Below are 49,752 nucleotides of genomic sequence, written 5' to 3' on the forward strand. Positions count from 1 at the left end.
TGAGCAGATTGAATCTTTGCGCGAACAACGCTTTCAATTTACCGATCCTAATTCTAGAGAGTACAGGGATCTTATTTATATGCAGCTTGTCAATAATGATGCCCTGCTGACACAGGATAATGCTGTTGATTTGTTTACCGACGGTGCCGCTAAATTCCAGCAGCTGTTTGAAGATATTGAAAAAGCAACCGATCATATACATCTTCAATATTACATTTTAAGGTACGACAGCCTGGGCGCTAAACTTTTGCAAGCATTGACGGAAAAGGCAAAAGAAGGAGTAAAAGTACGTGTTCTGTATGATGATATGGGGTCGCGCGGTCTTTCCAAAAAAGTATTTCGACCGCTGCTCGAGGCTGGCGGAGCAGTTGAAATTTTTTTCCCTAAACGAATACCATTGATTAATCTTCGTTTAAATTATCGCAATCACCGGAAATTAGTCATCATTGACGGAAAAATTGGTTATGTCGGCGGATTTAACATTGGGGATGAATACCTTGGTCTCAATCCCAAATTCGGTTATTGGCGAGATACCCACCTGCGCCTGCAAGGGCAGGTCGTCAAAGCTGTCCAAACACGATTTATACTTGACTGGAACCAAGCGACCCACCACCATCACGTTCACTACGATAAGCGTTACTTTCCAACACTTGAACCGGCGGGCGACTTATCAGCACAAATTGTTTCAAGTGGACCAGATTCCGAGTGGGAACAAATAAAAAATGGCTATATTAAAATGATTACATCAGCTAAAGAGTCTGTGTACATTCAAACACCTTACTTTATCCCGGACCAAAGCCTAATGGATGCCTTGCAAATTGCTGCTCTATCTGGAAAAGACGTCCGCATCATGATTCCCGACAAACCGGACCATCCATTTGTTTACTGGGCAACATTGTCTCACATAGGAGAACTATTAAAAACCGGCGCCAGGGTTTTCATCTATAAAAATGGATTTATCCATGCCAAAACGATTGTAGTAGATGGGAAAGTTAGTTCTGTTGGCACAGCAAACATTGATGTCCGAAGTTTTCGATTAAATTTTGAAGTAAATGCTTTCTTGTACCACCAACCAACTGCACAACGACTAGCCATGATTTATGAACAAGATATGACACATTCAAACGAACTTACTTTATCAGAATACAAACAACGCTCTTTATGGATACGTTTCAAAGAATCCATTTCACATTTATTGTCACCTATTTTATAATTTCCGTTTTTTCAAGCGGATTTGTCTCATAAGCGGGATCAGCTTTATTTTTGGTGAACATCAGCTGAAATACATATACAGACTCCCTGCGGAAACAGAAGTGTATTTCAGCTGTAAAAATCTTTTGGAACAGCCCCGTTTTTAATGCTTAGAATGAAACATAAGAGCAGCAATATTTCTCGCTGCCCCAGTCACATATTCTTTCCCATTAGCCATTGCCTCCTCTGTACTTATTGGCCCAGGAGCGATACTAAACACCGCCGTGATACCTTCATGATAAACAGCTTCATACCCAGGCCCTAACTGTCCGCACAAAGCAATGACCGGTACATCCGAGCAGCTTTTTGCAGCTTTTGCTACGCCTACCGGTGTTTTTCCATAAATCGTCTGCTTGTCGATTCTCCCTTCACCAGTAATGACGAGATCAGCTCCTTTTACTCTTTTATAAAAGTTCGTTTCTTGTAAAACGATATCTATGCCAGGTTTAAGTGATGCTTGTAAAAAAGCCACTAGCCCTGCACCCAAACCGCCTGCTGCACCAGCTCCCGCCAACGTTTCAACCTCTGCTCCCAACTTATGTCGAATCACAGACGCATAATGATGCAAAGCGTCATCTAACACGTGCACCATTTCTTTGCTCGCTCCTTTTTGCGGTCCATACACAACACTGGCACCATTTTCACCTGTTAGTGGATTATTAACATCACAAGCAGCCACAATTTCCGTTTGAAAAAGGCGTTCATCCACGCCTGAAAGGTCGATGGAGTGCAGCTGCAGGAGTGCTTCACCACCACGTGGGATTTCTTGTTTCTTATCATCAAGCAGTTTTCCTCCAAGTGCTTGAATCATTCCTGCGCCTCCATCATTTGTAGCACTTCCTCCAATACCTAAAATAATTTTTTTTGCGCCCTCGTTTAATGCTGCCTTGATTAATTCACCCGTACCATACGTCGTTGCTTTTAATGGGTTGCGAACAGATGGTGCCACCAGGCCAATCCCAGACGCTTCTGCCATTTCCAAAACCGCAGTGCGCGTATCGGAAATAAAAGCATATGATGCCTCTACTTTATCACCCAGCGGCCCAGTTACGACTGTTTTATGTATCGTCCCGCCAAGGGCGTCTGCCATGGAACGTGTCGTTCCCTCTCCTCCGTCCGCCATCGGAATAATCTCTAGAGTGATATTGTTTCCTAAACATTTATACAGCCCTTCTTTTATGCATGATGCAGTCTCCATGGCTGTCATACTCTCTTTAAATGAGTCTGGTGCTATAACAATTTTCACGCGGATCTCCCCTTTTTTTCTGTTTTTCACATGAAAAAGAAACCTCGGACGCATCCAAGGTTTAGCCATCATACAATTCATTTTTATGTCGGCGCAGCACTTCTTCAAATAAATATTTTTTCTCAGGGAGCGGGAGCATACAAAATTCTTCTTTCACACTATCTTCTCCGCCTAGTCCAATGATGGACTGACAAAATCCACATCCTTTGCTTTTATGAACAGCTGGATTTTCATTAGGGTACCAGTCATCTTTTTCTTCAACAAAGTATCCGTTCATGGTATATTGCGTTCCATCTGCAAGTTCCATTGTCATCGTTAACATACTGCCTTTTTTCCAGGTTCCTTCTCTTTCATAATCACGCACCGGAGTATCTGTGTTGATTTCAATTTTTGACTGTTTGACCTGCAAATACTCGGGGAGTTCTTCTTCTCGTAAATCACGCCATCCCGGTGTTTCCTGACCTGTATCTCTCAAATATTTAATGTGTTCTTTGTAGCGGGAAAGATACAGATGGATTGGTTCTTGATTCATTGTTTATCCCCCTTGCTGCCGCTTTGCGGAAGGAATATAGCGAAACATGTTCTTTATTATTTTTCTAGATTTCTTTCTGAAACACCTTTCGCTCTCTACATTTTTTACATATTATCAAAAAATGGAATATTCACATGTAAATCACATAGTATATTCACCATAAACCATCTGTCTTTTTTATGCAAAAATGATTGACGCTATTTTTATTTTCCGATATTCTTTCCTTAGGGAAAAAAAATAGCCTTTGGCAAAAATAAAATTTTTTTGCAGTATTTTTTGCCCGAGGGAAACCTTTTTTACTAATGTTAACTATTGAATTAAAAAACGGCACAAGTTCCCCAAAACAAGGAGGTTGGGATGAAGTGTAAAGAAAACTTGGCCAGCTTCAATCTTAAGCGCAAATGATGACTTCGCTGTACGTATACCGGTTTTTTCAACGTATTGACGGCATCGATGGTTCGCCTGCACTTAACACAGTACACTTTCCTATCAGTACAAGAAAAGTACAATATAACAGGCACTTCATGTGCCTATGCGACATACAGTAACATAAACTAACCATGTTCTAGAAAGCGAACGACCATGAAGCTTCTAGATTTTTCTTCTCTTATTTTTTGCCTAAGAGAAACTTTTGTGTATATGACAAAAAAGGAGGAATGACACATATGCGCCGTTGCTTTTTTTTCGCAGCGTGGACGATGTTAAGTTTATTATTGGCTTGTGGACAGGAAGCCGCTCAAACTGACACAACCGACGACACCATTCATATCGTCGCCACTACTTCTCAAATTGGAGACATAGCTAAGAATGTGGGCGGAGAACATGCAGAGGTAAACACTTTGATGGGGCCCGGAGTAGACCCGCACCTCTATCAAGCAACACAGCAGGATATGAATACATTAAGCGAAGCCGATATTATTTTTTATAACGGCCATCATTTAGAAGGCAATTTACAGGAGATATTTCATGAAATGAGTAACACGACACCTGTATATGCTGTCGCAGAAAATACTCCTCGTGATTTGCTGCTCTCTGAAGAAAACAGTGATGCCGTCGATCCTCACCTTTGGTTTGATCCAAATCGTTGGAAATACGCAGTCGAAGCAGTACAAGACGGCCTGGTGGCTCTTGATGCTAACAACAAAGATGCTTATGCGGAGAACACCCAAGAGTATATCGAGATGTTAGAAGAGTTAGACACATACGCTAAAGAACAACTGGCTGCCGTCTCACCTGAAAGTCGTGTATTAGTCACTGCACATGATGCATTTGGTTACTTCGGTGATGCATACGATTTTGACGTAGAAGGACTGCAAGGATTAAGCACAGACGCCGAATACAGTGTTCGTGATGTCAACCACTTAGTTCGACTGCTCACCAACCGGAACATAAAAGCTGTCTTTGTGGAGTCCAGTGTATCTGAAAGAGCTGTAAACGCCGTCATAGAAGGTGCTCGCAAAGAGGGACATGAGGTTGAAATTGGGGGTGAACTGTATTCGGATGCCATGGGGGAAGAAGGCACCGATGAAGGGACATATGAAGGAATGTTTATTTCTAATATAGACACTATCGTATCTTCTCTTCAATAATAATGATTCGAATGAAAGGAGAAAACCATTGAAAACGGCTGTTAACGTGGAAAAAATAACTGTTGCCTATAAAAAAACACCTGTCTTGCAAGATGTCACATTTTCCATTCCCGAAGGCCAGTTAGTAGGTATTATTGGTCCGAATGGCGCTGGCAAATCTACCCTTTTAAAATCGATACTTCAACTCGTGCCGAAAACAGCTGGCGACGTATCGATTAAAGGAAAGACCGTTCAACAGCAACGTAAATTGATTGGTTATGTCCCGCAGCGCGGCGATGTTGACTGGGATTTTCCCACGAATGCGTTAGACGTGGTATTAATGGGACGATATGGGCACATTGGCTGGTTCAAACGACCGAAAAAAAAAGATAAGGAGCATGCGTTGTCCTGCTTGGATAAGGTTGGCATGAAAGCTTATGCCGATCGACAAATCAGCCAGCTTTCCGGCGGGCAACAGCAGCGTGTCTTTCTTGCCCGGGCTTTGGCACAAGATGCATCTATTTATTTCATGGATGAACCATTTGCTGGTGTCGACGCTGCGACAGAACGTGCCATTATTGCATTGTTAAATGAATTAAAAAAGCAAGGAAAAACCGTCTTGGTAGTTCACCATGACTTGCAGACAGCAGAAGAATACTTTGATTGGCTGCTGCTGTTAAATAAACACTTGATTGCTTCTGGACCAGTTTCTAAAACGTTTACCACCGATTTGTTGCAAAAAACATACGGGGGAAAGCTCGCTTTCCTATCTTCTTCATAATCAACCAGGAGGATACGCAGTATGCAAGAATGGAGTCAATTATTAACAAGTGCAAACCTGCAATGGGTTTTATTAGGGACATTGTTTCTTGGAATGGCAAGTGGTGTCGTTGGCAGCTTTGTCTTACTCAGAAAAGAAAGTCTAGTCGGTGATGCGATGGCACACGCTGCGCTTCCCGGTATTTGTCTAGGTTTTTTGCTGTATGGCAGAGAATTATTTGCGCTCATGGCTGGGGCTGCTTTAACAGGACTCTTGGCCATTTACGCAATACGGGCAATAACTGCCCATTCCAAACTAAAACAAGATGCTGCTATTGGGATTGTATTATCAGTATTTTTTGGTTTTGGTATTGTACTTTTAACCTACATTACAAACGGTTCAGCAGGAAACAAAGCTGGATTAGACGAATTTATTTTCGGGCAGGCAGCTTCGCTGGTATTTCAAGACGTACAGATTTTGCTTGGAACAGCCATTGTATTACTCATGATTGCGCTGTTATTTTTTAAGGAATTGAAGCTGCTTACGTTTGACCCCTTATTTGCCGGGGGCATAGGCTTGCCTGTTTCCTTCTTGCACGGCCTGCTCAGTTCCATGGTCGTTCTGATCGTTATTACTGGCATTCAAGCTGTAGGTGTTGTATTGATGGCCGCACTGCTCATCACACCAGCCATTGCCGCCAGGTATTGGACAGAAAAACTTGGAATTATGGCTATGTTGGCAGGTATCATTGGAGGAGTTTCAGGAGTATTTGGGGCAATGACAAGCGCTGTCGTCCCAGGCCTTCCTACTGGTCCTGTCATTGTGGTATGCGCAACGATTGTCTTTGTATGTTCCTTTTTATTTGCTCCAGCACGAGGGCTTGTCTTCCACTGGTTAAAAAATAAAAAAAGAGATCAAGCCATTTGGCAAGAACAAGTGCTTCGCTCTATCTATGAATTGCTGGAAACCCGTTATAAAGAACATTCTACTTCGCTCGTTTTCACGAAAAAAGAACTTTCTTACTTTACCCATTTACCGCCGAAACGGGTGATGAAGGCCTTTCACGACTTACAAAAGCAGGCGTTTATAGGGAACATGAACGACGGCTATTTTTATTTAACAGATGCCGGATTTCAAAAAGCTTATCAGTCTACTCTTCAATACCGTGTGGAAAATGTCTATCTTATGTACGAATCACAACTCGGCACACCTCCATTTGGTACAGAAGACCGTGATGAAAGTGAAACTGCGTTAGACACAATGAATACGGAGCTGCGTCATTTGCTGAAGAAAGAAAACCTAGAACCCATCTCCTTTCAAGTCTATAAAACTACTTTTAAACCTTATCAAAATGATATTTAACATCCGGAGGGGACAACATGAGTTATGACATGTGGATTATTCTCACAGGAGCTTTAGTCGGTGCAGCTTGCGGTATCATTGGCACGTTTTTGGTTCTTCGTAAAATGGCCATGATTGCAGATGCCATCAGCCATACCGTTCTGTTAGGAATTGTTGGGGCATTTCTTGTATCCCAAACATTAGAGGGCCCCTTCATGCTTATTGGTGCGGTCATTACAGGCTTATTGACAACCTTTTTTATTCAAGTGCTGGACTCATCCGGAGTGCAAACCGATGCTGCCATTGGTGTCGTGTTTACCGCACTCTTTTCTGTGGGCGTTATTTTAGTGTCGTTATTCGCTAGAAATGTTCACTTGGATGTTGATCATGTGCTCATGGGGGATATTACGTTTATACCCTTTCACACTATAGAGTGGAACGGCATGACACTTGGTCCCAAAGCCTTTTGGCTGATTGCGGTTGTGCTTGTTATCGATATTGTCTTTATTACCGTTATGTATAAAGAACTCAAAATCACATCATTCGATCCAGCTATGGCTTTTGCTCTTGGTCTCCCGGTAACTGCACTGCATTATTTGTTTATGTCGATGGTTTCCATCACAACGGTCGCCTCTTTCGACAGTGTTGGCGCTATTCTTGTTGTCGCCATGCTGATTGTTCCACCTTCTACCGCCTACCTTTTAACCGATAGGTTATTGTTCATGATTCTGTACAGCGCCGCTATTGGTGCAGCATCTGCGGTGATTGGCTACTATATCGCGCAATGGTTAAATGTATCGATAGCCGGAAGCATGGCCTCTACTACTGGAATTCTTTTTCTTTTAGCCTTTTTATTTGCTCCACAACACGGCATCATTGCCAAACGCCTAGCCCGGCGTCTGTCAGTAACTGAAAGCTGACAAAGAGGAGGGCGTTAGTTGAAAAAGCTCCCTTCTCCGCAGTAAGTTCCCTAAAAAATACATTTCGCTTTCCCAGGCAGCGCTGCAGCGCTTTTGCTTCCTCGCAAGCAAAAAAGATAATCCCTGCTGCGGCAGCACGGAACGAATCCGCCTGGATGCTTGGGAGAGACTAAAAAAGCCAACCTTTATACTTTCCTGTCAATACAAAAAATCACATGTGAATGGTATGGCAAACCCACATGTGATTTCTTCGCTGTTCATTATTTTGCCTGGCTTGAGAGTGAACCTGCTAAAATAAGCAAAAGAGGGAATTTCTCCTAACAGCACAGATGGTTCATAAATCCTGCTTATCAGCGGTACATTTGATTGCTTGTCCGACGGGAAAAGCAGGAAGTTCTGATAATCAAAGACAAAACCATTGAATCTATCTCTTCTTTCCTTGCGGCACCTTTATTTTTCTTTAAATACCAAAAACTTCATCATAAAAAAGCTCGCTGTAAATGACAAAAACATCGCCAGTCCCTTTGCCGTGTTATATCGTAGCCAGCGCGGAACTTCCAGTACTTGAAATAACTGCTGCGCCCCTAAAAAAACAAGATTATTTACACCAAGACTAATAATCCCTTGCAAGATAAAGAACAGACGCTGCCTTCCGCTCCCTTGAGCCGAATGACGAAATGTGACATGAGCATTCCAGTAGTAGCTGTTTGCCACGGCTAACGAATAGGCAATCGTATTGAACAGAGCAAGCAGTCCCCGGTCGTCAGTTGGAAATAAGATTAACAGCAAATTTAAAACGCCAATATCAATTCCCGCATTAGCAAGGCCGATCACGCTAAACTGCATGAACTGAAGCGGCCCTTTCACTCGTTTCTGTCTCTTCATGCTATCCCTTCTGTTATGGCTGCAGCCTTGTGGCCGGTGATGATTACGTAAGCTGTTGTTTTGACTGCGTACTTGTTTTGCTTTCTCCATGAATTCCCGCTAATTCCTCATATAATGTTAGAAGCTGTTCTGACGCTTTTGCCCACCCTAACTCTTGAATATCTTCTCTAGCATTAACGGCAAGACGCTTGCGCAGCATTTCATCTTCAAATCGTCTGATTGTTTTCGTGAAATCTCCTTCTATTTGAGCGTCATACAACAAACCTGTTTTTCCGTCTTCTATCTGTTCACATGTCGGTCCGCTTTTGGCCGCAACAATTGGCAGCCCCGATGCCATGGCTTCTAAAATAACCAGTCCCAACGTTTCCGTTGTTGACGGAAATACAAATACATCTGCCGAAGCATAAGCTTTTGCTAAGTCTTGTCCGTGCATAAATCCAGTGAAAACAGTCTTTGTTCCTGCAAAGTGCTGTTTCAGTGCCTCTCGATGAGGCCCATCTCCAACAATAGCCAAGCTGAACTCATCCGATTCATCCAGTACATGCTTTAATTTCTCTATTTCCTTTTCAGGCGCAAGCCGTCCCACATACAAAAGCAGTTTTTGCTGCGGCCTGCCAGCGGTCAATCTATTACGAACCGCAGCATCATCATTGTCGGGATGAAACATAGCAGTATCAACACCGCGGTGCCAAACATGCACATTAAAGAAATCGTGTTCATTCAGCTCTTCTTCTACCGTTTTTGATGTACACAAGTTCAAGTCTGCTTGATTATGGAGCTTGCGAAAATACCACCATATCAACCCTTTAAAAGGAGACAAATGATAATAGTCCAAATATTTCGCAACGTTTGTATGATACGAAGCAAGCAATGGATAATGAAGCTTCTTGGCAGCTCTCACTCCTGAAAATCCGATCAAAGCTGGATTAACTACGTGAACAATGTCAGGCTGATATTCCTCAATATATCGTTTCACGAGAGGATGAGGGAGGGCGAATTGTTTCGAGCGGTAAAAAGGAAGAGTACGCGCTGGCACTCCTTTTATTTCGGCTCCCTCAAATTCATATACACCCAAGTCAGGAGCTATCACACGCACATCATGTCCTTTCTGAAGCAGCCACCGAATGCATGCCGTCAGCCTGGTGACAATGCCATCTGTTGAAGGAAGAAACGTTTCTGTTACGATAGCGATTTTCATCGGTACACTCCCTGTTTCTTTTTTCTAGTAGTCCTGGTTTCATTCATGCTGCCCACATCCAGCACATAAGAAAATATTGCTTCCTTGCAGCATGGAAAAGGACTTCCCCTTCACAACACGGTCTTTGTGCTTTCCATGTGTTCTCATTGTACCCAATTTCATCACGTGACAATCACAAGCTGTTTCTACCATACCGTAACAACATGAACATTCATTCCTGCCGTTTAATCACTTATATGTCGTGACATAAGCACAGCTCATCATAAATCACGATGCTAGACACTGCCTGACAGCATGAGCAAATACCCCTGGCTGTTCTGCCATCTGATTACTTTCTTAAAGCAGGCACAATGAATGAAATATCTATCACCTAAGCCAGTCTCGCAATGTGTGAAATCAAGGCACTTCTTTTGTTTTGCTATTGATGTCATAGCATTTGATTGCCTTTACTTCTTTACTAAGTATCCATCGCAGACGCACCATGACCTTGTTTGCACAGACAAAGAACGACAGCCGCAACCTCCATCTTTGTCAGCCGCATTCATAGCCGCATCATGGCCTTCATCTTTGATATGGATGTCATATATCCCACTGTTGGTCTCTATCCATCATTCTATTCTGTTTCTTCATTAATAGATGAAACCATAAAAGAACGTATCATGTTCTATCTAGTTTCGCAAACCAAATCCTATTGCAATATGTGTGCTGCACGGTAAGAAACGATGATTATCACTCATCCCCTGAAAATTGTAGCATATCCGTTTTATCAACATAGCTTATTCATGATTTTTTACAAAATTTAAATATTCCCTTCTGATCAAAGAACGACGAAAAGAGCGGTACATATGGGTGTCCGCTCTTCTCTCCTTCTAACCGCCTATATACTTTTGATAAAAGGTACGTGCTGCTTCTTTCTCATTTATTCCGTGTATAATGGCTCGGCCATCTTTAAATATCACAACGCGTTTGCCTTCCACGTTTAAAACAAGTAAGTAGTTGTTATCTATTGCTACGTTGGAAGCATATCTTTTTTTCAAATCAGGCAAAGAAAGGTATTGCTGCTTGGCTGGTCGAACTTGTACAGCATCACGTCCGCACAACACTTCCGTTTTAGATCGGTTTCTATAATCTAAAAACGGATGCGACGCATCTTTTCCACAAGACGGACAGTCCGTTTTCTTTAAGCTGCTCACATCCAGCGAAGAAGATTCATTGTCCCATAGGTTAAACGATACAAGTTTTCGATGTAAGGAAGACCAACTTTCCGTTAAAATTTTTAATGCTTCTGTCGTTTGATACACACTTACCATTTGTACAGCTGGAGCAATGACACCAACCGTGTCACATGTCTCCCCATCTAACGGAATGTCTTCTGTTAAGCAATGTAAACACGGCGTTTCATGAGGAATCACTGTATAACTAATTCCATAACTGCCGACACAAGCCCCATAAATCCACGGAAGGTTGTGTTTTTGACACAAATCGTTAATAAGCATTCTTGTATCAAAATTATCCAAAGCATCGATCATTAAATCCGCCGGGAGTAAGTCTTCTAACGCAGCAGCATCTGCTTCCCCGGTAACACACGTTATTTCTACTTCACTGTTTATCATCACCAGCCGCTGTTTAGCAGCTTGTGCTTTAGGAATATGCTTGTCAGCGTCTGCTTCTGTATACAGCTGTTGTCGATGAAGATTACTAAATTCTACGAAATCTCTATCTATCATCGAAACTTTTCCAACACCTGCACGAACGAGCGTTTCTGCTGCCGCACTTCCTAGTGCCCCTGCACCAACAATGACCACGTGTTTAGACGACAACAATTGCTGGCCTTTCTTTCCAATACCATAAAAGCGCTCCTGCCTGTCATAGCGGTGGTCTATCAAAGCTGACCAAGCCCTTCAAGCGGACTGCTGGCCTGGGCATACCACTTTTTATCCATTCGTCCAGCCTCGTATCCTAAACGTCCCGCATGGACAGCATAATTCATTGCCTGCGCCATTTTAATCGGATCTTCTGCTTTAGATACTGCCGTATTTAACAGAATACCATCGGCTCCCAGCTCCATGGCATAAGAAGCGTCCTTGGGACTGCCGATTCCGGCATCTACAATAACTGGCACATCACTTTGTTCTATAATATGGGCCAAATTATATGGATTGATAATACCAAGACCGGTGCCAATTGGTGAAGCTCCAGGCATGATTGCGTGAGCTCCTAATTCTTGCAGGCGCCGAGCTAACACAACGTCATCAGAAGTATACACAAGCACGACAAATCCTTCTTTTAGCAGCATCTCCGCAGCTTTTAACGTTTCAACCGGATCTGGCAGCAATGTTTTATCACAGCCGATCACTTCAACTTTAATCATATCGCACATGCCCGCTGCCTGAGCCATTTTAGCAATACGCACCGCTTCTTCCGCTGTTTTTGCACCAGCCGTGTTGGGCAGCAGCTTAAATCCATTAAGATTCATATTTTCAAAGGGATCTGGCTGGCTGTCATCAAATATATTCATTCGTTTTACCGCGAATGTGAGAACTTCTGTCTCTGACACTTCTACTGCTTGCTTTTGTACGTCACCATCACTGTATTTTCCTGTACCTAAAAACAATCGGGAATGAAACGTATAAGGTCCTATCTGTAACATTTTATTATCCTCCTCCTACAAAATGAACAATCTCCAGCCTATCGCCGTCTTGGACAAGTTCTTCTCCATGCTGACCACTTTTTAAAATATTTCCATTTCGTTCAATGACTACTTTTTTATGAGCGATATCCAAATGCTGCAACAGTAATGACACTGTATTGGCTTGATCTGGCATTTCTTTTTCCGCACCATTAATAATGAGTTTCAACGACATTCTCCTTTCTATTTGATGTTGAAAATCGAAGAGGGGAAAATGCTTCTTCCCAGCCTTCCTTTGTATTTGTCCTATTTAGAAGGTCAGCCATCCATTTGCCTGTTATCGCAGACAACAAAATACCATTTCTGTAATGGCCAGCTGCTGCCCACAGGCCTTCTAGTGATGTTTCCCCTAAACATGGCAATCCATCTTTTGTCTGCGGCCTAATACCGCTCCACGCGCCCCTCCACTCAGCTCTCTGCAAGTCTGGCACGAGTGAAACAGCTTTTTCTAATAATGTCTGTACAGCGTGTGCCTGGACCTTTTTATCCATCGTGCCTTCTTGTTCGGTTGCTCCAATAATGCAGGACCCGTCTGCTTTCGGTACGATGTAGAAGTCTGCAGCATGAATGGTATTGGTAATCACTGGTTTCTCAGGCATCACAGCCAAAGCTTCACCTTTTACTGGAACCATTGCAGGAATATGAGCTTCTGCTCCTGGAAGAACATTCGACCACACTCCGCCTGCCAACACGATATGGTCCGCGTACAAATTTCCTGCCGATGTCTGCACTCCGACGGCTGTGTTGTTCTGTATTAATAACTGTAAGGCCTGAGTATATTCGTAAATATCCGCTCCATTTAAACTGGCTGCTCTAGCAAACGCCTTGGTTAATTCGTATGCTTTTACTTGTCCATCTAAAGGAATTGAAAGTGCGCCTTTCACGTCTCCTTGAATGGCCGGTTCTTTTTCATATACATTTTTTTGTTCTAACCAGTCTGCCTGCTCGCCCGCTTGCTGTTGAAAAGACAATACATCATACAAATGGCCCGCTTCTTCTTCGGTCTGTGCTATTTTCAGCATACCATTTTTTACAAAAGATACAGAAATTCCTGAATCTTCTTCTAACTCAGGGACCAGCTCAAAAAACAGCTGCCGGCTGGCTCGGGCAAAATCAAAAAAGGGACCTTGTTTCTTTATTTCCACTTGTGCCCCCAGCATGCCAGCGGCTGCTCGAGACGCTTCGGCTCCTACTCTTGTTTTTTCTAAGACAGCGACACTGCATTTCTTTTTTGCCAGTTGATAGGCAATAGAGCAGCCATTTACGCCGCCTCCGATAACGAGAACATCATACGTTGTTTTCATAACCCGCCCCCTCTTTTAATGCTTTCTTATATGCTTGAGCCTGCTTTAGTGGATTGCTTGCCTCATAAATACCAGACATCACCGCTATCCCCTGTGCTCCTTGCTCTATACATTGCGGCACATTGATTGGTGTGATTCCCCCTATAGCAATCACCGGACAAGAGACAGACTCAGCAACTGCTTGCAGCAGGTGCAGCCCTCGTGGTGCAGCACCAGGCTTACTCTTCGTAGCGAAAATGTGTCCATAAAACAAATAGTCTGCACCGGCAGCGGCTTTATCCAGCGCACTTTGTTTACTGTGGACTGAAACACCTACCCTGCTTCTCTGGTATATAAAAGGATAAAAGGAATACTTTTCTGGAAAATGGATTCCTCCTAACTGATATTGAGCAGCTATCTGCGGCCTGCTGTTCACGATAATTTTATCTGCTGGCACACCTTCTGTCAGTAATTGGCTGACCGCATACCTGACTTGGTTTTCATCCCAGCTCTTTTCACGAATATGCAAAAAATCGACCTCGTCCTTGATAAGAACAGACCGCTCTAACCACTCCGCCAAAGACTGGCGTCCTGTCGAAACAGCATGTAAAAATCGTTTCATGATGCTCTCCTTTTTCATTTACCTGTTTATTAGGAAAAGGACATTTGCTTTCGTCTGACAAAAAGAACGCTTATCTCAAGTACGCTAGCGGCGAATATAAAAAACCGCTTTCCTAAAAAAAAGGAAAGCGGCTGGCGTCAAATATATTACAACCATTCGCTCCACTTTCCTCCGCTGGTGTCAGCCAGTTCAGGTTCTGAGGGTTTTAAAGGTTCACTTTAATCTCAGCCTTTCTATAAGGCACCCCTAGTGGTAAAAATATCATTTTAAAAAATTGTAAAACATGCACACGACAATTGTCAATCCATTTTTTAACAGCCGGTGCTCATCGAACCAACAGGTGGATATTATTATTTCACTGTAACTAACTTGTCCACATGTTCGTGCAAATCCTCACCATTTTCAATGTGTATCGTAATAAAATAGTCCCCTGGACTTTCGAAGGTGTGTACAGCAGTATACATGTCACCGCTTTCTTCAGTATCGAGCCACTGTCTCGTGTCATCACCTTTTTGCCAGATTTCAAGCCGGACTCTCGCATCTTCAATGGGACTGCCTTCATTTGCCACTTGAAACGTTAGTTCAAGTTCCTCCTCTGCCTGTAACGATGATGGTGAAACTAGTTCGGCTGTGACGGGAGCACCATGCTCATGTCCTGCATGTATATCTTCTTCTTTAACTTCTGCATCCTCTATCTTTCCTGATTCGCTGACGATAATTTCTTCTGTCGGCATACTGTGCATTCCTCTAGCTGTCACGTGTGCTGTCACATAATACGTACCAGTTTCTGCAAATGCATGTTCAATCACATATTGATGATTGGCTGGCTCTTCTGCTGGTATTTCTTCGCTTTCTGCCTTCTGTTCTTCTTTCCAGATTTCAAATAGTACTTCATCTGCATCTGTAACTGTTTCTCCTGCTTGGGTGACAGATGCACCAATTTCAACGCTCTCCTCTGGACTTACCGCTTCATCCATATCAATTTCTACGTCTATCGGCTCGCTGGACTGTTGAATGTCGTTCGTTTCCTCTGTATCACCATCTGTTTGCCCGCAAGCACCAATGAACAGCACAGCCCCTAAAAAAACACTTATTTTTTTCAACCTTTTCACCTCTTTTATCATTCGTACGCATGTCACACTCCGAGAATAAACAGCAGCAGCCATAACGACGGAACACTTAATACCGTCGTCACTAACGTAATACTTGATACAAGAGTCGGACTCGCTTCAAATTGCACCGCAATCATTGCAATCGTTGCAGCAGTAGGCATCGCTGTAGCTACAATCAGTACTGTGCTTAATGTGGAATTGGTTTGTAAGAGAACAGTGATGCCATAGGCAACAAATGGAGAAACCACCAGCCTTAGCATTGTACCAATACTAACGAGCTTCCATTCCATGGATTTAATAGATATTCTTGCCAGCTGCATCCCTAAAATAACCATGACCACAGGAATCGCGGCATTGGCCAGCATATCAACAGCATCCATGTATGTACCTTGAATATCAACAGGAAGTCTTTGCAGCAGCACCCCTAAAACCATGGCATAAAATGCTGGCATCTTCAGCACGACATAAAAAGCATCTTTTGCCGTTAAACTGCTTCGATTGGCTAAATAAACCCCTACTGTGCTCATTAATATAGATTGTACTACCATAAAAATGATGGAGTATGCAAAAGCTGTCTCTCCAAAAGCAAACAAAATTAATGGAGCCCCGTAATTCCCAGAATTCATGAAGGTTACCGCAAGCTCCATCCCGCTCGTATCTTTGTCATTCCATTTCAACACAAATGACAGCAAACGGTTAATGAGCAGCATAACAAGTAAAAACAAAAGCGCAAATACAGCAATTTTAAACAAGTCAACATCCAGCTCGGTTGTATAAAACGTTTGAAACACAAGAGCTGGTGTCAAGATGTAAAGTGCAACCGAAGACACGGCACGCACGTCTACTTTTTGTTTTTTCTCCAGCCAAAACCCTGTTAAGAAAATCAGGATAATTGGTATTAAAACGTTCATTAAAATTTCCATTCCTTATCACCTTCACATGCCTGTTACCAACTACATCTATGTAGATAACTAGAAAAACCCGGCGTATTGCCGAGCCCTACTCTCTTGTTTGGCAGCCTGTTTTTCAGTACTTTTTCGATAACAAAAGAAAAGAAAGCAAACGCGCTGAACGTTTCGCCTTCTTTTTTTATTTTATCACAATGTGTATATAGAACGAGAAAAAATTAATACTTATGCTTTAACATTTTGCGTAACTTGTTTTTCTCTTTACGAGACACGAGAATATATAAAAAATCGTCTTCCTTAATTTCTGTTTCACCATACGGGGTAACTAAGTTTTCGTCCCGAACAATCGCACTAACCAGCACAGAGTCTGGGAATTCAATATCTTGCAGCTTTTGCCCTACGATTGGTGTATTCTCATCCGTTTTGAATTCAATAATTTCGGCATTAGCCTTTCCAATCGATATTAATTCTAACGAATGATGCGGCGTTTCTTTCTTCGGACCAGATAAACCTAATTTTTTAGCAACAAAAGAAAGTGATGATCCTTGAATAAGAGCTGATGTTAACACAATAAAGAAAACAACGTTAAAAATCATTTGTCCGCTTTCTACATCCGCCGAAATCGCAAATGTTGCTAAAACGATCGGAACTGCACCGCGAAGACCTGCCCAAGACAAGAAAATTTTCTCGTTAAGCGTGTATTTCATACCGATGGTTGACAAAAATGTCGCAACCGGACGGGCCACTAGAATTAAGACAGCCGATAATAACAAGCCGCTTCCAATAACAGACGCTGACAAAATTTGCTCTGGGAACGCTAAAAGACCTAAGATAATAAACATTAATATTTGAGCCATCCAAGCAAACCCTTCGTTAAACCGGAAAATGGAATGGCGGTACGTTAATTCCGAATTACCGATAATAAGTGCAGCTACATAAACTGCTAAAAATCCACTCGCATTTAACAAAGACGCGGCACTGTACGTTAACAGTGCAAAAGAAAGCGTAAAGATAGGATACAGCCCACTCGAATCCAGATTGATGTGATTAATAGATATGGAAGCAACTTTTCCAAGAAGAAGGCCAATAACTAATCCGATCCCCATTTGCCAGAAAAACGAACTAAACAACAGCCAGTAATTCGGTTCTGTTAATGTAATGAGTTCAATAAACGTCAACGTTAAAAACACAGCCATCGGATCGTTTGTCCCTGATTCTGCCTCCATCGTAGCCCCGACTTTTGTGCTTATATTCCTCTCTTTTAAAGAAGCAAATACGGCCGCCGCATCGGTTGAACCAACAATTGCGCCTAATAAAAGTGCCTCTATCCAAGGTAAACCAACAATATAATGTGCGGTAAAACCTACAATAAGTGATGTTAACAGCACTCCTGCTGTGGCCAGAGAAACAGACGGCCACACAACTTGGCGGATGGTCGACCATTTTGTTTGCATACCGCCTTCAAACAAAATGATGACAAGAGCGATAATCCCGACGAGTTGAGCCTGCTCTGCATTATCAAAATAAATAATACCCAGCCCATCACTTCCAATGAGCATGCCGACTAATATAAACAACACAAGCGAAGGCATGCCAAGCCGGGAGGAAAACTTGGTGACACTTACACCAACGATCAAAAGGAGAGCAGCCAATAATACAAAATAATCTATATCAAAACTACCAACAAACAATAAACATCCTCCTCTCTATAAATGGACATCTAGATGAGGTTTGACTTCTTCTTTATTAATACCGATATACCGCAATGTTTCAGCCGGTGTGCTGTGAAAAAACCGCTTTTGTATCAATGATAGTGCAATACCTTTTTTATAAGCGTGGTAACCAAAGGTTTTACGAAGTGTATGGGGGCCGATTTTTTCTTTCAGCCTGGCATTAACTGCTGCTTGATTCATGACGCGGTATGCTTGCTGCCTGCTAATAGCCGTATGTTTTCTTGAGGACTGGAACAAATATTGCTCTAATGCAGGACGTTCATTCTCATAATGCCATTCTAGTGCTTGTTTGACTTTTCCATTTAAATAAACATCTTGTTTCGATAGTGATAAAAATGATTTCGGCTCCCCGTTTTCTTCATACGCGTCTTTAACTAGAACGGACAACAGCTCGCTGATTCGCAGTCCTGTATTAATACCCATCACAAATAACAAATAATTTCTGCTGGACTGCTTTTTTAGCTCGTGCTTTAACATATCGATAACTTCTGTATCCGTTATCGGTTTAACATACTCCATTCCAGCCATCTCCTTAGTTACAAAAACCATTATATATCTCATATTATGTCACCTTATATTGTAACATAACCTGTTTTAAAAGTCTGAAAATACGCATGAAGACTTAAATCTGCATCATGATTGACCGGGTTGTCCCATAAAATAAGAGAGTTAAAGATGAGGTGTATGTATATGAAATTTTCAATCCAACAATGGAAGGCCTTTTTCTTTTTAATCATGGTCTTTATGAACTTAGCCGTTACGTTTGCCTTTATTTATATTATTTTAGAAGTCACTGGTATGGGGCATGTTATTGACCATTATGATCAACACCATAATCTTTCCATTGTTACATTTGTGTGGAAATCCATTTATTTTAGTGTCATCACTATGGCCGCGGTTGGCTATGGTGATGTAACCCCTGTCGGCTACTCTCAAGCGGTTGCTACGTTTCAGTCCATCATCGGTTACTTGTTCCCCATCATACTCGTGTTTATTCTTTCATCAAAAGACACACCGTAATTGATATTTGATGGAATACGTATTTCTTGAGATAGTTATAGCAGGAGGGAACATACACGATGAAGACAAAAAAATTATCCTATACCGCACTTTTTATCGCTCTTGCTACTGTCACCAGCCCCTTTGTATCTATTCCTATCGGGTTTGCCAGGATTTTTCCTGTACAGCATTTTGTTAATGTTCTATCCGCTGTGCTGCTTGGGCCAGGGTATGCTGTCATGCAGGCATTGGGGACATCCATATTACGAAACCTATTTGGCACAGGTACTATTTTCGCTTTTCCCGGAAGCGTTGTTGGAGCATTATGTGCGGGTGTTATGTATCGCTATACGAAAAAATTAGCACTCACAAGTGCTGGAGAGATGATTGGCACAGGTATTATCGGAGCATTATTAACATATCCTCTGGCACTCCTTCTTCTTGGAGAAACAACCGCTCTGTTTGCGTTTGTCCCTTCGTTTCTACTAAGTGCCATTGCAGGCGGCCTTCTTGCTTATGGTTTGTTAAAAACATTTGAACAACGCGGCATTTTAGAACGTTTCCGTTCATGAAACGATAAATCCCCCCTTGTAAAACGACCAAAAAACGAATATTATAGAGAATGGCTTTTTAAAAGTTCGTTTTTACAAGGTGGTCAACAATGTTAGAAAAACTTTTTAGACTTCGACAAAACCATACCAACGTAAAGACGGAACTGCTGGCTGGATTAACGACGTTTTTAACAATGGCTTATGTTATTGTTGTAAACCCAGTTATCTTGTCTGATGCTGGTGTTCCGTTTGAACATGTCTTTATGGCAACGATTATCGCAACAGTCATTGGGACCTTATGGATGGCATTGTTTGCTAATTATCCAATCGCCATTGCACCTGGCATGGGATTAAACGCGTACTTTGCTTATTCGGTTGTTGGTGCTAATGATCAAATTAGTTATGAAATTGCGTTTGGCGCTGTATTTGTTTCGGGGATTTTGTTCATCCTCCTGTCTCTTACACCGTTTCGAGAAAAGTTAATTGAGGCTATTCCTGACAATTTAAAGTACGGGATTACTGCAGGTATCGGCCTATTCATCGCTTTTATCGGCCTTCGAATGAGTGGGTTAATTGTTGGTGATCCTGAAAATTTGGTAGGGCTTGGCAATTTGCAATCCCCTCAAGTTATTTTAACGCTAATCGGTCTAGGAATTACGATTGCTTTAATGGCCATGAATATCAACAGTGCATTGTTTTTAGGAATGTTGATTACAGGCATTCTCGCCTTTTTCACTGGCCATTTAAGTTTTGAAGAAGGATTTGCTTCGCCCCCTCCTAATCCAGAATGGTTTATTTTTGGCTCTCCTATCCAAGCTTTTATTGATGTCTTTCAATATGGCTTATATGCGGTAGTATTTTCATTTTTGCTCGTGACCATATTTGATACAACCGGTACGATGATTGGAGTAGCTGAACAAGCAGGCCTCATGAAAGGGAACAAAATGCCTCGCGTCCGCCAGGCGCTTCTTGCCGATTCCGTCGCTAAAACGGCCGGGTCCATTTTTGGAACAAGTCCGACCAGTGCATACGTTGAATCATCTTCAGGGGTCGCAGTAGGCGGCAGAACAGGATTAACTACTGCCACCGTTGCACTGTTATTCGTGTTATCTGTCTTTTTCAGCCCAGCCATCAGTGCTGTTTCAGGGCTCCCGGCAATCACGTCTCCAGTGCTTATTATCGTGGGAAGCCTCATGTTAGGAGCGGTATCTAATATCAAATGGGACTCCTTCGACGAAGCCTTCCCAGCTTTTCTCGTCATTATTACAATGCCTTTAACGTCAAGCATTGCTACTGGTATTGCGTTTGGATTTATATCTCATCCACTCGTGAAACTGGCTCAAGGCAAAGGAAAAACCGTACATCCGCTTATCTATGTTTTTGCTGTGTTATTCTTATTACAGTTAATATACTTCCCGCATTAAGGAAGAATAAAATGCCAAAGGGTGGATGTTTATGACAGAATTCACGCACTTTAATGACCAAGGCAGAGCTAAAATGGTTGATACGACAGATAAACAAGAGACAGTGCGAGTGGCTAAAGCTCGCTCAAGTGTCACCGTATCAAAACAAGTATATGATCAGATCATAGAAGGAACGAATAAAAAAGGAGACGTTTTTGCTGTTTCACAAGTTGCTGGTATTATGGGGGCCAAAAATACGCCAGATATTATTCCGATGTGCCATCCTTTGTTGTTAAACGGTGTGGATATTACATTTGAATGGGAAATCACTGAAGACAAGCAATATACCATCATTATCACTTCTGAAGTGAAAGTAAAAGGCAGTACAGGAGTAGAAATGGAAGCTTTAACTGCAGCCTCTGCTGCTGCATTAACTATTTACGATATGTGTAAAGCAGTTGATAAAGGGATGGTTATTGGTCCCACTTACTTATTAAAAAAAACCGGAGGCAAAAACGGTAATTATGAAAGAGAATAGCGAAAAACCAGAGCGTATCCACTGGATAGCTCTGGTTTTTCATGGCTCCATAAAGGTTGCTTGGAGGGACTCCATCTCTCCCTTTTTGACTGGATGCTCGACTGGGACGGGCAGCGCTTTCGTTGCTGCTCTTCCTGCAGACACCGTGCCTGATTGCCATTAAAGAAGGGACAGCCGGAAAAACACGATACACCCATCCAAACGTTCGCCAAAGAACCTTTTTATTTATCCAATGACGTTAAAACCTAAAAGCAGCACAACAATAATTAACACAATACAAGCAGCCCATAGACCACCTTGCGGTTCGCCTCTTTTCTTACGCGCCACAAGCATCTCCATGACTGCAATTAAAAGAATCGCAAGCACCCCTTTTAAAATATATAAAAGTGGAAAACCATAAAAGACAAGCATACCTGCACCAGAAATAATCATAATAAGTGCAAATAAACGCTGCAGCATTAACGTAATTTTTTGTTTAGCAAAAAGATAGCTAATCACAAAAAACAAAATGAGAAAAAACCATGATCCGGCATGGGATTCATAAAAAATGCTTTCCATCTCCTTCATTCTCCTTTTCATATGAAATGGTCTCTCTTCCCAATATATAGAAAGTCCTCTCCACCTGCAACATCAGCAAACGTTTGTTAATAGAAGTATCACTTTTTAGTATCGCGTCGCTTTTTCAAAGCGCTGCTTTCCTGCATCCATCATTCGGTTATCTTTTAGTAACACTGGTGTGAATGGCACTATTCTCCTTTTATAATTACCGCTACATTGCACAAGCTAAACGGTGTCGGTTTCTTTATATAATCATTCATGAAACCGTACAAAAAGGAGAGCTGTAATGATCTCATGGAGGAGGATAATCATGGGTATTTTAAGTGGTAATCAGTCTGACGAGCCAATGCATTACGGGGAAGTTTTTAGTCTTTGGACGTATTTAACCGGCCTTAAGGGAGCCATTTCCAGTTATCAAACGTATATGAACCACGTTGGAGATGCAGACTTGTTCAAGCTGATCGAAGACATGGTTGATAATGCCCGCACAGAAGAAATTGAAATTGAAAAAGTGCTAAAAGAAAATGGAGTGGGGATGCCACCATCACCACCAGAGCGCGCTTATACCCATCCAGAAGATATACCGGTTGGAGCGCGTTTCAATGACCCTGAAATCTCCGCCATGATAAGCAAAGATATCGCCACAGGACTCGTGGCATGCAGCCAAATTATTGGCGAAAGCACTCGTGAAGATATTGCGATGTTATTTGGCCAATATCACACCAATAAAGCACAAACGGGTGCAAAACTGCTCAGAATGAACAAAGAAAAAGGCTGGCTCGTTCTGCCTCCGCTTCACATGAACGCATCTGTCACTGTTTAAGGACAAGGAGGAGGATCTCTCCTCCTCTTTATTGAAATTTCTCGTTGTTTTCTACATCATGTTTTTTATTCGTCGTTTCTCGAAAGACATTATGCGGATTTTCTGTCTCTTGCAGTGTTTTTCCTAAGAGCTGCTCCACGTCTTCCACTGTAGCCGGTCGTTTTGTCGGCATCCATTCATAACCCAGTTGCCCATTAGGCTCTAACGTTGCTGTTTTTAAGTCAGCTGCATTCGTAATGCCTTGCTGCCTCAACCTCAGCTCTAGCTGATCCACAGTAAACCGCAGCTTTTTTAAAGTATCGTACTGAATGTTTCCGTCTTGTATAACCACTTGCGCTTTTCCAGTTAAGATCCCTTCGATGGTATTAAATTTAACTTGTAAATACTCCATCAGTAATAAAAACCCGATAAAAATAGCCGATGATGCAATCGTTTTCCAGATCGATGTTTCCACGATTGGCTGGATAATTAATGATCCTATTGAAATCATAATGACTGTCTGAGCCACTGTCATTTGACTAATGGACTTTCGGCCTGCCACACGCAGTAACAATAATCCCCCTAACACCAGCACTATTGATTCCCAAATAAAATCCATTCTATCAACCTTCCCACACTATTTTGTCTTATTATGTGAAAAGGCTCAAAGAACATTCCCTGTTGAAGTGTCCATAAAAAGATTGTTCTGCAAACATTGCTGCCGGGCTTCTGACGGGAATTTTTTGCTCATTGGCCTCCGGACAGCGGCTCTGTTTCCCGGCACTTCTCTCTCCATGTAGGAGACAGCTGCTCTTGTCCTTTCCCAATATTAACCTCTTTTTGAAAGTGATGCTAAAAGGTTTCAACACAGCCATTGAACTTTACATCAATCTTTGCTGTGTACTACCCTCACAAGGTATCTAATATTTTTCTTTGCGTGGAAACGTGATAAACTTTTTAATGGTTTAGAGTTATTATGATTTGGAGGTCATAAACGTGAGCCGATTAAAAGACACCGGGTTTGCCTATTACGATTTAAAAAAACAGCTGCAATATGAAGATTTAGAAAAAGATTTACAACAGCTGACCCTTGCGTTTGATCATTTACCTATAGATGAATACGCTCCTCATTTAAACCGCTACCGCCGGTATGCTAGAGCAATTATTATGCCTAAAACATATGACATTCAATGGCTTCCTGAATCCACTGTTAACAAGAAATCATACTATGAATATTTTCAGGGAAGCTTTAATCCTGAATACACAGGGGAATATCGACGCTTTCCGTCGCTGAAAAAAGAAACGATGAATAACCGTCTGTTAGAGAAAATCATACGCTTTGATTTCAAGGAAACATTTTGGATGCGAGAAGATGCCTTAATGCCTTTCCATGCAGGTGTGCATTTTGTAAAATTGCAAGTGGATGATGAGGGAGAAGAAGCTGTATCGTCCCCGAATAATCTTCATCAAGACGGAGAACCGTTCACATTTGCGCACTTAATCAAACGGCACAATATTCAAGGCGGCTGGAATGCTATTTCTCATCCTGCCAATCGTGGAAAAATGCCTGAAGATATTAATAAAGCCGATATGAAAGCTTCCTTTTATTTAGAAGAACCATTGGAATCATACGGCGTATACGACCCGCTTGTTACTCATTATGTCAGCAAAGTAAAAACAGGAGAAAAGCAAGGACCTGGCGAACGCTGTGCAATTTTGATTGATTTTCAGCCAACAGTCATTGCTAATCCAGATGAAGTTCGAAGCATGCGCGGCAATACAACAGAGATGGTATTTGTATAATCAACAAAAGAGCTGCATCCAAGAGAAAACACCTCTAGGAGCGCTCTTTTTGACACTATACATATTAGTATGTGCCGTTAACACGTGGAAACTCCGCGCACACATGCCAAAAGGCTGCCGCCTGCACCTAATGGATGATGCCAGCCCGGTTTTCTTGATGCAGTGTTTCTATTAATTGACGGAGCTGAGTGATATAAGTTCATAATGCAGAGTCGTGCATCCCGTAGCCCATTCCATTTTTGTAATAATCGCTTTTCCAAATGGCGCCTTTTCCTCATTCGTTTGAATAGGCAGCATCGTATCGAGCGGGAACATATGATACCCCTCTTTTACTAAGCGAAACGAACGCTCCCCTAATCGCTCGGCCTTTTTATGCGTAACAATCTCCCAGTTCATTTCTATCGAAAAGCTCATTATATTCCCTTCTTTCTTACACTGATAGGATTTAGAAAAATCAGTATAAGTGCAGGCGAGGCAACTTGCAAGTCTCACAGTGCGGGAGCCTGTTCGGCTTTGTCCTAGTATGTGACATCCTTAGCCAAACTTCCTTCTTACAGGGCGCTAGTCAAGTTTTCTTTATCCAACAACGGTATGTTCAATGAATCTTCATCACTTATATATATTCCATATCTCTTTCTACATTCCTGCCCCCTTTTATACCGGCCTCGCAAAGACCTTTGTTGTTCATGTAAGCAACGATAGAGGACAGAGCTTGTAAAAAGGCGCAAGCTGCATATTATGCGAAACAAGCGTCCGTTACATTTCGAAAAAAAAGAGCCGCGCAGTGCAGCCCGCTTTCATCGATAGCTTCGTCCTAACACCAGCTGTACCAGACAATAGAATCTTTATAAAAGCAAATACGCAAGAAACACACCAATTACCCCGAACATAAAGGCAAATGGGAGATTCCACACCGTCAGCTGGTAAGGGTTGCGTTTTGTATATTGACTCATCATCGTGATAGGAACGTTAAACGTACCTGCCGCATCATTTGCCAGCGTAGCGGTAATCATCACAATCGAAATGCTGACTGGATTAACTTGTCCAAGCAGCGGCTCTACTAATAAGCCCTGCAAGCTAATCGTAACAAGTGGATGAATGCCTGCAAACGCTAGACCAAGTGCACTTACCTGCAGCAAGAAAAACAGCAAAATCGGTTGAGTTCCCAATGTGGAAAAAATTTGACGAAACACTGTAAACAAATCTGCTTCATGAACGACTTCATTAAAAAAGCCTAACGTTAAAAATAACAGCATAAAGTTTTGCATTGTCTTCATTTGCTGAGGCCAAGTAAGAATATTATAACGCCAAAATGTTTTGCTGCGCTTGATAAAAGCTGCCCATATCAACGTATACGGAAGAATAATAACAATAATGGCTTCAAAAAAATCAATCGCAAACAAAAGTGAAAACAATGCTGCTGTACTAATGAATAAGATAAGAAATAAAGCCATTTGTCCAAGCTTTTTTATTTCTGTTCGTGTTATCACATCTCCCTGCTTGGACGTAGTGTCAAAGCTGTACTTCCGGTATTTTACTGCAGTCGACAGCCAGTCAAGCATGAGCATAAATAATGAAAAACTGAGCAGCCAAGGCAGCACCGTCAAATAAGATACACTGGTAATACTTAAAACGAGTGCAATGTATACTTCAATGGGACTCCATACATTGACGCTGGCAATGGAACGAAGCATGGACTGTGTAGCGAAGCGGTGGAAGATGTCTTCAGAAAATCCGTGCAAACGCTTTTGTACGAAACGGTAAACAACTGGAATAGCCGATAAAAAAATAAATAAACCTAACACATAATGTGTAAAGGACGTCCGGCGGTAAAACTGTCCTAAGTGTCGAGTGTTGGATTGCAGCAATCGATACAGCGCTCTCTCATAGCGGCCAACAATCATAAAATGCTGAATAAAAGGAATCATATACAGCAGAGACAAAAGCAAAGCCATGGATGTAAAATAAGCCGGCAGTTCCTGAAGCGGCAAATCATTTATCACAAATAAACAAACGGAAACACTAAAAAAAACAAGGGACAGCACTTGATACGTGCGGTTTGCTCCCGTAAATGATAAAACAAGAGCAAACATCCCGGCACAACCCATGACATAGCGCAGCCCTTCACCACCTGCAAAAATATGCATCACATATAAAATCACATATACTGTATAGATAAGTAATCGAACATCTTGCATGGTATTGCCTCACTCTACGCAGTAATACATTTTCTGTTATCGTATCACATTTGTTTTTGCCTTTTGACAAACTTTTGTTTTCTTGAGAATACAGCAAGTAAAATAGCAGAGAATACAAGAGTAATTCCGATATTTTGCCAAATGCTTAACATATCACCAAAAACCACTACTCCTACCGCCACCGCAACAACGAGTTCCATAGTCGATAATATGGCTGCGTGGCTGGATTCGATATATTTTAAACCAGCCGTGTAGAGAATGTAGGCGGATATAGTGGATACAAACACACTTAACAACGCGTTCACCCATGCCATTGGTTCTGTCTTAAAAGGTTCGAGGTGGTGTGTAATGCCGCTAATGGGAAAGAGAAACACTGCTCCGCAAAGCATCGAATAAGCAGTGATGGTAACAGAATGATACTTTTGGCTGACGAATTTACCAATAATACTGTATAAAGCACAAAAAAATCCCGCAGCTACACCAATGAATAGTATAGAAAATGTAATATTCATCTCCCCATTTGGAAGCAGACCTGCTACCAAGCTGCATCCGATAAGCGTCAGAATGGTAGCTGCTGTTTTGTTTTTCGTAATTGGTTCACGAAATACAAATCGTGAAATTACAGCTACGAAGATGGGACTTGTATAAAGTAATACAACGGCAATAGAGAGAGTAGACCGCTCCATCACGGTAAAATAGCACCAATTAAACAGCGCGATACTCACCACACCTAAACCAATAAAATGAGGAATATCGCGAATGTAAATCTTTAACAAGTATGGCCGAATCACACCAATCAAACAAAACATGATGAATGCAGATAACGTCATACGAATCGTCACTACGTGCAAAGGCGATAGACCAAATGCATAAAGATTTTGGACAAACAAACCTGTCAGTCCCCAAAATGAAGCTCCAAGTGCTGTGATACCATAGGCCGTCATCGTGCTACGCATTCTCATCACCCTCTTACCGTCGTTTTATACGGGTTGGGCTGTACCCTTGCCTGAGCAGAAGCAATATAATTTTCTCATGTTCACCTGTGCCTGACCACCGCCTTGCCATATTATATAGAAATAGTTTTGACCTTTTTCGACCAACAAAAAATACAAATTACTTTATTTCTTCATTGACACATTACAAAAAAGTGTTTACATTTTAACCAATTCCATCTTGCAGGTGACGGTACAGCCGACACATAATACTTGATTTATGGAAGCAGTTGATTTACATTACTAACTACGTGAAGGGGGTCTTATAGATGGAAAACAATGAAAAGGAATCCTTGTTTGAAAAAGGAGAACTATTGTTATATGACAACAAAGAATGCAGAGTGATTGCAGAATACGAACGAACTATATGTGTTGAATTTACACATTACCCTTTCGCAGGGGAGGAAGAAGAATACCCTTACCCACGTGTCATTCTTCTCAAAAACGAAGTTCAGCGGCCTTCCTGACAGCTGTCTTGCTTTTGAGGCATAACACACTCAGCTGACCGCTCCATAAAGAAATAGCCATCTAAGGCAGAAGCACAAAAAAAGCCGGCTTGAACGCCGGCTTTTTTTAATTCGCAAATACGTGGTTACCGATTTGTTTTTGTGTTGTGCGTGTAAAAATCCACTCCGAGGTGGCTAAGACCGGATTATAATAATAATGGGCACCTTGTGACGGATCAGTCCCTTGCCATGCGTCCTTTACTGCCCGGTAAGCTTCTGCATTGGGCTCTAAATGATACTGGCCATCTGCCACAGCTGTAAAAGCATTCTTTTCTTTAATAACCCCTTCGACTGTTCCTGGAAACTCAGGAGATTGTAAACGATTTTTAATAACAGCTGCCACAGCAACTTGTCCATTAAAAGATTCTCCTCGTGCTTCCCCATGTACTACCTTGGCTATTTTTCTTACATCTTCTAATTGTTGGGTAGTATTTGTTCCCGCTATTCCATCAATCAGAAGTCCAAAATCCCGTTGAAACTGTTTGATCGCTTCTGTCGTCAACGGACCATAATACCCTGTTGCATTACTATGTAAGTAACCCATATTGATAAGTGTCTGCTGCAGTTCTACCACCTCTTTTCCCCGGTCTTCCTTTTTTAGTACACTGCTTTCGCCTTGCATACGTTCAGTCGAAAGAATAAAACACATGAGTGCAGACATAAGAACGACTGAACAGTACCTCGCTTTTTTTCTCATATAAAACCTCCTTTTTTCTTTCATCCCCTTTCTTTCGACTTTTAAACGTATTTTCCTGCTATCTAGAAGAATATCCCACCTAAATCACAATCACGATAAAAAAACATCAGCCTTCCCGCCTATAATGGCAGCTCTTTTCATGAAAAAAGAACCAAGCTCGTCACAAAGAACTCAGCTCTTTCATTACTACTTCGCTTGCTTTGATTCCTTTTTCATCTTTGATTTCTCTTGTTTCAATGCTTTAAACAACGCCACAATCATGAGTAACGTAATAATGGAAAACGGGAATGCAGCAACAATCATTGTGTTTTCCAATGCTTGCAAACCACCTGAATACAAAAGAATAACCGCTGTTGCTGATAACATAATCCCCCACGTGAATTTTACTTTCGTAGCTGGATTTAAAGACCCATTCGATGTTTGCATACCGAGCACAAATGTTGCTGAATCAGCTGATGTGATGAAAAAGGTGGAGATTAATGTAATAGCCACGATAGACATCACAATTCCAAAAGGAAAGTGCTCAAATGTCCCAAACAATGCTTCTTCCGTTGCTAATTCTGAAATTGCAGCCGTTCCTTCTGTCTCTAGCAAAATCGATGCTCCACCAAAGATAGAAAACCATAAAAATCCGACAACAGAAGGAACAATTAATACGCCAGTTGTGAATTCACGCAGCGTGCGTCCTTTTGATACCCTTGCAATAAAGGTCCCGACAAACGGCGACCATGCAATCCACCATGCCCAGTAAAAAATCGTCCAGCTGTTAATCCACTCTCTTGCATCCTCTTCTAAAGGGGCAATTCGAAAGCTCATACTCGGCAGTGTCTGCACATATTTACCTAACGTATGAGTGAAAAGATTTAAAGAAAATAACGTTGGACCAACGATGAGCATAAATAAAAATAACAAAAATGCTAATATCATGTTTACGTTACTCAAAATACGAATTCCTTTATTTAGACCTGTCGAGGCCGACAATAAAAACAAGAAGGTGACGATGGCAATAATAACAAATTGCATCCAAAATGAGTTGGGAAGGCCTGTCAAAAAGGCAAGTCCGCCATTAATCTGTACAGCTCCAAACCCAAGCGTTGTTGCTACCCCGGATACAGTGGCCGTAACAGCCAAAATATCAATCGCTTTCCCAAGGCCTCCCTCTGTATTCATAATAGGGCTTAATGTGGCACTAATCATACCAGGTGCGTCTCGTCTGAATTTAAAATAAGCTAAGCAGATCGCAATAATGGCATAAATCGCCCATGCGTGAACGCCCCAGTGAAAATACGTAAACCGCATTGCTTCTAATATAGCTTCATCTGTGCCTTCTGTTACTGTTGGGGAATTCGTTGCATAGTGATAAACAGGTTCAGCAGCACCCCAAAAGACAAGGCCAATCCCCATGCCGGCACTAAACAACATGGCAAACCATGAAGGAAGGCTGTACTCTGGTTTGTCATCCGGCTTTCCGAGTTTAATCTTGCCATAGGGGCTAATAATAAAATAAAGACAAACAACGACAAAGACAGAAACGACAATCAGGTAATACCATCCGAAGCGATTTGCGATAAATCCTTGCGCCGCTGATGTTATATTTTCTAATGCATCTGGTGCAATCACACCAATAAGTATAGCAATTAACAGAATGCCTATTGTTACTTTAAAAACAGTACCTGTTTTTCCTACTTCCATCATACCAACTCCTCTTTTCGGTATGACTTAGTATGGAATTTTCCCACGTTTTTATCCATTTGGTATCAGCACTTTTACATGACTTATCTGTTTCTCATCGTTTAAAATAAGAAAAGTGCCTTGAAAGAAGGAAATTCGGCTAAAAGCATCACATCCTGTGGCAACACCGAAGGAGGAAACAGGTTTTCCACTATGCAGAACGTGCCAGCGCCTGCTTGTGCCAGACATAAAAACACCAACTTTTATCCTTTCTTATCCTTTAAACAAAACTGCAGCTAGAGGAGGAAAAACGATGAATATATCCGCTTTCAGTAAGATGGAAGAACGGCTTGCCGCCTTAAGAAAGACTGCTTCTTCTTTTTCCGAAAAAGCAGACATACATGATAAACACGGAACGTTTCCGAAAGAAAACATTCAAGCGTTAAAAGATATCGGCTACACATCGTTAACTGTCCCGAAACGCTTTGGCGGAAAAGACATTTCATTAACGGAACTAGTAAAATCACAGGAAATCATTGCGGAATACGATGGTTCCACCGCTTTATCCATTGGTTGGCACATGGGTATTGTGAAAAATATAAATGAGCAGAAAATATGGCCTGAATCACTATATCAAGACTTTTGTCAAGAAGTTCTGGAAAATGGGACATTATTAAATAACACCGCAACAGAACCGGCTACGGGAAGCCCCACACGCGGTGGAAAACCAGAAACAACAGCTGTTCAAGACAAAAACGGCTGGAAAATAACCGGGCGAAAAACATTTACAACCATGGCACCAGTGCTTGATTATTTTGTCGTCAGCGCTACCATTCCTGCAGAAGATAAAGTAGGAAATTTCCTTATTCCTAGAAACAGCAGAGGACTGTCTATTGAAGAAACGTGGGACTCTATTGCCATGAGAGGCACAGGCAGCCATGATCTTGTTTTAAAAGATGTCTATGTTTTAAGTGACGCTCTTGTGCATTACGTCACACCAGGAGACAAAAAGGCTGCCGGATGGCTTTTACACATTCCAGCCTGCTATCTTGGCATTGCCAAAGCTGCACAAAAGCACGCTGTTCAATTTGCAACAAGCTATTCTCCTAACAGTATTGACGGCACTATCTCCGAACTACCTAATGTAAAACAGAAATTAGGCGAAATGGAATTACTTGTACAAAAGAACAGTCATTTTTTGTATAGCGTCGCCCGACAATGGGATGAATCAACGGACAAGGAACAACAAAAAATGAAACCAGAATTAGGAGCTGTAAAATACAGTGTCGTTAACGATGCTGTAACGATAGTCGATACAGCAATGAGGGTTGTCGGTGCAAGAAGTTTATCTGAGAAAAACCCGCTGCAGCGCTATTACCGAGACGTTAGAGCCGGCCTCCATAACCCGCCAATGGATGATATGACTATTATGCTGCTTGCTGCCGATTCCATAAACAGAGCTGGAACTTCGTCTTAACGGATCCAGCTCCGTTTTCCTTTCTCTTATTAAACAAGTTTTAAAGCACCTGATTTTCATCCATGAATGACAACCAAAACCGTCGTTTGTCTAATTCTACCAGCAGTTATATATCAAGCTTCTTGTTTATGTCTTCTCATGATGTGGAACAAATAAAACAGTTCCATTTCCCGGGATATCTAAAGGAGGAAGCAGATATGAATATCAGACAACAACAAACAGATGGCCAGCCCCCTCAGACACAGCCAAGACAGCCTGGTATTGAGTCTAAAATGAATCCTTTGCCCGTTCAGCCAAAAGAATACAAAGGCAGCGGTAAACTAAAAGGACAGACTGCATTAATTACGGGAGGAGACAGCGGAATTGGGCGTGCTGTTTCTATCGTTTATGCGAAAGAAGGAGCCAACGTTGCTATTGCTTACTTAGACGAACATGAAGATGCAAAAGAAACGAAAAAACTGGTGGAAGCAGAAGGAGCTAAATGTCTGCTTCTTTCTGGCGATCTAAAAAAAGAAGCTTTTTGTCAAAGTATTGTCCAAAAAACTGCAGATGAATTTGGGCGATTAGATATTGTAGTGAACAATGCGGCTGTACAATATGTAAGAGATGACATCTTTGGTGTGTCAGCCGAACAGTTAGAAGAAACATTTCAAACCAACTTTTATTCTTACTTTTACGTTACCAAAGCAGCCATCCCTCATTTAAAGGAAGGCAGTTCCATTATTAATACTACCTCGATTAATGCCTACCGCGGCCATCCAAACCTTATCGACTACTCAGCAACAAAAGGAGCTATTGTAGCTTTTACAAGAAGTCTTGCAGAACCTCTGGCAAAGCAGGGTATCCGCATTAACATGGTCGCACCAGGGCCTGTTTGGACTCCATTAATTCCATCCACCTTCCCAGCAGAAGAAGTAGCAAATTTTGGCACAACTGGTCCAATGGGCCGGCCTGGGCAACCATCGGAACATGCCGGTGCATATGTGTTTCTTGCTTCTGAGGAATCTTCCTATATGACCGGTCAGTCTATTCACATTAATGGCGGTGAATTTATCTCTTCTTAGAGGGTATACACAGGTTATTAGAAAACAACGCAGCTTGCCGCTCCCCCTTTCATCCTTTAGAAGTACAGGTAGAAGCTTTGTTGCAATACACCAATCATCAACATGATGTTGATGAGGTTAGTGACTCATCCATACGACAAGAAAAAGCAGTTGTCATTTCTTATGACGACTGCTTTTATCTGGATTCTCATACAAATGTTGTACGAATAGATGGTGGACTTTGTTACATTTTAGAAACGCTCATCTTTGCTCAAAGGTGAACGGATCAGAAAAACGGCGGCATCCAATGTAAGGGCTTGGCAGCAAGTAATAACTTTTCCGAATGTGGTGAGCTTTTCTATACTGTTTTGTCCGTTTCTTGCTTCCATCCTCCACTAATCTCATTCCCACGACATGAGAAAACGATGAAACATCCGTCATTTTCCTATTTCACACGCTGACGTTCTGTTTTCATTCCATACTCCTGTGCTTTTGCTCTGCTGACCTTAACTTTTCTCGTTTTGGTAGTGAGCAGCACACCGCTTATCACCACGAGAGCTCCAAATACTTGAATCATCGTGATATCTTCACCAAGAAAAAGGAGTGACCCTAGAATTGTGAAGACAGGCAGTAAATTAAGAAACACAGATGCCTGTGACGGCCCAACTTCTTCCACGCCTTTATTCCACAGTATTAACGCAATGAGTGACGGAAAGATACCCAGATATAATAAACCTAATAAATGGTTAAATTGAAAAACTGCCGGAAATCCCCCTATTATCCATTCCGTGGCCGCAATCGGAAACAGCACAACATTGGCCGCAGCAAGCATGACCAGTAAACTTCCGTATATAGGAAATTTCGTCATATGAAACTTAACTAAGATAGAATAAGCAACCCACGTTAACACGGCTGCAACCATAATGATGTCGCCTGCATTAAATGCAAAGCCGCGAATGACCTGCCAGGATCCTTCCGTTATCACCCAAACAGCACCACTAACGGATAAAATCACGCCCAGCCACTGCACACCTAATAGCTTCTCCTTTAAAAATATCATGCTGAATAAAATAGTCACTACTGGGATGGCAGATTCCATAATTGCTACATTTGTTGAACTTGTAAATTGCAAAGCCGCATAAATAAATGAATTAAAAAAAGCCACGCCAGTAAGGGCTAGACCTAATAACGGCTTCCACTCGTGTTGAAAAACATGCCGATGCTCTTTCGCTTGTTTAAAACCAATGGGAAGCACTATCAAAAAAGCGATAAACACACGAAAAAAAGCAATCGTGTAAGGGGGCAATTCATTAATCGCTTTTCCCACAATAATATTACCGGAAAATATGATAACGGTAAGAAATAAAAATACATATGCTTTCATACAAACAACTCTCCCTTTGTCATCGCTGCCCTTTCATCTTACACCTCTCTTTCCTATCATTGCACCCACTATCTTTTCAAACAAACTTAAAAAACATCACGTCAAAACCGAAGTAATAAGTATACGTACAGTAAAATGGAATAAAAACAGGAGGCGTGTGACCGTGAAACGCTTATTGCCTTTTTCAAAACAAAAACAGAAAGCATCATTTTCTCTAAGCAGTGACAGTACAGATATTATCCTCACCCTTGACGAGCACAACGATTTAAAAAAACAACTGAACATTATTCAGTTCACAAAAGACGATTTACGTATTATCAAAAGTTTAGAACCACTGGTTACAGATAATATCGAAGAAATTACAGATGAATTCTACAGCACCATTACTGACCAACCGGTCTTGCTTAATATTATTGAACGTCACACTAGCGTTGAACGACTTAAAAAAACATTTACTACACATATTAAGGAAATGTTTTATGGCCAAATAAATAAGACTTATGTAGAAAAAAGGAAACAAATTGCCTATGCTCATGTTCGCATTGGTCTCCCAACCAAATGGTACATGGCTTCGTTTGAAAAACTGTACCATTCTTTGATTCACGTTTATACCTCTGCCATCGAAGATCCGGACGATATCGTTTGTGCGATTACAACAACGAGCAAGTTATTAAACTTTGAACAGCAAATTGTGCTAGAAGAATACGAAAACGAACATGAACGTATACGGCAGGAACAAGAGGCAGCGAAAGAAGAATTACATCACCACGTCAGCGAAACGGCCGGCGAATTATCCTCTATTTCTTCCCACACAAGTGAATCCGTAGTGAGCTTGAAAACACAATCAAGCGAAACAGCAGCACTTGCCAAAAAAGGTACGGAGCTTGCCTTACACTCAAAAAGCCTTGCCGATAACGGCAAACAGCAATTACAGTCTGTTCGCCAAAACATGAATGATGTGGTGAGCAGCGTTGAACGTATTAGCCGTCACGTACAAAAGTTAAATAGTATTTCTAATCAAATGAATGAAGTGATTGACTTAGTTGATAAAGTTTCTGAACAAACGAATTTACTGGCTCTAAATGCTTCCATTGAAGCAACTCGGGCAGGAGAACACGGCAAGGGGTTTGCGGTAGTAGCAAGAGAAATTCGAAAACTTTCCACACAAACGAAGTCATCAACCAAACGAATCGCTGAATTAATTGAAAATGCTTACGAACAAAATATACGAGTAACCTCCTCCGTCGATACCATTCAAGAACTTGTACAACAGGGTTCTGGAGGTATCGACCACACCGACAAACACTTTAACGATATTGTAGCGGCTATGACAGATACCAAAGAACAAAATGATAGTATTGAACATGCACTAAAAACACTGCTTCATTCCGTGGAATCGATTGAAAAAGCCTCCAAAGAAGCGGCAGCTGCAGCCAGTCAATTAGATTCAGAAACAGATATGATTTAACGGATTCCCAAAGGAAATCTCCCTCTTCAAGCGCAGCTAAGTGGCGGGCAGTTCACTGTTAACTGCACGTTATGCTTTTACAGAAGAAACTGCCTCAAAAATAATATACAACCTAAAGAATGGAAGAAAGCAAAGCGCAAGTGTCTTGAAAGAGAGACGTTCGGTTAAGGTGAAGGAGCTTCTGTAAGGTACTTCACCTTAGCACGCACACGTCCTCTGGCAACGCCGAACCGGTCCACGTCGTGTGTGCCTGAGCGAGCAGGGCTTGCGCTGGACAATGAAAACGCCAACCTTTTATACCTTCCTATTCTTTAAAGAAAAAACCCAAGAACGTTGGTTGACCAACATTCTTGGGTTTTGATTCAGGCACACCTTTCATTACAATGACCTTGTAAGACGGCTGCTTATTCATTATGCAAAAATGCTAATGCATTTGTAACTTTCCCGTATTCTGAGGCATGCGGCCTGTCATTCCTATCACCGTACCCTTCTGCCAACATGCGATTACGATTTAAGCAAAGCTTTGACATTTTAGGCTTAAAAAGATCAAATAACTCAAAACGATCCGCAAGCTCAGGGAACTGCTCCTGATAATGTAAAATCTCTTTTCTTACATAAAACCAAAAATCTTTCTCCGTTACGAGTCCTTTCCTTGCCAGCAAATCGGCCAAGTATCGATAGTGGCAAATGAACAACCCAGTAAAAATAAATTGTGTCAATCCTTCTGGCGGTTCACTTCTCAATACATTTTTCACATTGCTGTCTATACCTTGCAACTCCGGCAGCGGCTGATCACTGATATTTACGTCATCTACAAAGTCTTTCATAACCAAACGCTTCGGCTGCCCATTTTCTAATACAAGCACTGTGTTTTGTCCATGCGGAGAGAACACAATACCATACTGATACAAGTAATGAAGAAGCGGCGGTAAAATCGCGGCATGCAGTTGTTTCACCCATTCTGCAGCAGAAAGGCCGGACTGCTGTATCCAATGTTCAGTCAGCGTATCACCGTTTTGGTCTTCATACAGCAGTGCCGCCAACGTTATCGGCTGTTCATTGCCAGCCACTACATTATATATACTTTCACGCCAAATAACACCAAGCATTTCTTTGTACTGATAAGGGATGCCCTCTACCTTGTCATATGCCGGATGAGTTACGTGTACGCTGGCCTCTTCTCCAAGCAAATGGAGGCGGCATGTATTTTTCAAATAATGATCGTTTTCCCAAATGGTTTTAATGAAGTTCGTCACTCGCGGCGCAATCACCGTTCGCTCCCCTGGCAGCCCTCTGTAGACTAATGTGTTTAAAATGCTTATCGGCAATTTTACGTGGTATTTTTTTTGATCTGTTTTATTGACAAACGTGCGAATGGATTGCTGCGGGAGATATTCGTCCTCCCCCTTTCCTAGCGGAATAATGCTTTTGTCAGCAATTTCTTCAGCAAAACGCTGTATAATAACATTTTCCCACTGCCAAGGATGAACAGGAAGAAAATAGAACTGATTCACATCACGATTTGTTTGACATGCAAGGGTCCGGCACGCTTCATTCCAAAGCGCCTCCCCCATCTCCTCTTTCACAAATGAAAAATTCATATTTTCCAAATGCTGGCCTTGTGCAATATCTTTATGTACAGCAATCCAATACAGAGACACAGGTTTCTTCTGCTCTGGTGCAAATTGAAGATAGTCAGAATAGTTAAACCCTAACCTCCCTTTATTATAGGTAATCCATGGATGTCCGGTCATTTCGCCTTCAAGATCCATGTAATCCATTTTTTCTACCTGCCGGACAGTTCTTTCATTTTTTAAAAAATGGCAATCTGCCAGTAATGTTTGTTCATATTCTTTTAGAAGGTGGCCGACTGTTACACTGTCCATAGCTAAAACTGGCTGTAATTCCAAAAGAAATTCTCTAGCACTTACAGATTCTCTTTGATTGGATACTTTTTTGACAATAGAATTACTATACACTGTATAACTATCAAACAGTCGTTTTTCTGCCCGAAACCGATAGAAAATATTTGGTGAGAGCACCAGTTCAAACTCTATTTGTTTTCCGTTTTTTGTAACTTCTTCAGGTTGAATCATATCTTCATAAATGAACTCCTGCATCATTTTTGCTACGAGTCTCTGGTTAGCTGTTTCCCACGCTTCTGACGTTAGTGACTGCGCTATTTCTGCTGTATGCTTCACGTACGTTCTCTCCTTTTTTATCCAAATTGTTGAAATACGTTATGGTCGTTTATCGAAAATAATTCCCGGCCTGTTATCTCATTAATAATGACAGCATTTCGATACGCGCCCAGTCCTAAATCGGGGGCACCGGGACCATGCGTATGAATTTCTCCGTTCTGCACAAATAAACGCTCTCCGCTGTTTGTTGACGAACGCAAACATATTTCATAATTTCTGCTGACAACAAACCTTTCTTTATCGTCGAGTTCCATGTATTGTTTTACTCTTTCTAAACACGGTGGAAACGCTGGTGTATAGCCTGTTCCCAAGATGAGCGTGTCAGTATCTATGGAAAACGTTTCATTTTTCTCCCATTGCCTGAATGTCAGTGTATAATGCGATGCGTGATTTGTTACTTTTTCTAGTTCACTTATAGGTTTTAAATAAACATTTGCCTTTTCTCCTCCAATCGTCTGCTCATACAGCAAGTCATAGATATCTGCGATTGTTTCAACACTCATTCCTTTATAAAGAAGGTCCTGCCGTGGCAGCAGTTCATCTTTTTGTTTTTGAGGCAGAGAATAGAAATAATCGGTGTAATCTGGAGAAAAATGTTCTAGTCCTAGTTTTGAATACTCCATTGGGAAAAATCCCCGAGAACGAGTGAGCCAATGCAGTGTTTGAGACGATGGTTTGTTTTTCAATATTTCATAGACGACTTCACCTGCGCTTTGGCCTGAACCAATCACCGTAACAGCAGAAGCTTGTTTGATATTCTCTTTGTTTTGTTTAAATTGTGCCGTGTGAAATATATCTTTGGATGGTGTTAATCCGCTCACATCTGGATAAGATGGATTCGTGCCTACACCCATTACCAAGTTTTTCGTTTCATATGTCTCCCATTTCAATGTATTCTGATCACGTACATGTACCACCCAGTGTCCTTCTGCTTTCTCTACTGTTTCTACTCTTTTTCCAAAGCGGCAGCTGGACAGCTTACTTGCAGCCCACTTGCAGTAATGGTTATATTCCTTGCGCGGGATATGAAAATGTTCATAGAAATAAAATGGATATAGCCGATTATGTTCATGTAAATATTCTAAGTAGCTATAAGGATTTTTAGGATCAGCCATCGTTACGAGGTCTGCCATAAACGGCACTTGCAGCGTTGTCCCGTCAAGCAGCATACCAGGATGCCAATTAAATTCTGTCTGCTGCTCAAAAAAAATTGCCTGCACATCTGAAACGCCGTCCACTAAAGCCGCCAGCCCCAAATTGAAAGGGCCAATTCCTACACCTATGACATCAAATTGGTTATGAGTCAATGTTTTCTCCTCCTCTCCTGTGGTAGTGAACCATGAGAAGACCTGTTTTATCCGGGAGATCAATCGGCTTAACTGGCTGAAAACCGCATTTCAAAAACACATGGATCATTTTTTTATTTTCGATATCCGGCTCTGCCAAAACTTTCTCTACTTTCTCATCTTGATATATAACGTTCAGCATCTGCTCTACCATCGGCTCTGCTAAACCTCTCCCCAAATATGACTCCGGTCCAAACAATAAATGAATGCCTTTATCATGCGCAGCCGCATCGTAATAACGTCCGATAATGTCATCTTTAGCTTCATATGTTTCCCAATAACTCATAGGAACGTTTTCTATCACGCCTATCCACATACGTTGATGGGCATCATTTATTGATCTGTCTACATGAGATAAAAATGTATCCCACGGCAGGTTAAGCTGCCAGAAAGGAATCACATGTTCTTTATGCATCCAGGTATATAAACGTTCAACATCCTCTTCCATAGAAAACTCCCGAAATGTAACAAAACGACCGTCCGGCAGCACGCTTCTATGCTCTAATGCTTGTCTCATTTGTTCCAACAGACTGCACCTCCCGCGACACCAATGGATTATGAACAGCTGTGTATACAGACTGAGAAGCTAACGAACCAACTAACTCATCCATGTTATGCACTCGAGTTAACAAGTTAGCTTTCGAAGGAAGTGTTTTTTGATGAAGTAATGTCTGCACCAGCTCAGATTGCGATTGGTCTGCTAGTGGCAGCATATTCATCAATTCTTGACGAAGCTGGTATAAAAGTACCTCTTCTTGCACCAGGCCGCTGGCTCCAAAAGCATTGATTAATCCGAATAAATGATTAAAAAAGATATAGTAGCGCAACCGCTCATCAATCAGCTCATCCGTACAGACCGTATCGCTTTTATCTTTAATATCCGGCACCATTCTTTGCAAGTAGTCCAGTTTAGACTCCGCAAAATAATAGCCTTGATTATCCCGATAATAAAACATGCATGGATATCCTTCGCGCATTTTTAACACAGCGTTTTGCTGATGAGCTTCTAGTCCAATACCATGAATAAAATACAGCCAAAGCAGCGGCTTTATCGAAATGTCCAGATACTGTTGAAACCAATCGACACTCACCTGCTCTGTTTTTCTGTTTTCTTTTGCAGCTATCCTTTCTATAATGCGCTGCAGATGATTCGATTCTTCAGGCAGTGCGTCCTGGCATAATCCTGCTATTAAAGTCGTTTCTTCAGAGTCAGATTGAAATGGATTTTCTCGTATAACAACCTCAAAACCGCTCTCTTTCTCACCCTTTAAGGCAAGATAGGCAGGATCTCGGATAACATAAAATTCAGGGAAAAATGTTTTTAACTGCGTGCCGATTTCACTGTCAAGAATATCGTTAACCACCCGCCCTCTCGTTAATTCCTTTTTTTTATTGACACGCAGCGAATTTGTCACTTTAACTGGTATCGAGAGTTTCCACATGTAGTCAGCTTTTTCGTTATATACTGTTCGAATAGATGAAGTAGCTGACACCTCCTCTCCCATCATTCCCAAATCGATGAAAAGCTCTTCCTTTATCAGCTTTCTGACTCCGTTATCTTCTAATAAGTGTTTTGCTTGCAGCGGATGTAGCGGAAAAAGATAAAATTCTTCCATATGACGAATCGCTTCCCGTTCTTGGTTAGAAAGCAGTGCCCACGCAGCACTGACTGCTTCGTCCCCCTCCACTTCAGCCAACGACTCATGCACTAAAAAATAATGCAGCGGAAACTTCCCTTTGGTTTCAGGAGAGTAAAGACACGTATTTTTTTCATCCATTCCTTGCCGGCTTTTAGGAGTCGGATGCAAGAGATGTCCGAATAAAAGAGATTGTTCTGAGTCAAGAAAATGTCGTTTAGGACAATACAAACTGCTGCGCTCCCCTTGTCTTTCATCTAAAAATAATTCCATATTTTCAACGCTCAACAACACACGCTTCATCAATTCTTGTACAGCGGCATGTTCTGCATTTTGAGAATCCAGTGAAAGTTCCTTTGCCAGTAAACTTGCTAATATGACAACATCAGCTTTGTGCCACTTCGCATCTTGATTCAACCGATACAAAATAGGAAAAGAATAAAGATGACGTTCGGTTATAGAGTAATATTTTAACGGTGCTTTTATCTCTGCCCCTTGTCTTGGAAGCGGGATGTGCAGGGTCCCGGACTTTACGAGACCGCTGCTCGTTTCTCTGACATAACAATTCAAAAAACATTCCATCGCTTTTTGCTGCGCAGTTTCTCTGTTATTCATCTTTCAAACTCCTTTCTTCTAAAAATTTTCCTTTTTCAATAACGGAGGCTATCACTTTCTTTCTTGCGGCTATCTCGGCATCAGGATGTAAAATCGTTATTTTTAAATATTGCCTGTTTTGTACTTTTGTCTTTGACAAAGCCGCTTCTCCATTGAAAAACAACTCTTCCTTGATACGGCGGTTAATCTCATCTGTTTTCTCTGTTGATATATTACTGGTTGGTACATATCGAAACACAATCGTGCTAATCGAAGGAGGGACAGCTGCTTCTAAGTTGTTATACTTGCTGATTTCTTCATATAAACGATTTGTTATGTCTACCAGCTCATCAATCCATTGCCCGAGTGTATTTATCCCAACGTGTTTAAACGTCATTAACAATTTCAACGCATCAAACCTTCTTGATGTCTGCACAGATTTTCCTACTAAATGCAGATTCCCCGCTGTTTCATCTTCTTTTGGGTTTAAATAAACGGCTTGTTGATTATTTACCGCTAAATGTTCTGCTTGTTTGACGAGGAAAACACCGCAGCTTACCGATTGAAAAAGCATTTTATGAAAATCTACCGCAACGGAATCTGCCCGTTCGATTCCTTTCAGCCGATGAGCATGCTTTTGACTGAAGAACAATCCTCCGCCATAAGCTGCATCAACGTGATACCACATGTTTTCCGCTGCTGCGATGTCAGCGATCTCATGTAATGAATCAATGCTTCCAAAATCCGTATTGCCAGCCGTTGCAACAACAACGATAGGAAGCAGCCCGTCCTTTTTCAGAAGCTCTATGCTTTTTTTCAAGGAGGGAATATCTATTTCTTTTTTTTGATTCGTTGGCACGGTAACGACCGCTTTCTCTCCTAATCCTAGCTGTGCAGCTGATTTTTTCACCGTAAAGTGAGCCTCTTCTGAACAAAGAAGACGAAACCGGCTTGCCTCTTTCGGCAGTCCCGATAGTTGAACAGAGTGCGAAAGGTAGTTTTTGCACCATATATCCCGTGCTAATTGAAGCCCCATGTAATTGGACTGCGTTCCTCCACTAGTAAACACACCGTCACCTGTTTCCGGCATTCCAGCAGTATCGAGCAAGTATTTTATGAGACGTTCCTCTATGTAAGTAGCAGCCGGACTTTGATCCCATGAATCCATCGACTGATTTAAAGCACTGATGATTAAGTCTGCTGCCACCGACGGCAGCACTGCCGGACACTGCAGGTGTGCCATGCATTTCGGGTGATACACATTGACAGCAGGGTCGACAGCATATTTTTTAATATCTTGTAAAACTTGCTCCCATACTTGGCCATTTACTGAACTCAATTCCAAATGCTTAAGACGGCTGTGCATTTGTTCTGGTGTCAGACCAATATAAGGCTGGCTTAATTCTTCCAATGTATCGGTTAACATTTGAACAGTCATGTCTACCTTTTTTTGAAAAGTTTCGTTTGTCGAAGTATTCATCCCTATAAAAAAATGCTCCAATGACTTTTCTGGTGCGATACTGCTTTCTGCCAAAACCATAAGAAAGACCCTCCACTCCTTTTTGATATTGATAATTATTCTCAATAATGTTATAAAAAAATAACACCTAGTAAAGTTTTAAGTGTCGAAATAATTGATAATGAATTTCAATTTCAATTATGACTATACGGCATATATTTACACACAGTCAATCACTTTTATAGAAATTAGGAATAATTTATTAATTATTCTCACTTTTTATGTCTGGCTTATACTTTCTCCTCTCTATTAAAAGCGGAATAATGTATGTACTATAATACAAATAACCCTGTGTACTTTTTGGTATATTGTACTAGTTCTTTTTCATCAAAAATCGCAGAAATAAATATGTAAAACAGCTAAAAAGAAAAGTCTGCTTTATTACGGGGAATCCTTTCTTTATATGAAGGCGGTTAAAACATGTTACAATGCTGTCAAGTTTCCTCTCTCAAGATTTTCCCACAAAAGCTTCTGTCGCTATTTACTGGATGGAAGCAAATCGAAGAAATGGAGGACGTATGATGGAGTTAAAAGGTGTTCACCATTTATCAGCAATCACAGCTGACGCAAAAAAGAATTTGCATTTTTACACGAACGTAATGGGACTTCGCCTCGTCAAAAAGACGGTTAATCAAGATGACACATCCGTATACCATTTATTTTATGGAGACGAACGCGGCAATCCTGGAACGGAGCTGACTTTTTTTGAAATACCAATGGCTGCCGCAAATAAACCAGGAACCAGCAGTATATCGGCAACTTCTTTACGTGTCCCAAACAATGAAGCACTACAATATTGGAAAAACAGATTAGACAAACACGGTATTAAACACGAGGAGATGGCGGAAAGAGGTGGAAGAAACTCGATTGCGTTTCAAGACTTCGAGGGGCAGCGGCTTGTTCTCGTATCCGATGAGACAGACCGAGGTGTGCCAGGCGGTACTCCGTGGGAAAAAGCCCCCGTTCCCCAAGCATATGGTATAACTGGCCTTGGACCTGTCAAGTTAACTGTACAAAACGCGAATCCTACGGCAAATGTATTAACAAACGTCATGGGTTTTCGCAAAAAAGGATCTTACTCTCCAGAGCACCAAGGACAGCCAGAGATTATTGTTTATGAAACCGGTGAAGGTGGAAGCGGAGCTGAAATTCATATAGAAGAACGCCCTGATCTTCCGCTAGAACGCCAAGGCAGAGGCGGCGTACACCACGTTGCTTTTCGGGTGGAAGATGCAGAAGAATTAGAAAAGTGGATACAGCACATTGATAAGGCCGGTTTGCCAAACTCTGGTTTTGTAGAAAGATACTATTTTCGTTCGTTGTACTTTCGTGAACCTAATGGCATTCTGTTTGAAATTGCTACTGACGGTCCTGGCTTTGACGGTGACGAAGACCTTGAGCATTTAGGCGAGTCTCTGGCTCTGCCCCCTTATCTTGAACCACAACGTGAGCACATTGAAGCAGCTTTAAAACCGCTGGATTACTACCCAAACAAATAGAACAAAAATAACAAGTGTTAACAAACATACGCAGGCCATGCACCAAAGAGGCTTTTCTCTAAACAAGAGACATTGGCTTGTTCAAATTTTAGCAGCTGCCCTGTTTTCCAACGGGACAGCTGCTTCACTGTGCGTTATGCTTCTTTTTCCCGTACAGCAATTGTACACCTTGATATGCATATAAGCTTGTCAGTTTCATCCACTATTTTGATTTCCCACACTTGCGTGGTGCGGCCTCTATGCACAGGCGTACCTAGCGCTTTCACCATTCCCTCTTTTTTTCCTCGAAGGTGATTTGCATTAATTTCAAGCCCAACGACGTAGTGTGTTTCTTTGTTAATAAGATTCCATGCACCTAAGCTTGCAACGGATTCAGCAAGTACTGCCGAGGCCCCGCCGTGCAATATGCCCATTGGCTGGCGTGTATTATTATCTACCGGCATCGTTGCTACTGCCCGGTTTTCACTTAACTCGACAACGTCAATTCCAAGTGTCTCTAGCATTGTATTCTTTACGTATTCATCAGGAATCATTGGTTCTTCTCCTTTTCTAACTGTTATGAAAAAAGTATATCATAAACAGCAGCAAACCAATGAATCACGCCCTCCTTAGAAAAGCTCAGCGAAAAATTTCTTTTGTGTGCTGGAGAATATGGCGATACTATAGAAAGAGAATATTATCCAAGGGAGGAAGGTTACACCTTTGTTTACATTTCAAAACGTAACATATAAAAATATTTTAAAAATACCTGACTTGACAATAAAAGAATCTTCTATTACATGTCTTGTCGGTGAAAGCGGCACAGGAAAATCCACACTTTTAAAATTCATGAATCATATGTTGTCTCCGTCGAGTGGAACAGTGACGTATAAAGACACTCCTATCACTGACATTGACCCGATTGAATTGAGAAGAGACGTATCCATGCTTTCTCAAACACCTGTCCTGTTTGGGGAAACAGTGAAAGACAACGTGGAGGCTGGTCTCCTTTTTGCAAACAAACCTTTCGTTGATGAGACAACACTGCAAGAAGCCATTCATTACTTTTACTTAAAGAAGCCATTAGATGAAAAAGCTGACACATTGTCAGGCGGAGAACAACAGCGGCTCGCTTTAGCTAGAATGAAGGTTCTTGATTCACCTGTTTTTTTACTTGATGAACCAACGTCAGCGCTCGATGAAGATTTGGAACATGATGTAATGGAACGTTTCATTGAATACGCAAGAAACCAAGACAAAACCGTTATTTTTGTGACGCATGCCAAAACGATTGCAAAAGCTTTTGCAGATGAAATTATCGATATTACACCATTCTCTTTGAAAGGGAGTGCCGCTGATGAACGATAACATTATTGATCTGACACTTTGGCAGCTGTTATCTGCTTATATTTTTATTATCATCTTGCTTATCATTGTCAAATTAAGAAAAATCCCTAGAGACAAAGAAATATTGATAGCAACACTTCGCATGACATTTCAGCTGTTAATTGTGGGTTACATATTGATGTATTTATTCGACAATCCTCATCCTCTGCTGACAACAGCCGTCGTTGTTATTATGGTGACATTTGCGATATGGAATATTTTCAAACGTGTCCACGGTAAATTGAATCGAAAGATGAAACAGGTCATTGCTGTTTCTATGGCTGCCGGCACCCTGTCGAGTCTCATTTATTTCAACTTTGTCGTTATTCAATTTTCTCCTTGGTATGAGCCGCGCTATTTCATCCCTATTGCCGGCATGATTATCGGAAATTCTATGACAGGTATAACACTTGGTGTGCAAACATTAGTTGAAGGAATGAACGACCAAAAAAGCCGCGTGGAAGGAGCATTAATGCTGGGGGCTACACCAAAAGAAGCAACTCGTAAAATGGTCAATCAGGCGTTTGATTCTGCTATTTTACCAACAATTAACTCCATGGTTGGAACCGGTATTGTCTTCCTGCCAGGGATGATGACTGGACAAATATTAGCTGGTGTCAATCCTGTTACTGCTATTGAATATCAAATTGCTATTCTTTTAGGTATTACAGGAGCTGTTGCGCTTACCGTCATTATATTTGTTCAAAACGGATACAAAGTATTTTTCAATAACAATAAACAAATTCTCTAAATATCACTCATAAAGAAAAATTGGCTAGTATTCTAAAAGAAGGGAGCACAGCTAAAAAGTGGCATGTCCTGTGACAGTGCCACGCTGACTCCCATCCTAAGGGCTCATGAACAGCTTAATTGCACACACGAATTTCATCAACAAGTTGACACCTTCGCGATCATGCCAACATGTTATGCTTTCCTGTCAATCTATATACAAAAACAGCTTGGAACGAAACACCAAGCTGTTTTTGTATACTATGTCCTTTGTATTAATTATCTACCTTTAATTTATACCGCTGAATTTTTCCAGTTGCCGTTTTAGGAAGTTCATCAACAAATTCAACTTCCCTTGGATACTTATATGGTGCTAAATTTTGTTTGACATACAACTTTAACGTCTCTTTTAATTCATCGCTTGCTTCGTCCTTATTTTTCAATACGACGTATGCTTTCGGATAAACAAGGTTATTTTCATATTTCGCTCCAACAACAGCTGTTTCCAATACATCTTCACGCGTTAAAAGAGTGGATTCTATTTCAATTGGAGAAACCCAGATGCCGCCGACTTTTAACATATCATCAGAACGGCCGGAATACCAAAAGTATCCTTCCTCGTCCTGATAGTACTTATCACCGGTAAACATCCACTCTCCTTGAAATTTATTGTAATTCTCCATAAGGTTTAACCAGTATCCGGATGTTATGCTTTCCCCTTTTATTAATAAATCACCGATTTCATTAGGCGGGAGTTTCCTTCCAGTTTCATCTACAATTTTAGCATCATATCCCGAAACAATCGTGCCTGTGCTTCCCGGCTTTACATTATCCTCTCTATTGGATAAATAGATGTGAAGAGCTTCCGTTGAACCAATACCATCAAGTATGTTTAGATTAAATAACTCTTTCCACTTCTTCACGTACTCCGCAGGCAGCGGTTCACCTGCCGACACACATACACGGATCGATGACAAATCAGGCAGCCGGTCATGTTCAGAAACGTAGTTAATCATGGCACCATACAGTGTAGGCACACCAAAAAATATGGTAGGCTTTTTGGTCTCAATCGTTTCAAATACTCGTTCTGGTGTTGGCCTTTCCTGCAAGAAAATCGTTGTTGCACCAGCACCGAATGGAAAATAAAGACCATTCCCCAATCCATAAGCAAAGAATAATTTAGACGCTGAAAACGTGCGGTCTTCGTTTTTAATATTCAAAATATTGCTTGCATAATTTTCATACGCTGCTTCCATACTTCGCTGCCGGTGAATAACACCCTTTGGATTTCCTGTACTTCCGGAGCTGTACAGCCAGAAAGCAACGTCTTCTGCTGTTGTATACACTGGCTTTAAATCAGTAGAGGCAGCATTGCCGACAAACTCATGAAAATTAATAACATCTGTTCTCGTCGAATTCCCCGATTGTATAACAATCACATGCTTGAGAAAGAGAAAACGATCTCGATATGGTTCGATTCTTTCCCAAATGTCTTCATGCACAACAAATACCTTTGCTCGGCTGTTGTTTAAAAAGTATTCATAATCATGGGGCTGCATCATGGTGTTTACAGGTATTGGCACCGCGCCAATTTTTATCGACCCAAAAAAAGCAGTAACAAATTCCGGCGAGTCATGAGCAGCTATTAAAACTCGATTTTCTGATTCCACATTAATATTAAACAAAGCATTCCCAAATTGATTAACCTTTTCAAAAACTTCCTGATATGTTAGCGTTTGGTCATCGCAGACAACCGCCGTTTTATGTTTATTACTGCTATTGGCATTTTCATCAATAAACCGGAGTGCCGCGTTATATTGCTTCTTCAGCCCCCGGATATCCTCCAACTGTTCAATCATGATAAACCCCCTCATGAAAACGGATACAATATATTTTGTTAAGCAGAGGCTAAAGTCATATTCGCTTTAGCCTCTGCCAAAACCCTTGAAAGCAGACGCCTTATTTTCCACTCCAGTTTGCTTCACGCTTGTCTAAGAAAGCACTGAGACCTTCTTGCGCATCATCGGAGCGGAACAATAGGTTTTGCAGCTCCCCTTCGTAGCGAACAGCAACGTTTAGCGGCATTTCTTTACCATTCATGATGGACAGTTTAATGTTGGATGCTGCATATGTTGCTTTGCTTGCAATGTTTTCTGCATATGCAAGCGTCTTTTCACGTGTTTCTGCCTGCGGGAATACTCGGTCTACCAAGTTAATATCCAGCGCTTCTTGCGGAGACATGGTCTCTCCTGTAATGTTTAAGTCCAGCGCTTTGGAATGGCCTACTTGACGAAGCAGACGCTGTGTGCCGCCTGTACCAGCCAATACACCTAAGCTGATTTCTGGAAGACCAATTTGCCCCGCTTCATCTCCCATAAAGCGCAAGTCACATGCCAGCGCCATTTCCAAACCGCCGCCTACGGTATGTCCTTCCAGACATGCAATCCAGATTTGCGGTGAACGTGCAATCTTATCCAGCGTCTCGTTACAGAATAAGCAGAATTGTGTTTTAAAACGCGGATCTGCTGACTTTAAGAAGCTTACATCTGCCCCAGCAGAGAAGAACTTCGGCATATCACTCATCAAAATAGCTACTTTAATGTCACTGTCGAAACGAATGTCATCAATCGCTGCATTTAACTCTTTGTAATATTCCAAATCATACGAATTTGATTTGTTGACGTGAATGTGTACCTCCGCGATTCCATTTGCCTTTTTAACTGT

The 49,752-nt window shown here is 41.5% G+C and carries 47 protein-coding genes and 1 riboswitch (1 of these 48 cut by a window edge); of the genes, 18 read left to right on the top strand and 29 right to left on the bottom strand.

The window, feature by feature from the left end; translation table 11 throughout:
• A protein-coding gene (cls, locus tag BLT18_RS10675) for a cardiolipin synthase (RefSeq protein WP_091273793.1) crosses the window boundary here: on the top strand, positions 1 to 1,213 show its 3' portion. The gene continues 236 nt to the left of window position 1, outside the view; 1,213 of the gene's 1,449 nt are visible here — the last part of the coding sequence; the start codon falls outside the window, past its left edge; its stop codon occupies positions 1,211 to 1,213.
• Between the two features lie 141 nt (positions 1,214 to 1,354).
• Here the strand turns inward: cls and BLT18_RS10680 are convergent, their stop codons facing one another.
• The gene (locus tag BLT18_RS10680; RefSeq protein ID WP_139184731.1) at positions 1,355 to 2,497 is read right to left on the bottom strand and encodes a glycerate kinase family protein; all 1,143 of its coding nucleotides are present in this window, start codon (positions 2,495 to 2,497) and stop codon (positions 1,355 to 1,357) included.
• Between the two features lie 61 nt (positions 2,498 to 2,558).
• Complete coding sequence (locus BLT18_RS10685) at positions 2,559 to 3,029, bottom strand: hypothetical protein (protein WP_091273794.1); 471 nt, start codon at positions 3,027 to 3,029, stop codon at positions 2,559 to 2,561.
• Between the two features lie 665 nt (positions 3,030 to 3,694).
• Between BLT18_RS10685 and BLT18_RS10690 the strand changes: the two genes are divergently transcribed.
• The 4 genes from BLT18_RS10690 to BLT18_RS10705 are packed head-to-tail and all read left to right on the top strand — an operon-like array spanning position 3,695 to position 7,618.
• Positions 3,695 to 4,618: a metal ABC transporter solute-binding protein, Zn/Mn family gene (locus BLT18_RS10690; RefSeq protein ID WP_091273796.1), complete on the top strand. Its 924-nt coding sequence runs from the start codon at positions 3,695 to 3,697 to the stop codon at positions 4,616 to 4,618.
• 28 nt (positions 4,619 to 4,646) lie between these two features.
• Positions 4,647 to 5,378 (top strand): metal ABC transporter ATP-binding protein, encoded by a 732-nt coding sequence (locus tag BLT18_RS10695; protein WP_091273797.1) that lies wholly within the window; start codon positions 4,647 to 4,649, stop codon positions 5,376 to 5,378.
• A gap of 21 nt (positions 5,379 to 5,399) precedes the next feature.
• Entirely contained in the window at positions 5,400 to 6,719 is a 1,320-nt protein-coding gene (locus tag BLT18_RS10700; protein ID WP_091273799.1) for a metal ABC transporter permease, read from the top strand.
• A 17-nt stretch (positions 6,720 to 6,736) separates the two neighbouring features.
• A complete protein-coding gene (locus BLT18_RS10705; protein ID WP_091273800.1) occupies positions 6,737 to 7,618 on the top strand; it encodes a metal ABC transporter permease in 882 nt (293 codons plus the stop codon).
• A 450-nt stretch (positions 7,619 to 8,068) separates the two neighbouring features.
• Here the strand turns inward: BLT18_RS10705 and BLT18_RS10710 are convergent, their stop codons facing one another.
• The 11 genes from BLT18_RS10710 to BLT18_RS10760 form a co-directional block, all read right to left on the bottom strand.
• Positions 8,069 to 8,503, bottom strand: a complete 435-nt coding sequence (locus BLT18_RS10710) for a GtrA family protein (protein WP_091273801.1) — start codon at positions 8,501 to 8,503, stop codon at positions 8,069 to 8,071.
• Positions 8,504 to 8,546: 43 nt separating this feature from the next.
• Positions 8,547 to 9,701 carry a glycosyltransferase family 4 protein gene (locus BLT18_RS10715; RefSeq protein ID WP_091273802.1) on the bottom strand — a complete coding sequence of 385 codons (1,155 nt, stop codon included), beginning with the start codon at positions 9,699 to 9,701 and terminating at the stop codon, positions 8,547 to 8,549.
• A gap of 869 nt (positions 9,702 to 10,570) precedes the next feature.
• On the bottom strand, positions 10,571 to 11,584 hold the full coding sequence (locus BLT18_RS10720; RefSeq protein WP_091273871.1) for a ThiF family adenylyltransferase: 1,014 nt from the start codon (positions 11,582 to 11,584) through the stop codon (positions 10,571 to 10,573).
• Positions 11,584 to 12,351: a thiazole synthase gene (locus tag BLT18_RS10725; RefSeq protein WP_091273803.1), complete on the bottom strand. Its 768-nt coding sequence runs from the start codon at positions 12,349 to 12,351 to the stop codon at positions 11,584 to 11,586. Before BLT18_RS10725 ends, BLT18_RS10720 begins: the two co-directional genes overlap by 1 nt.
• A 4-nt stretch (positions 12,352 to 12,355) precedes the next feature.
• Entirely contained in the window at positions 12,356 to 12,559 is a 204-nt protein-coding gene (gene thiS, locus BLT18_RS10730; RefSeq protein WP_091273804.1) for a sulfur carrier protein ThiS, read from the bottom strand.
• Entirely contained in the window at positions 12,543 to 13,694 is a 1,152-nt protein-coding gene (thiO, locus tag BLT18_RS10735; protein WP_091273805.1) for a glycine oxidase ThiO, read from the bottom strand. Before thiO ends, thiS begins: the two co-directional genes overlap by 17 nt.
• On the bottom strand, positions 13,678 to 14,295 hold the full coding sequence (locus BLT18_RS10740; RefSeq protein WP_175487471.1) for a thiamine phosphate synthase: 618 nt from the start codon (positions 14,293 to 14,295) through the stop codon (positions 13,678 to 13,680). Before BLT18_RS10740 ends, thiO begins: the two co-directional genes overlap by 17 nt.
• Positions 14,296 to 14,444: 149 nt before the next feature.
• Positions 14,445 to 14,553: riboswitch (TPP riboswitch) on the bottom strand.
• A 92-nt stretch (positions 14,554 to 14,645) separates the two neighbouring features.
• A complete protein-coding gene (locus BLT18_RS10745; protein WP_175487472.1) occupies positions 14,646 to 15,398 on the bottom strand; it encodes a FixH family protein in 753 nt (250 codons plus the stop codon).
• A gap of 32 nt (positions 15,399 to 15,430) precedes the next feature.
• Positions 15,431 to 16,330: an AEC family transporter gene (locus BLT18_RS10750; RefSeq protein WP_091273816.1), complete on the bottom strand. Its 900-nt coding sequence runs from the start codon at positions 16,328 to 16,330 to the stop codon at positions 15,431 to 15,433.
• A 203-nt stretch (positions 16,331 to 16,533) separates the two neighbouring features.
• Complete coding sequence (locus tag BLT18_RS10755) at positions 16,534 to 18,006, bottom strand: potassium/proton antiporter (RefSeq protein ID WP_091273818.1); 1,473 nt, start codon at positions 18,004 to 18,006, stop codon at positions 16,534 to 16,536.
• A gap of 15 nt (positions 18,007 to 18,021) precedes the next feature.
• Positions 18,022 to 18,567 (bottom strand): tyrosine-type recombinase/integrase, encoded by a 546-nt coding sequence (locus tag BLT18_RS10760; protein WP_091273820.1) that lies wholly within the window; start codon positions 18,565 to 18,567, stop codon positions 18,022 to 18,024.
• A 171-nt stretch (positions 18,568 to 18,738) separates the two neighbouring features.
• On the opposite strand from BLT18_RS10760, the gene BLT18_RS10765 reads away from it, so the two are divergent.
• The 4 genes from BLT18_RS10765 to moaC all read left to right on the top strand — a co-directional run bounded on the left by BLT18_RS10765 (position 18,739) and on the right by moaC (position 21,539).
• Positions 18,739 to 19,068, top strand: a complete 330-nt coding sequence (locus tag BLT18_RS10765; protein WP_175487473.1) for an ion channel — start codon at positions 18,739 to 18,741, stop codon at positions 19,066 to 19,068.
• A 59-nt stretch (positions 19,069 to 19,127) separates the two neighbouring features.
• Positions 19,128 to 19,619: an energy coupling factor transporter S component ThiW gene (gene thiW, locus BLT18_RS10770; protein ID WP_091273824.1), complete on the top strand. Its 492-nt coding sequence runs from the start codon at positions 19,128 to 19,130 to the stop codon at positions 19,617 to 19,619.
• An 89-nt stretch (positions 19,620 to 19,708) separates the two neighbouring features.
• Positions 19,709 to 21,022, top strand: coding sequence for an NCS2 family permease (locus BLT18_RS10775; RefSeq protein WP_091273826.1), 1,314 nt, complete (start codon positions 19,709 to 19,711; stop codon positions 21,020 to 21,022).
• A 31-nt stretch (positions 21,023 to 21,053) separates the two neighbouring features.
• Complete coding sequence (gene moaC / locus BLT18_RS10780; protein WP_091273828.1) at positions 21,054 to 21,539, top strand: cyclic pyranopterin monophosphate synthase MoaC; 486 nt, start codon at positions 21,054 to 21,056, stop codon at positions 21,537 to 21,539.
• 225 nt (positions 21,540 to 21,764) lie between these two features.
• Here the strand turns inward: moaC and BLT18_RS10785 are convergent, their stop codons facing one another.
• Positions 21,765 to 22,097, bottom strand: a complete 333-nt coding sequence (locus BLT18_RS10785; protein WP_245705242.1) for a DUF1516 family protein — start codon at positions 22,095 to 22,097, stop codon at positions 21,765 to 21,767.
• Between the two features lie 310 nt (positions 22,098 to 22,407).
• Between BLT18_RS10785 and BLT18_RS10790 the strand changes: the two genes are divergently transcribed.
• Positions 22,408 to 22,920: a DUF3231 family protein gene (locus tag BLT18_RS10790; protein ID WP_091273832.1), complete on the top strand. Its 513-nt coding sequence runs from the start codon at positions 22,408 to 22,410 to the stop codon at positions 22,918 to 22,920.
• 28 nt (positions 22,921 to 22,948) lie between these two features.
• Here the strand turns inward: BLT18_RS10790 and BLT18_RS10795 are convergent, their stop codons facing one another.
• Positions 22,949 to 23,518, bottom strand: a complete 570-nt coding sequence (locus BLT18_RS10795; protein ID WP_091273834.1) for a DUF421 domain-containing protein — start codon at positions 23,516 to 23,518, stop codon at positions 22,949 to 22,951.
• Positions 23,519 to 23,895: 377 nt separating this feature from the next.
• Between BLT18_RS10795 and BLT18_RS10800 the strand changes: the two genes are divergently transcribed.
• Positions 23,896 to 24,702: a 2OG-Fe dioxygenase family protein gene (locus BLT18_RS10800; protein WP_091273836.1), complete on the top strand. Its 807-nt coding sequence runs from the start codon at positions 23,896 to 23,898 to the stop codon at positions 24,700 to 24,702.
• 171 nt (positions 24,703 to 24,873) lie between these two features.
• On the opposite strand, the gene BLT18_RS10805 is transcribed toward BLT18_RS10800, so the two are convergent.
• The 3 genes from BLT18_RS10805 to BLT18_RS10815 all read right to left on the bottom strand — a co-directional run bounded on the left by BLT18_RS10805 (position 24,874) and on the right by BLT18_RS10815 (position 27,856).
• Positions 24,874 to 25,116, bottom strand: coding sequence for a DUF2584 family protein (locus tag BLT18_RS10805; RefSeq protein WP_091273838.1), 243 nt, complete (start codon positions 25,114 to 25,116; stop codon positions 24,874 to 24,876).
• A 431-nt stretch (positions 25,117 to 25,547) separates the two neighbouring features.
• A complete protein-coding gene (locus BLT18_RS10810) occupies positions 25,548 to 26,900 on the bottom strand; it encodes a hypothetical protein (protein WP_091273840.1) in 1,353 nt (450 codons plus the stop codon).
• A gap of 44 nt (positions 26,901 to 26,944) precedes the next feature.
• Positions 26,945 to 27,856 carry a DMT family transporter gene (locus BLT18_RS10815; RefSeq protein ID WP_245705243.1) on the bottom strand — a complete coding sequence of 304 codons (912 nt, stop codon included), beginning with the start codon at positions 27,854 to 27,856 and terminating at the stop codon, positions 26,945 to 26,947.
• Between the two features lie 305 nt (positions 27,857 to 28,161).
• Here BLT18_RS10815 and BLT18_RS10820 point away from each other — a divergent pair, with 305 nt between their 5' ends.
• A complete protein-coding gene (locus BLT18_RS10820; protein WP_091273842.1) occupies positions 28,162 to 28,359 on the top strand; it encodes a hypothetical protein in 198 nt (65 codons plus the stop codon).
• 106 nt (positions 28,360 to 28,465) lie between these two features.
• Here BLT18_RS10820 and BLT18_RS10825 read toward each other — a convergent pair whose 3' ends face one another.
• A complete protein-coding gene (locus BLT18_RS10825) occupies positions 28,466 to 29,095 on the bottom strand; it encodes a cell wall hydrolase (protein WP_091273844.1) in 630 nt (209 codons plus the stop codon).
• 186 nt (positions 29,096 to 29,281) lie between these two features.
• Positions 29,282 to 30,790, bottom strand: a complete 1,509-nt coding sequence (locus BLT18_RS10830) for a glycine betaine uptake BCCT transporter (RefSeq protein WP_281242355.1) — start codon at positions 30,788 to 30,790, stop codon at positions 29,282 to 29,284.
• Between the two features lie 289 nt (positions 30,791 to 31,079).
• On the opposite strand from BLT18_RS10830, the gene BLT18_RS10835 reads away from it, so the two are divergent.
• Complete coding sequence (locus tag BLT18_RS10835) at positions 31,080 to 32,243, top strand: acyl-CoA dehydrogenase family protein (protein WP_091273848.1); 1,164 nt, start codon at positions 31,080 to 31,082, stop codon at positions 32,241 to 32,243.
• A gap of 197 nt (positions 32,244 to 32,440) precedes the next feature.
• Positions 32,441 to 33,307 (top strand): SDR family oxidoreductase, encoded by an 867-nt coding sequence (locus tag BLT18_RS10840; RefSeq protein ID WP_091273849.1) that lies wholly within the window; start codon positions 32,441 to 32,443, stop codon positions 33,305 to 33,307.
• Between the two features lie 424 nt (positions 33,308 to 33,731).
• Here BLT18_RS10840 and BLT18_RS10845 read toward each other — a convergent pair whose 3' ends face one another.
• Positions 33,732 to 34,670 (bottom strand): DMT family transporter, encoded by a 939-nt coding sequence (locus BLT18_RS10845; RefSeq protein ID WP_091273873.1) that lies wholly within the window; start codon positions 34,668 to 34,670, stop codon positions 33,732 to 33,734.
• 163 nt (positions 34,671 to 34,833) lie between these two features.
• Here BLT18_RS10845 and BLT18_RS10850 point away from each other — a divergent pair, with 163 nt between their 5' ends.
• Complete coding sequence (locus BLT18_RS10850; RefSeq protein WP_175487474.1) at positions 34,834 to 36,138, top strand: globin-coupled sensor protein; 1,305 nt, start codon at positions 34,834 to 34,836, stop codon at positions 36,136 to 36,138.
• 404 nt (positions 36,139 to 36,542) lie between these two features.
• On the opposite strand, the gene BLT18_RS10855 is transcribed toward BLT18_RS10850, so the two are convergent.
• Genes BLT18_RS10855 through BLT18_RS10875 form a run of 5 tightly spaced genes read right to left on the bottom strand, consistent with a single transcriptional unit; the run spans position 36,543 to position 43,456 of the window.
• Positions 36,543 to 38,339: an IucA/IucC family protein gene (locus BLT18_RS10855; protein ID WP_245705244.1), complete on the bottom strand. Its 1,797-nt coding sequence runs from the start codon at positions 38,337 to 38,339 to the stop codon at positions 36,543 to 36,545.
• Between the two features lie 17 nt (positions 38,340 to 38,356).
• Complete coding sequence (locus tag BLT18_RS10860; protein WP_091273852.1) at positions 38,357 to 39,646, bottom strand: lysine N(6)-hydroxylase/L-ornithine N(5)-oxygenase family protein; 1,290 nt, start codon at positions 39,644 to 39,646, stop codon at positions 38,357 to 38,359.
• Positions 39,636 to 40,202, bottom strand: coding sequence for a GNAT family N-acetyltransferase (locus BLT18_RS10865; RefSeq protein ID WP_091273876.1), 567 nt, complete (start codon positions 40,200 to 40,202; stop codon positions 39,636 to 39,638). Before BLT18_RS10865 ends, BLT18_RS10860 begins: the two co-directional genes overlap by 11 nt.
• Entirely contained in the window at positions 40,180 to 41,937 is a 1,758-nt protein-coding gene (locus BLT18_RS10870) for an IucA/IucC family protein (RefSeq protein ID WP_091273854.1), read from the bottom strand. The genes BLT18_RS10865 and BLT18_RS10870 overlap by 23 nt, the downstream gene beginning before the upstream one ends.
• The gene (locus tag BLT18_RS10875) at positions 41,930 to 43,456 is read right to left on the bottom strand and encodes a pyridoxal phosphate-dependent decarboxylase family protein (RefSeq protein WP_091273855.1); all 1,527 of its coding nucleotides are present in this window, start codon (positions 43,454 to 43,456) and stop codon (positions 41,930 to 41,932) included. The genes BLT18_RS10870 and BLT18_RS10875 overlap by 8 nt, the downstream gene beginning before the upstream one ends.
• A 500-nt stretch (positions 43,457 to 43,956) precedes the next feature.
• Between BLT18_RS10875 and BLT18_RS10880 the strand changes: the two genes are divergently transcribed.
• A complete protein-coding gene (locus BLT18_RS10880; RefSeq protein ID WP_091273857.1) occupies positions 43,957 to 44,934 on the top strand; it encodes a ring-cleaving dioxygenase in 978 nt (325 codons plus the stop codon).
• Between the two features lie 134 nt (positions 44,935 to 45,068).
• Here the strand turns inward: BLT18_RS10880 and BLT18_RS10885 are convergent, their stop codons facing one another.
• Complete coding sequence (locus BLT18_RS10885; RefSeq protein ID WP_091273858.1) at positions 45,069 to 45,467, bottom strand: hotdog fold thioesterase; 399 nt, start codon at positions 45,465 to 45,467, stop codon at positions 45,069 to 45,071.
• A gap of 169 nt (positions 45,468 to 45,636) precedes the next feature.
• On the opposite strand from BLT18_RS10885, the gene BLT18_RS10890 reads away from it, so the two are divergent.
• Complete coding sequence (locus BLT18_RS10890) at positions 45,637 to 46,281, top strand: ABC transporter ATP-binding protein (protein WP_091273860.1); 645 nt, start codon at positions 45,637 to 45,639, stop codon at positions 46,279 to 46,281.
• Positions 46,271 to 47,050 carry an ABC transporter permease gene (locus tag BLT18_RS10895; protein ID WP_091273861.1) on the top strand — a complete coding sequence of 260 codons (780 nt, stop codon included), beginning with the start codon at positions 46,271 to 46,273 and terminating at the stop codon, positions 47,048 to 47,050. Before BLT18_RS10890 ends, BLT18_RS10895 begins: the two co-directional genes overlap by 11 nt.
• Positions 47,051 to 47,303: 253 nt before the next feature.
• Here the strand turns inward: BLT18_RS10895 and BLT18_RS10900 are convergent, their stop codons facing one another.
• Both BLT18_RS10900 and BLT18_RS10905 read right to left on the bottom strand, forming a co-directional pair.
• Positions 47,304 to 48,887 (bottom strand): benzoate-CoA ligase family protein, encoded by a 1,584-nt coding sequence (locus tag BLT18_RS10900; protein WP_091273863.1) that lies wholly within the window; start codon positions 48,885 to 48,887, stop codon positions 47,304 to 47,306.
• A 100-nt stretch (positions 48,888 to 48,987) separates the two neighbouring features.
• Positions 48,988 to 49,752 (bottom strand): enoyl-CoA hydratase/isomerase family protein (locus BLT18_RS10905; RefSeq protein ID WP_091273865.1); only part of this gene is annotated, 765 nt, incomplete at its 5' end.

The sequence above is a fragment of the Alteribacillus persepolensis genome (assembly GCF_900099605.1).
GTDB classification, from domain to species: Bacteria; Bacillota; Bacilli; order Bacillales; family Marinococcaceae; genus Alteribacillus; species Alteribacillus persepolensis.

Excerpts from the sequence above, each read along its gene's own strand:
- BLT18_RS10685 (WP_091273794.1), bottom strand. The coding sequence starts at position 3,029 with ATGAATCAAGAACCAATCCATCTGTATCTTTCCCGCTACAAAGAACAC.
- BLT18_RS10690 (WP_091273796.1), top strand. The coding sequence starts at position 3,695 with ATGCGCCGTTGCTTTTTTTTCGCAGCGTGGACGATGTTAAGTTTATTA.
- BLT18_RS10700 (WP_091273799.1), top strand. The coding sequence starts at position 5,400 with ATGCAAGAATGGAGTCAATTATTAACAAGTGCAAACCTGCAATGGGTT.
- BLT18_RS10705 (WP_091273800.1), top strand. The coding sequence starts at position 6,737 with ATGAGTTATGACATGTGGATTATTCTCACAGGAGCTTTAGTCGGTGCA.
- BLT18_RS10710 (WP_091273801.1), bottom strand. The coding sequence starts at position 8,503 with ATGAAGAGACAGAAACGAGTGAAAGGGCCGCTTCAGTTCATGCAGTTT.
- BLT18_RS10715 (WP_091273802.1), bottom strand. The coding sequence starts at position 9,701 with ATGAAAATCGCTATCGTAACAGAAACGTTTCTTCCTTCAACAGATGGC.
- BLT18_RS10725 (WP_091273803.1), bottom strand. The coding sequence starts at position 12,351 with ATGTTACAGATAGGACCTTATACGTTTCATTCCCGATTGTTTTTAGGT.
- thiO (WP_091273805.1), bottom strand. The coding sequence starts at position 13,694 with ATGAAAACAACGTATGATGTTCTCGTTATCGGAGGCGGCGTAAATGGC.
- BLT18_RS10740 (WP_175487471.1), bottom strand. The coding sequence starts at position 14,295 with ATGAAACGATTTTTACATGCTGTTTCGACAGGACGCCAGTCTTTGGCG.
- BLT18_RS10750 (WP_091273816.1), bottom strand. The coding sequence starts at position 16,330 with ATGGAAATTTTAATGAACGTTTTAATACCAATTATCCTGATTTTCTTA.
- BLT18_RS10760 (WP_091273820.1), bottom strand. The coding sequence starts at position 18,567 with ATGGAGTATGTTAAACCGATAACGGATACAGAAGTTATCGATATGTTA.
- BLT18_RS10765 (WP_175487473.1), top strand. The coding sequence starts at position 18,739 with ATGAAATTTTCAATCCAACAATGGAAGGCCTTTTTCTTTTTAATCATG.
- thiW (WP_091273824.1), top strand. The coding sequence starts at position 19,128 with ATGAAGACAAAAAAATTATCCTATACCGCACTTTTTATCGCTCTTGCT.
- BLT18_RS10775 (WP_091273826.1), top strand. The coding sequence starts at position 19,709 with ATGTTAGAAAAACTTTTTAGACTTCGACAAAACCATACCAACGTAAAG.
- moaC (WP_091273828.1), top strand. The coding sequence starts at position 21,054 with ATGACAGAATTCACGCACTTTAATGACCAAGGCAGAGCTAAAATGGTT.
- BLT18_RS10785 (WP_245705242.1), bottom strand. The coding sequence starts at position 22,097 with ATGGAAAGCATTTTTTATGAATCCCATGCCGGATCATGGTTTTTTCTC.
- BLT18_RS10790 (WP_091273832.1), top strand. The coding sequence starts at position 22,408 with ATGGGTATTTTAAGTGGTAATCAGTCTGACGAGCCAATGCATTACGGG.
- BLT18_RS10795 (WP_091273834.1), bottom strand. The coding sequence starts at position 23,518 with ATGGATTTTATTTGGGAATCAATAGTGCTGGTGTTAGGGGGATTATTG.
- BLT18_RS10805 (WP_091273838.1), bottom strand. The coding sequence starts at position 25,116 with ATGAGCTTTTCGATAGAAATGAACTGGGAGATTGTTACGCATAAAAAG.
- BLT18_RS10810 (WP_091273840.1), bottom strand. The coding sequence starts at position 26,900 with ATGCAAGATGTTCGATTACTTATCTATACAGTATATGTGATTTTATAT.
- BLT18_RS10815 (WP_245705243.1), bottom strand. The coding sequence starts at position 27,856 with ATGCGTAGCACGATGACGGCCTATGGTATCACAGCACTTGGAGCTTCA.
- BLT18_RS10820 (WP_091273842.1), top strand. The coding sequence starts at position 28,162 with ATGGAAAACAATGAAAAGGAATCCTTGTTTGAAAAAGGAGAACTATTG.
- BLT18_RS10825 (WP_091273844.1), bottom strand. The coding sequence starts at position 29,095 with ATGAGAAAAAAAGCGAGGTACTGTTCAGTCGTTCTTATGTCTGCACTC.
- BLT18_RS10830 (WP_281242355.1), bottom strand. The coding sequence starts at position 30,790 with ATGATGGAAGTAGGAAAAACAGGTACTGTTTTTAAAGTAACAATAGGC.
- BLT18_RS10835 (WP_091273848.1), top strand. The coding sequence starts at position 31,080 with ATGAATATATCCGCTTTCAGTAAGATGGAAGAACGGCTTGCCGCCTTA.
- BLT18_RS10840 (WP_091273849.1), top strand. The coding sequence starts at position 32,441 with ATGAATATCAGACAACAACAAACAGATGGCCAGCCCCCTCAGACACAG.
- BLT18_RS10845 (WP_091273873.1), bottom strand. The coding sequence starts at position 34,670 with ATGAAAGCATATGTATTTTTATTTCTTACCGTTATCATATTTTCCGGT.
- BLT18_RS10865 (WP_091273876.1), bottom strand. The coding sequence starts at position 40,202 with ATGAGACAAGCATTAGAGCATAGAAGCGTGCTGCCGGACGGTCGTTTT.
- BLT18_RS10870 (WP_091273854.1), bottom strand. The coding sequence starts at position 41,937 with ATGAATAACAGAGAAACTGCGCAGCAAAAAGCGATGGAATGTTTTTTG.
- BLT18_RS10875 (WP_091273855.1), bottom strand. The coding sequence starts at position 43,456 with ATGGTTTTGGCAGAAAGCAGTATCGCACCAGAAAAGTCATTGGAGCAT.
- BLT18_RS10880 (WP_091273857.1), top strand. The coding sequence starts at position 43,957 with ATGGAGTTAAAAGGTGTTCACCATTTATCAGCAATCACAGCTGACGCA.
- BLT18_RS10885 (WP_091273858.1), bottom strand. The coding sequence starts at position 45,467 with ATGATTCCTGATGAATACGTAAAGAATACAATGCTAGAGACACTTGGA.
- BLT18_RS10895 (WP_091273861.1), top strand. The coding sequence starts at position 46,271 with ATGAACGATAACATTATTGATCTGACACTTTGGCAGCTGTTATCTGCT.
- BLT18_RS10900 (WP_091273863.1), bottom strand. The coding sequence starts at position 48,887 with ATGATTGAACAGTTGGAGGATATCCGGGGGCTGAAGAAGCAATATAAC.